The sequence below is a fragment of the Gluconobacter sp. ESL1110 genome, assembly GCF_058107395.1.
Genome location: NZ_JBYLUK010000011.1, coordinates 57,672 through 114,451 on the forward strand (window position 1 = coordinate 57,672; position 56,780 = coordinate 114,451).

The 56,780-nt window shown below is 57.8% G+C and carries 56 protein-coding genes and 1 tRNA gene (2 of these 57 cut by a window edge); 14 read left to right on the top strand and 43 right to left on the bottom strand.

Features of this window, described 5'->3' with window-relative positions; all coding sequences use genetic code 11:
* The 8 genes in view from serS to AC3B6F_RS13430 are tightly spaced (at most 45 nt apart) and all read right to left on the bottom strand, a layout consistent with a single transcriptional unit that may run on beyond the window.
* Positions 1-283 carry the 5' end (the start) of a serine--tRNA ligase gene (gene serS / locus AC3B6F_RS13395; RefSeq protein WP_489824736.1) on the bottom strand. 980 nt of this gene lie to the left of the window's left edge, so 283 of the gene's 1,263 nt are visible here — the first part of the coding sequence; the start codon lies at positions 281-283; its stop codon lies beyond the left edge, outside the window.
* Positions 284-297: 14 nt separating this feature from the next.
* Positions 298-1,077: a twin-arginine translocase subunit TatC gene (gene tatC, locus AC3B6F_RS13400; protein WP_010502703.1), complete on the bottom strand. Its 780-nt coding sequence runs from the start codon at positions 1,075-1,077 to the stop codon at positions 298-300.
* Positions 1,074-1,664, bottom strand: a complete 591-nt coding sequence (locus AC3B6F_RS13405; RefSeq protein ID WP_023945147.1) for a Sec-independent protein translocase subunit TatA/TatB — start codon at positions 1,662-1,664, stop codon at positions 1,074-1,076. The genes tatC and AC3B6F_RS13405 overlap by 4 nt, the downstream gene beginning before the upstream one ends.
* A gap of 9 nt (positions 1,665-1,673) precedes the next feature.
* Positions 1,674-2,279, bottom strand: coding sequence for an SMC-Scp complex subunit ScpB (gene scpB, locus AC3B6F_RS13410; RefSeq protein ID WP_489824737.1), 606 nt, complete (start codon positions 2,277-2,279; stop codon positions 1,674-1,676).
* Complete coding sequence (locus AC3B6F_RS13415) at positions 2,261-3,019, bottom strand: segregation and condensation protein A (protein WP_489824738.1); 759 nt, start codon at positions 3,017-3,019, stop codon at positions 2,261-2,263. The genes scpB and AC3B6F_RS13415 overlap by 19 nt, the downstream gene beginning before the upstream one ends.
* 10 nt (positions 3,020-3,029) lie before the next feature.
* Positions 3,030-4,157, bottom strand: a complete 1,128-nt coding sequence (locus AC3B6F_RS13420) for an SPOR domain-containing protein (protein WP_489824739.1) — start codon at positions 4,155-4,157, stop codon at positions 3,030-3,032.
* The gene (gene argS / locus AC3B6F_RS13425; protein WP_489824740.1) at positions 4,154-5,962 is read right to left on the bottom strand and encodes an arginine--tRNA ligase; all 1,809 of its coding nucleotides are present in this window, start codon (positions 5,960-5,962) and stop codon (positions 4,154-4,156) included. Before argS ends, AC3B6F_RS13420 begins: the two co-directional genes overlap by 4 nt.
* A gap of 45 nt (positions 5,963-6,007) precedes the next feature.
* Positions 6,008-7,171, bottom strand: coding sequence for a deoxyguanosinetriphosphate triphosphohydrolase (locus AC3B6F_RS13430; RefSeq protein WP_010502697.1), 1,164 nt, complete (start codon positions 7,169-7,171; stop codon positions 6,008-6,010).
* 185 nt (positions 7,172-7,356) lie between these two features.
* Between AC3B6F_RS13430 and AC3B6F_RS13435 the strand changes: the two genes are divergently transcribed.
* Together AC3B6F_RS13435 and AC3B6F_RS13440 are read left to right on the top strand one after the other, a co-directional pair.
* Positions 7,357-7,701 (top strand): iron-sulfur cluster assembly accessory protein, encoded by a 345-nt coding sequence (locus AC3B6F_RS13435; protein ID WP_034881165.1) that lies wholly within the window; start codon positions 7,357-7,359, stop codon positions 7,699-7,701.
* Positions 7,702-7,705: 4 nt separating this feature from the next.
* Positions 7,706-8,476, top strand: a complete 771-nt coding sequence (locus tag AC3B6F_RS13440; RefSeq protein ID WP_489824741.1) for an exodeoxyribonuclease III — start codon at positions 7,706-7,708, stop codon at positions 8,474-8,476.
* A 474-nt stretch (positions 8,477-8,950) separates the two neighbouring features.
* Here the strand turns inward: AC3B6F_RS13440 and AC3B6F_RS13445 are convergent, their stop codons facing one another.
* The gene (locus AC3B6F_RS13445; protein WP_489824742.1) at positions 8,951-9,850 is read right to left on the bottom strand and encodes a LysR family transcriptional regulator; all 900 of its coding nucleotides are present in this window, start codon (positions 9,848-9,850) and stop codon (positions 8,951-8,953) included.
* A 127-nt stretch (positions 9,851-9,977) separates the two neighbouring features.
* On the opposite strand from AC3B6F_RS13445, the gene AC3B6F_RS13450 reads away from it, so the two are divergent.
* Positions 9,978-11,072 carry an alkene reductase gene (locus AC3B6F_RS13450; protein WP_489824743.1) on the top strand — a complete coding sequence of 365 codons (1,095 nt, stop codon included), beginning with the start codon at positions 9,978-9,980 and terminating at the stop codon, positions 11,070-11,072.
* Positions 11,073-11,114: 42 nt separating this feature from the next.
* On the opposite strand, the gene AC3B6F_RS13455 is transcribed toward AC3B6F_RS13450, so the two are convergent.
* From AC3B6F_RS13455 to ftrA, 7 genes are all read right to left on the bottom strand, one after another.
* On the bottom strand, positions 11,115-11,933 hold the full coding sequence (locus tag AC3B6F_RS13455) for an alpha/beta fold hydrolase (protein WP_489824744.1): 819 nt from the start codon (positions 11,931-11,933) through the stop codon (positions 11,115-11,117).
* A 118-nt stretch (positions 11,934-12,051) separates the two neighbouring features.
* Positions 12,052-12,696, bottom strand: coding sequence for a CPBP family intramembrane glutamic endopeptidase (locus AC3B6F_RS13460; RefSeq protein ID WP_489824745.1), 645 nt, complete (start codon positions 12,694-12,696; stop codon positions 12,052-12,054).
* An 87-nt stretch (positions 12,697-12,783) separates the two neighbouring features.
* Positions 12,784-14,259 (bottom strand): sugar porter family MFS transporter, encoded by a 1,476-nt coding sequence (locus AC3B6F_RS13465; RefSeq protein WP_489824746.1) that lies wholly within the window; start codon positions 14,257-14,259, stop codon positions 12,784-12,786.
* Between the two features lie 271 nt (positions 14,260-14,530).
* Entirely contained in the window at positions 14,531-16,327 is a 1,797-nt protein-coding gene (gene aspS / locus AC3B6F_RS13470) for an aspartate--tRNA ligase (RefSeq protein WP_489824747.1), read from the bottom strand.
* Between the two features lie 80 nt (positions 16,328-16,407).
* On the bottom strand, positions 16,408-17,931 hold the full coding sequence (locus AC3B6F_RS13475; RefSeq protein WP_489824748.1) for an FAD-dependent oxidoreductase: 1,524 nt from the start codon (positions 17,929-17,931) through the stop codon (positions 16,408-16,410).
* A gap of 142 nt (positions 17,932-18,073) precedes the next feature.
* The gene (locus AC3B6F_RS13480) at positions 18,074-18,829 is read right to left on the bottom strand and encodes a DUF2076 domain-containing protein (protein ID WP_023945118.1); all 756 of its coding nucleotides are present in this window, start codon (positions 18,827-18,829) and stop codon (positions 18,074-18,076) included.
* Between the two features lie 208 nt (positions 18,830-19,037).
* Positions 19,038-19,997 carry a transcriptional regulator FtrA gene (ftrA, locus tag AC3B6F_RS13485; protein WP_489824749.1) on the bottom strand — a complete coding sequence of 320 codons (960 nt, stop codon included), beginning with the start codon at positions 19,995-19,997 and terminating at the stop codon, positions 19,038-19,040.
* A 108-nt stretch (positions 19,998-20,105) separates the two neighbouring features.
* Between ftrA and AC3B6F_RS13490 the strand changes: the two genes are divergently transcribed.
* The 4 genes from AC3B6F_RS13490 (at position 20,106) to AC3B6F_RS13505 (ending at position 25,095) form a co-directional block, all read left to right on the top strand.
* Complete coding sequence (locus AC3B6F_RS13490) at positions 20,106-20,720, top strand: glutathione S-transferase family protein (protein WP_489824750.1); 615 nt, start codon at positions 20,106-20,108, stop codon at positions 20,718-20,720.
* Positions 20,721-20,856: 136 nt separating this feature from the next.
* Positions 20,857-21,735, top strand: a complete 879-nt coding sequence (locus tag AC3B6F_RS13495; RefSeq protein WP_061931510.1) for a glycine--tRNA ligase subunit alpha — start codon at positions 20,857-20,859, stop codon at positions 21,733-21,735.
* Positions 21,728-23,782, top strand: coding sequence for a glycine--tRNA ligase subunit beta (glyS, locus tag AC3B6F_RS13500; protein WP_489824751.1), 2,055 nt, complete (start codon positions 21,728-21,730; stop codon positions 23,780-23,782). Before AC3B6F_RS13495 ends, glyS begins: the two co-directional genes overlap by 8 nt.
* A 272-nt stretch (positions 23,783-24,054) precedes the next feature.
* Positions 24,055-25,095 carry an L-idonate 5-dehydrogenase gene (locus AC3B6F_RS13505; RefSeq protein ID WP_489824752.1) on the top strand — a complete coding sequence of 347 codons (1,041 nt, stop codon included), beginning with the start codon at positions 24,055-24,057 and terminating at the stop codon, positions 25,093-25,095.
* Between the two features lie 3 nt (positions 25,096-25,098).
* Here the strand turns inward: AC3B6F_RS13505 and rodA are convergent, their stop codons facing one another.
* The 5 genes from rodA to AC3B6F_RS13530 all read right to left on the bottom strand — a co-directional run bounded on the left by rodA (position 25,099) and on the right by AC3B6F_RS13530 (position 30,842).
* Complete coding sequence (gene rodA, locus AC3B6F_RS13510) at positions 25,099-26,286, bottom strand: rod shape-determining protein RodA (RefSeq protein WP_010502676.1); 1,188 nt, start codon at positions 26,284-26,286, stop codon at positions 25,099-25,101.
* Positions 26,283-28,208 carry a penicillin-binding protein 2 gene (mrdA, locus tag AC3B6F_RS13515; protein ID WP_489824753.1) on the bottom strand — a complete coding sequence of 642 codons (1,926 nt, stop codon included), beginning with the start codon at positions 28,206-28,208 and terminating at the stop codon, positions 26,283-26,285. Before mrdA ends, rodA begins: the two co-directional genes overlap by 4 nt.
* A 65-nt stretch (positions 28,209-28,273) precedes the next feature.
* Complete coding sequence (locus AC3B6F_RS13520) at positions 28,274-28,840, bottom strand: hypothetical protein (RefSeq protein WP_010502672.1); 567 nt, start codon at positions 28,838-28,840, stop codon at positions 28,274-28,276.
* A 3-nt stretch (positions 28,841-28,843) separates the two neighbouring features.
* Positions 28,844-29,776, bottom strand: a complete 933-nt coding sequence (gene mreC, locus AC3B6F_RS13525) for a rod shape-determining protein MreC (RefSeq protein ID WP_489824754.1) — start codon at positions 29,774-29,776, stop codon at positions 28,844-28,846.
* 16 nt (positions 29,777-29,792) lie between these two features.
* Positions 29,793-30,842, bottom strand: a complete 1,050-nt coding sequence (locus AC3B6F_RS13530) for a rod shape-determining protein (RefSeq protein WP_007283695.1) — start codon at positions 30,840-30,842, stop codon at positions 29,793-29,795.
* Positions 30,843-31,139: 297 nt separating this feature from the next.
* On the opposite strand from AC3B6F_RS13530, the gene AC3B6F_RS13535 reads away from it, so the two are divergent.
* Together AC3B6F_RS13535 and AC3B6F_RS13540 are read left to right on the top strand one after the other, a co-directional pair.
* Positions 31,140-31,397, top strand: a complete 258-nt coding sequence (locus tag AC3B6F_RS13535; RefSeq protein WP_023945100.1) for a YMGG-like glycine zipper-containing protein — start codon at positions 31,140-31,142, stop codon at positions 31,395-31,397.
* 44 nt (positions 31,398-31,441) lie between these two features.
* Entirely contained in the window at positions 31,442-31,894 is a 453-nt protein-coding gene (locus tag AC3B6F_RS13540) for a YMGG-like glycine zipper-containing protein (protein WP_061931501.1), read from the top strand.
* Positions 31,895-31,914: 20 nt separating this feature from the next.
* On the opposite strand, the gene AC3B6F_RS13545 is transcribed toward AC3B6F_RS13540, so the two are convergent.
* The 3 genes from AC3B6F_RS13545 to AC3B6F_RS13555 all read right to left on the bottom strand — a co-directional run bounded on the left by AC3B6F_RS13545 (position 31,915) and on the right by AC3B6F_RS13555 (position 35,427).
* Positions 31,915-32,682 carry a sulfite exporter TauE/SafE family protein gene (locus AC3B6F_RS13545; RefSeq protein ID WP_026017496.1) on the bottom strand — a complete coding sequence of 256 codons (768 nt, stop codon included), beginning with the start codon at positions 32,680-32,682 and terminating at the stop codon, positions 31,915-31,917.
* A gap of 113 nt (positions 32,683-32,795) precedes the next feature.
* Entirely contained in the window at positions 32,796-34,364 is a 1,569-nt protein-coding gene (locus tag AC3B6F_RS13550; RefSeq protein ID WP_010502658.1) for a 2-isopropylmalate synthase, read from the bottom strand.
* 217 nt (positions 34,365-34,581) lie between these two features.
* Positions 34,582-35,427: an N-acetylmuramoyl-L-alanine amidase family protein gene (locus tag AC3B6F_RS13555; RefSeq protein WP_062503953.1), complete on the bottom strand. Its 846-nt coding sequence runs from the start codon at positions 35,425-35,427 to the stop codon at positions 34,582-34,584.
* 547 nt (positions 35,428-35,974) lie between these two features.
* On the opposite strand from AC3B6F_RS13555, the gene AC3B6F_RS13560 reads away from it, so the two are divergent.
* Complete coding sequence (locus tag AC3B6F_RS13560; RefSeq protein ID WP_489824755.1) at positions 35,975-38,716, top strand: Rne/Rng family ribonuclease; 2,742 nt, start codon at positions 35,975-35,977, stop codon at positions 38,714-38,716.
* Positions 38,717-38,793: 77 nt separating this feature from the next.
* Here AC3B6F_RS13560 and AC3B6F_RS13565 read toward each other — a convergent pair whose 3' ends face one another.
* The 4 genes from AC3B6F_RS13565 to xseA all read right to left on the bottom strand — a co-directional run bounded on the left by AC3B6F_RS13565 (position 38,794) and on the right by xseA (position 42,077).
* The gene (locus AC3B6F_RS13565; protein WP_489824756.1) at positions 38,794-39,636 is read right to left on the bottom strand and encodes an NmrA family NAD(P)-binding protein; all 843 of its coding nucleotides are present in this window, start codon (positions 39,634-39,636) and stop codon (positions 38,794-38,796) included.
* Between the two features lie 100 nt (positions 39,637-39,736).
* Positions 39,737-40,090: a zinc ribbon domain-containing protein YjdM gene (locus AC3B6F_RS13570; RefSeq protein ID WP_489824757.1), complete on the bottom strand. Its 354-nt coding sequence runs from the start codon at positions 40,088-40,090 to the stop codon at positions 39,737-39,739.
* Between the two features lie 85 nt (positions 40,091-40,175).
* On the bottom strand, positions 40,176-40,538 hold the full coding sequence (locus tag AC3B6F_RS13575; protein WP_489824758.1) for a hypothetical protein: 363 nt from the start codon (positions 40,536-40,538) through the stop codon (positions 40,176-40,178).
* 45 nt (positions 40,539-40,583) lie between these two features.
* A complete protein-coding gene (gene xseA, locus AC3B6F_RS13580; RefSeq protein WP_489824759.1) occupies positions 40,584-42,077 on the bottom strand; it encodes an exodeoxyribonuclease VII large subunit in 1,494 nt (497 codons plus the stop codon).
* 76 nt (positions 42,078-42,153) lie between these two features.
* Between xseA and purD the strand changes: the two genes are divergently transcribed.
* Positions 42,154-43,383 (top strand): phosphoribosylamine--glycine ligase, encoded by a 1,230-nt coding sequence (gene purD / locus AC3B6F_RS13585; RefSeq protein WP_489824760.1) that lies wholly within the window; start codon positions 42,154-42,156, stop codon positions 43,381-43,383.
* A 39-nt stretch (positions 43,384-43,422) separates the two neighbouring features.
* On the opposite strand, the gene AC3B6F_RS13590 is transcribed toward purD, so the two are convergent.
* The 4 genes from AC3B6F_RS13590 to polA form a co-directional block, all read right to left on the bottom strand.
* Positions 43,423-44,439, bottom strand: a complete 1,017-nt coding sequence (locus AC3B6F_RS13590) for a hypothetical protein (RefSeq protein WP_489824761.1) — start codon at positions 44,437-44,439, stop codon at positions 43,423-43,425.
* A gap of 80 nt (positions 44,440-44,519) precedes the next feature.
* On the bottom strand, positions 44,520-46,163 hold the full coding sequence (locus AC3B6F_RS13595; RefSeq protein WP_489824975.1) for an ABC transporter substrate-binding protein: 1,644 nt from the start codon (positions 46,161-46,163) through the stop codon (positions 44,520-44,522).
* A 6-nt stretch (positions 46,164-46,169) separates the two neighbouring features.
* Positions 46,170-46,778 (bottom strand): SCO family protein, encoded by a 609-nt coding sequence (locus tag AC3B6F_RS13600; protein WP_489824762.1) that lies wholly within the window; start codon positions 46,776-46,778, stop codon positions 46,170-46,172.
* Between the two features lie 14 nt (positions 46,779-46,792).
* Entirely contained in the window at positions 46,793-49,585 is a 2,793-nt protein-coding gene (polA, locus tag AC3B6F_RS13605) for a DNA polymerase I (RefSeq protein WP_489824763.1), read from the bottom strand.
* Between the two features lie 158 nt (positions 49,586-49,743).
* On the opposite strand from polA, the gene AC3B6F_RS13610 reads away from it, so the two are divergent.
* On the top strand, positions 49,744-50,658 hold the full coding sequence (locus AC3B6F_RS13610) for an alpha/beta hydrolase (RefSeq protein ID WP_489824976.1): 915 nt from the start codon (positions 49,744-49,746) through the stop codon (positions 50,656-50,658).
* Between the two features lie 62 nt (positions 50,659-50,720).
* Positions 50,721-50,797 (top strand) — tRNA-Arg (locus AC3B6F_RS13615).
* Between the two features lie 6 nt (positions 50,798-50,803).
* On the opposite strand, the gene AC3B6F_RS13620 is transcribed toward AC3B6F_RS13615, so the two are convergent.
* The 10 genes from AC3B6F_RS13620 to AC3B6F_RS13665 form a co-directional block, all read right to left on the bottom strand.
* Positions 50,804-51,895: a site-specific integrase gene (locus AC3B6F_RS13620; protein WP_489824764.1), complete on the bottom strand. Its 1,092-nt coding sequence runs from the start codon at positions 51,893-51,895 to the stop codon at positions 50,804-50,806.
* Positions 51,892-52,134 (bottom strand): transcriptional regulator, encoded by a 243-nt coding sequence (locus AC3B6F_RS13625; RefSeq protein ID WP_489824765.1) that lies wholly within the window; start codon positions 52,132-52,134, stop codon positions 51,892-51,894. The genes AC3B6F_RS13620 and AC3B6F_RS13625 overlap by 4 nt, the downstream gene beginning before the upstream one ends.
* Positions 52,131-52,586 (bottom strand): hypothetical protein, encoded by a 456-nt coding sequence (locus AC3B6F_RS13630; protein WP_489824766.1) that lies wholly within the window; start codon positions 52,584-52,586, stop codon positions 52,131-52,133. Before AC3B6F_RS13630 ends, AC3B6F_RS13625 begins: the two co-directional genes overlap by 4 nt.
* A 286-nt stretch (positions 52,587-52,872) precedes the next feature.
* On the bottom strand, positions 52,873-53,325 hold the full coding sequence (locus AC3B6F_RS13635; protein WP_489824767.1) for a hypothetical protein: 453 nt from the start codon (positions 53,323-53,325) through the stop codon (positions 52,873-52,875).
* Entirely contained in the window at positions 53,322-53,531 is a 210-nt protein-coding gene (locus AC3B6F_RS13640; RefSeq protein WP_489824768.1) for a type II toxin-antitoxin system HicA family toxin, read from the bottom strand. The genes AC3B6F_RS13635 and AC3B6F_RS13640 overlap by 4 nt, the downstream gene beginning before the upstream one ends.
* A complete protein-coding gene (locus tag AC3B6F_RS13645; RefSeq protein WP_489824769.1) occupies positions 53,528-54,067 on the bottom strand; it encodes a hypothetical protein in 540 nt (179 codons plus the stop codon). The genes AC3B6F_RS13640 and AC3B6F_RS13645 overlap by 4 nt, the downstream gene beginning before the upstream one ends.
* A complete protein-coding gene (locus AC3B6F_RS13650) occupies positions 54,064-54,777 on the bottom strand; it encodes a DNA polymerase III subunit beta family protein (RefSeq protein WP_489824770.1) in 714 nt (237 codons plus the stop codon). The genes AC3B6F_RS13645 and AC3B6F_RS13650 overlap by 4 nt, the downstream gene beginning before the upstream one ends.
* On the bottom strand, positions 54,774-55,286 hold the full coding sequence (locus tag AC3B6F_RS13655; RefSeq protein WP_489824771.1) for a helix-turn-helix domain-containing protein: 513 nt from the start codon (positions 55,284-55,286) through the stop codon (positions 54,774-54,776). The genes AC3B6F_RS13650 and AC3B6F_RS13655 overlap by 4 nt, the downstream gene beginning before the upstream one ends.
* Complete coding sequence (locus tag AC3B6F_RS13660) at positions 55,283-55,510, bottom strand: hypothetical protein (protein ID WP_489824772.1); 228 nt, start codon at positions 55,508-55,510, stop codon at positions 55,283-55,285. The genes AC3B6F_RS13655 and AC3B6F_RS13660 overlap by 4 nt, the downstream gene beginning before the upstream one ends.
* Positions 55,507-55,920 (bottom strand): hypothetical protein, encoded by a 414-nt coding sequence (locus AC3B6F_RS13665; protein ID WP_489824773.1) that lies wholly within the window; start codon positions 55,918-55,920, stop codon positions 55,507-55,509. The genes AC3B6F_RS13660 and AC3B6F_RS13665 overlap by 4 nt, the downstream gene beginning before the upstream one ends.
* A gap of 174 nt (positions 55,921-56,094) precedes the next feature.
* Between AC3B6F_RS13665 and AC3B6F_RS13670 the strand changes: the two genes are divergently transcribed.
* Positions 56,095-56,637 (top strand): hypothetical protein, encoded by a 543-nt coding sequence (locus AC3B6F_RS13670; protein WP_489824774.1) that lies wholly within the window; start codon positions 56,095-56,097, stop codon positions 56,635-56,637.
* A 46-nt stretch (positions 56,638-56,683) separates the two neighbouring features.
* Here AC3B6F_RS13670 and AC3B6F_RS13675 read toward each other — a convergent pair whose 3' ends face one another.
* Positions 56,684-56,780 carry the end of an XRE family transcriptional regulator gene (locus AC3B6F_RS13675; RefSeq protein ID WP_489824775.1) on the bottom strand. Its footprint extends 587 nt past the window's final position, so only the last 97 of its 684 coding nucleotides appear in the window; its start codon lies off the right edge, out of view; its stop codon occupies positions 56,684-56,686.

Consider the following 56,780-nt stretch of genomic DNA (forward strand, 5'->3'; position numbering starts at 1 on the left):
TCTTTTCAATAATGGCCGCCCGATCTTCCAGCCCAGCAATTCGGTCCCGCAGTTCGACCGCCTGCGCTTCCAGAGCGGATGTATCGGCACCGGTGCGCTTGCCCTGCCCGATCTCCTTGGCCAACGTCTTACGGGTGGCCTGAGCCTCCTGCAAAGCGGCCAGAGCGGCACGGCGCTCTTCATCTTCCGAGACGATTTTCTGCCCCACAGGTGACAGGCCCCGACGCTCAAGAGCAGCGTCAAATGCGGCCGGATCGGCGCGCAGGGCTTTCAGGTCATGCATGGTTCAGGGCTCCGTCAGTCTTCTTCGTCAGTCACGGGCTTCGGCTCAACCAGCCGCGCCACAAGAATGGATACCTCGTACAGCGCCACAAGCGGAATAGCGAGGCTCAGCATGGTAATCGCATCCGGCGGAGCAATCACGGCTGCAACAGCGAAGGACGCCACCACCGCATAGCGCCGGAATTTCTTAAGCTGCGCCGTTCCGATTAACCCGACCCGGACCAGCAGCGTCAGGATCACCGGCAGTTCAAAACAGATCCCGAAGGCGAGGATCATCTTCGTCACAAGGGTCAAGTATTCTGACACCTTGGCCTGAAGCTCGATATCCATCCCGCCATTGCCGGATGTCTGGAACGACAGGAAGAACTTCCAGGCGAACGGGAAAACCACGTAGTAGGCCAACGCAGCGCCAATGGTGAACATGACAGGCGTGGCCACGAGGAATGGCGCAAAAGCCTTCTTCTCGCTGCGATACAGACCAGGCGCGATAAAGATCCACGCCTGAATGGCAATCATCGGAAAAGACAGGCACGTCGCCCCGAAGACTGCCACACGAATATAGGTGAAGAACGCCTCATACAGCGCGGTGTAGATCAGATGCGGCTGCTCGCCCTTCTGCCGCATGATGTCCCCCAGCGGGGCAGCAAGGAAGCGATAGATATCGCCTGCAAAATGATAGCAGATGGCAAAAGCGATCACGAATGTCCCGATGGACCAGATCAGCCGGCGGCGCAGCTCGACGATATGATCGAGCAGAGGCATCGGGGTGTCGTTGATGGCATCCGAGTCCGTCACGCGTCTTTCTCCGTGCTTGAAATGGCGACGCGTCGGCCATGATGAATAGCCATGACAGGCGGCAGAATATCCGGGGCGCGCCAACGGGGGCGTTCATGCATCAGGCGTCGCGCCGTCGCAGGCGGCAGGATGGAGGGCGCATCAACGATATCATCGTTCAACCCTTCCTCCGCCTGATCCTGCATCATGGCGTTGTAAGGCTTACTGTCGCCCCCACCGAAAGACGGTGGTGGCATCGGCGGAGGCGCGGGAACCTGCGGCAGATCATTGAGCGTGGACGGTCGGGATGATGCGCCGGTCGTATCCAGTTCAAGACTCCGCCGGATCGAATTGTCGCCATCAATGGCGCGGGTCACACGATCCCGGATATTGAAGTTCTTCAGATCCCGAAGCTGGTCGCGCGTCTCGGACAGGTCTGCCTCACGCACCATATCGTCGATATGGGACTGAAACTCACCTGCCATCCGGCGCATGGCCTTGATGCCGTTCGAAAGCGTGCGGATGGCAACCGGCAGATCCTTCGGGCGAATGAAAATCATCGCCACGACGACAAACAGGGCTATTTCCGAGAAACTGAAGTCAAACATGCAACAATCCTAGCCCGTCCCGTCAGTCTCGCCTACGGGGGAAGGCGCTTCTGGTGCCGCTTCCGTCGGGGCCCTGTCCAGAAGGAAATCTTCCCGCTTGGGTAATGAACCCAGATCCGGCAGGCCGAAACTTTCCAGGAAAGCAGGTGTCGTGCCCCACAAAACCGGGCGGCCGGGAACTTCCTTACGCCCTTTTGGAGCAATCAGGCTGTCTTCCAGCAGCGCATCCAGAATGGGCTGGCCCAGAGACACGCCGCGAATGGCCTCGATCTCAGCCCGCGTGCAGGGCTGGTGATACGCAATGATGGCCAGCGTCTCCATCGCACCCCGGCTCAAACGGCGCGGTTTTTCGACGACTTTTGTCAGCGCGGAGGCATATTCCGGGCGTGTCCGGAACTGCCAGCCCCCGGCAGCCTCGACAAGTTCGATCGCATGAGACGCATAACGCTCGGACAGCGCAGCCAAAACATCCGAAACTGTCAGATCCAGACCCTGAGCCTTCAGAAGCTCCGTCATGACAGACGACCGCACCGGTTCCGGATTGGCAAAAATCAGGGCTTCCAGAAGCAGGCAGCCGCGCTGCATCTCGTCAGACGTCACGACACCGCCCGCCATTCAATTTCAGCAAAAGCTTCGGGCTGACGCAGTTCCACGGCCCCGCCCTTCGCCATTTCCAGCCCGGCCAGCAGCGTTCCTGCCAGTGCAGCGTTACGTCCATACGGACCGGTTTCCAGATCATCGGCCAGATGTTCGGGCAGCAGGGATGTCAGCGTCTGCCAGTCCGTAACGGCATCCGTTCCCAACATTCGGCGCAGGCGCGCCAGAGCGTCCTGCACACTCCAATACCGACGCGTCCGCGGTGCATAGACGCGCTTACGGTTCGTACGGCGCCGGGCAGACAGATAGGCCGTAATCAGGGCCGACAGATCAACGCGCAGGCCGGAACGATCAATTTCCGTATGGTCTTCGCCTTCCCCACGGCGAAACACATCAATGCCAAGACGAGGACGCCCCATAAGCCATGCAGCAGCCGCACGCATCCGCTCCAGCTCGATCAGACGTTCCTGAAGCTGCTCGACAGCCTCTTCCGCATCCTCCCCACCACTTTCCGCAGGCAACAGAAGCTTGGACTTCAGCCAGGCCAGCCAGGCTGCCATGACAAGCCAGTCCGCCGCAAGTTCCAGACGCAAGGCACGAGCTTCCGCCCGGGCCTGCTCGACCACAGACAGATACTGCTCAACAAGCTGAAGAATGGAAATCTTTGCGAGGTCCACTTTCTGGGCGCGGGCGAGGTCGAGAAGCAGATCAAGCGGCCCCTCGAACCCATCCAGCGTCAGATGCAGAACCTCGCTCAAGCCCGGTCTCTCAGAACTGGGCCGGAGTGCAGGCGATGGACTGCGCGTGCAGCTTCACGCAATACGCACGGGCCGCCTTCAGATCCTCAAAGCCACCAATGCGCAGACGCACGAACGTCTTGTCACCATGCGTGGTCTTTTCGAACAACGGTGAGTGTCCGGCAAACAAAGCAGGAGCCTGATGGCGCAGGGTCTCCCATTCCTTACGTGCGGCCGCCTCGCTATCGAGTGCGGCAAGCTGGACTTCACGCGCTCCACCCGTTTCAGCCTTCGGCGTTGCGGCTGCCTTCTGGGCTGGCGCAACATTTTCAGGCACCGGCTCCGGTGGGGGAAGCGGCTTCTGCACAGGCTTGGCCGGAGCAACTGGCGCAGCTTTGTGAACCGGGGCTTCAGGAGCCTTCGGCTTCGGCGCAGGAACCGGCTTCTCCGGAGCAGGCTTCGCTGACTCTGCGTCGTCGGCATCCTCTTCAGGTGCCGCAGTTTCCGCAGGCGCCTTGGCAGCATCGGGCGTAGCAGCCGCTCCCGGAACCGCAGCCGGAGCTTTATCAGCAGACGCATCCGGGGAAGCAGGGACAGCACCATCAGACGGTTTAGCGTCAGAAGACGGTGCATCCGGCGCTGCGGCAGGCTTGTCAGCCGGGGTCGCAGGCGTGCCGGGCTGGACGCCATACTGGCGCGCCAGCGCCTTTGCATCGGGCTGCTCGGGACCAGGAGCCAGATGCGCTTCTCCGTTCCCGGTCAGATCCGTGTCGCCGCTATCACTGCCCATGATCTGCATGCCACCCGGATCAGCCGGAACATCCTTCACAGGCCCTGGCGGGGGCCCGATGATGGGAATGCCACCATGGTGACCACCCATCAGGGACCAGCCACCAACAGCCAGCAGCAGCACCGTACCGATACCGACAGCTCCACCAACAAGCTTGCGCGTTGCGGGATCACTGCCCAGCAAGGAGGTCACGCCCCCTGCCCGCTCCGTATTCCCCGCAGCCGATGCAGGGCGACGGCGCGGCGGCGCGTCTTCGTCATAATCGCTGCTCAGGCGCTCACGCCCGCCACGCGGCGGGGGCGTGACCGGGCCTGATCCATAGTCGCCCGGGTCCCGGAAATTCCGATCGTCGTCGCTGCCAGGGGTCATCGCATTTCCTCCACCGGAACAACGCCAAGAATGGTCAGTGCGCACCGCAGTGTTCCAGCGATTGCGGAGACCAGAGCCAGCTTGGCAAGGCTCGTCGCACGGTCGTTTTCATGCAGGAATCGCAGGGTCGTATCCTCACGTCCACGATTCCACAGAGCGTGGAAGTCAGACGCCAGATCAATGCAATAGGTCGCGATACGGTGCGGCTCACGTGCAGCAGCAGCAGCTTCCACCGAACGCGGGAAAGACGCGATACGGTGCAGCACCGCCAGTTCCACATCCGAAGACAGACCGGAAAGATCGACCTTCGCCAGTGCCTCAGGCGTCACGGCATCGGCACCGAACATCGTCTCTGCAGACCGAAGGACCGAGCGGCAACGGGCATGAGCGTACTGAACATAAAAGACCGGATTGTCACGCGTCTGGGCAACAACAGCATCCAGATCGAATTCCATCTGCGCGTCCGCCTTGCGGGTCAGCATCGTGAAGCGCACGGCATCACGCCCGACTTCATCCAGCAGATCGCGCAGCGTCACGAACGTGCCAGCACGCTTGGACATCTTCACCGGCTCGCCGTTCTTCACAACACGTACGATCTGGCACATCACGACTTCAAAGCCGGTCTTGCCATCCGTCAACGCCGAAATAGCTGCGCGCATCCGGGAGACGTAACCGCCATGATCCGCGCCCAGCACGTCAATCAGAACGTCTGAATTCTCGGCCTTCTGGGCATGATAGCCGATGTCATTGGCGAAATAGGTGTTCGTGCCGTCAGACTTGCGGAGCGCACGATCCTGATCATCCCCGAAATCCGTGGAGCGGAACAGCGTCTGCGGGCGCGCTTCCCAGTCTTCCGGCATCTTGCCCTTCGGCGGCTCCAGAACACCTTCGTAGAGCAGGCCCTTGCTTTCGAGCTTGGCGATAGCGGCATCAACGCGTCCGCTGGCGAGCGTTTCAGCTTCGCTGGCAAACACTTCATGCGAAATACCGAGGGCTTCAAGATCCAGACGGATCGCCGCCATCATCTGCTCAAGCGCCTCACGACGGACGATCTCGAACCAGACAGACGGGTCAGCCGGGCTGCCATCCTCATTGGCGAGAGCGCGACCATGCTTTGCGGCAATGCTCTCAGCCACCGGGATCAGATAATCACCCTGATACTGAAGACCATTCGGCGTCAGCGGGCTAAACGTTTCGGCATCAATCTGCGTACCGATCGCCTGAAGATACCGCCAGTATGTCGCCCATGTCAGAGCCACAACCTGCGTTCCGGCATCGTTGATGTAATACTCGCGCGTAACGCCAAAACCCGCCGCCTGAAGCAGATTGGCCAGCGCATCACCCACCACGGCACCCCGGCAATGACCGACATGCATCGGCCCGGTGGGGTTGGCGGACACGTATTCTACATTGACGCCCGTGCCCTGCCCCATCGTGGAACGGCCATAAGCCTCGCCTGTTTCCAGAACTGTCTTGGCAATACCCTGAAGCACATGCGGCTTGAGCGTCATGTTCACGAAGCCCGGCCCTGCGGCCTCGGCATGATCGACGCCTGGCAGTTCGGCGAGCTTCAGCACCAGTTCGGCAGCAATATCGGCAGGCTTCCGCTTCGCAGGCTTGGCGGCTAGCAGAGCAGCATTCGTCGCCATATGCCCGTGGGACGGATCACGCGGGGGCGTCACTTCAACGCGCTGCACCACCTCTTCCGGCAGGCCGGGGACAACGGACCGCAGGGCCTCGCACACCTGGTCTCGGGTGCGGGCAAAAAGGCAGTCAGTCGTATGGGCAGTGGGTGCAGCGACCATTTTCAGTTCGATTCCTGTAACCTGTAACGTCTTGAAGAGGCTCTATCAGCCCAGCACGGAGAGATCCGTCAACCGTCGATGTTCTTCCATCGCGAAACGATCGGTCATTCCGGCGATATAATTCACCACCAGACGTCGCCGTTCCATGTCATCCGCAGCCTTGGCGCGGTCCTTGAGCGGGTCTGGCAGAAGGCCCGGTTCTTCTGAAAGGATCGTGAAGATTTCGGCCAGTGCGATCTTGGCTTTCCGCGCCATACGATTGACCCGCCAGTGACGGTACATGCGCGCATAAAGAAATTTGCGGATCGCCTTGTTCTTTTCCCGCATTTCCGGACTGAACGCCACAACCGCATGATCGGCATGACGAATATCATCCGCTGACTGCGGATTAAGAGCCTCCAGATTCCGACGTGTCTGTTCCGTCAGATCCGTTGCCAGAGCGTTGATGACCACGCGAATGGTTTCATGACGGACACGCTGCGCCTGATCAGCCGCATCACGATTTGTCGGACGCTCCATCTCACGGGAAGCCCGAAGCGCGTCCCCGACAAGTGGAAGATCCTCAATATCCTCAAACGTCAGAAGTCCGGCACGTAACCCGTCATCCAGATCATGGCCATGATAGGCAATATCATCCGACATCGCCGCGACCTGTGCCTCGGCAGACGCATAACTGCTGAGGTCGAGATGATGCTTCGCGTCATATTCTGCCAGATACGGTGTCGGGCGCTTGACCGGACCGTTATGCTTGGCCAGCCCCTCCAACGTTTCCCATGTCAGGTTCAGGCCATCAAAAGCATGATACCGCGTCTCCAGAGACGTCACGAGACGAAGGGACTGCGTATTGTGATCAAAGCCGCCCCAGTCCTGCATGGCCAGAGCAAGAGCATCTTCCCCAGCATGGCCAAACGGCGTGTGGCCCATATCGTGCGCTAGCGCGAGCGCTTCCGTCAGATCCTCGTTCAGATCAAGGCTGCGGGCAATTGAACGGGCAATCTGCGCGACTTCAAGAGAATGCGTCAGACGGGTGCGAAAGAAATCGCCTTCATGGTTGATGAAAACCTGCGTCTTGTACTGCAAGGTCCGGAAGCCGGCCGAATGCAGAACACGATCCCGATCCCGCTGCCAGGGTGAACGAACCGGGCTTTCCACTTCCGGATACAGTCTCCCGCGAGCGCCTTTTTCCTGAACCGCGTAAATGGCAGCCATCAACACCCTCTCCCGATGATCCGCAGGCGCAAAACGCACACTGTTCGCCGGATCACAGGTGTTATTCTACGACAGGCTGATGGCAACGCAACTCACCCCCTTTGCCCTTGGGGGTAGTCAGGCCATATAATCAGGACCAGAACCGTCCTGCCTTGCAGCAGTGCTTCAGAAATCAGGAACGAGCCATGTCCGACACCCCCACCTTCACCATGTCTGCCAGCGCGGCTGCGCGGATCGTGGAAATCATCTCCGCCCAGCCGGAACCTGAAGGGCTGGCTCTGCGAGTTGCCGTGCTGGCCGGTGGCTGCAACGGCTTTCAGTATCAGTTCAAGCTGGATCGTACGAAAAACGATGATGACGTCCTGATCGAACGCGATGGCGCGACAGTTTATGTAGATGAAACCAGCCTCGATCTTCTGGAAGGTGCCGAACTGGAATTCGTGGACAAGCTGATGGGTGCGCATTTCACGGTCACGAACCCCAATGCCGCCTCAGCCTGCGGCTGCGGCACAAGCTTTTCGCTGGCCTGATAGAATGTCCTTTACCTTCGCAAGCTGGAACATCAATTCCATCCGCGCCCGCGCGCATCTCGTTCAGGACTGGCTGGAACGCCATCCGGAATGCGATCTGCTTTGCCTTCAGGAAATCAAATGCGAGGACAGCCAGTTCCCGACTGTTTTCCAGGAAGCTGGCCTGCACGTCGCCACAACCGGGCAAAAAGCCTATAACGGCGTTGCGCTGATTGGCCGCCGTCCATTTGAAGTGACGACCCATCACCTTCCCGGTTTTGAAGATTCAACCGCGCGCTATATCGAAGCGGACATGGATGGTCTCACGATTGGCAATCTGTATCTGCCAAACGGTAATTCAGGCGGCGAAGACGGTTATGCCAAGAAAATGGCGTTCTTCGATGCCCTCGCTATCCGGGCGAAGTCCTTTCTCGAAAGCGAAAAATCCTTCGCCTTTATTGGCGACTACAATGTCTGCCCGACAGACGAAGATCTCGCTCCCGGCGCCCTTTCACCGACTGACGCACTGGTACGGCCTGAAACCCGGGCAGCATTCAACCGCCTGCAATGGCTCGGTCTGACGGATGCCCTGCGCGCTGTTCAGCCTACGGGTCGCCATTATACCTTCTGGGATTATCAGGCCGCTGCGTTCCAGCGGAACTCGGGTCTGCGCATCGACCATGCCCTTCTGTCCCCGCGGGTGGCCGAACGGCTTGTCTCTTTCACAATCGACCGTGACGAACGGGCTACAGAAAAAGCGTCCGATCACGTTCCTGTCCTCGTCACCCTGCGCTAAAAAAAGACCGCCCAACTGAGACGGCCTTCGAACTTTTATCGGGGATAAAACGGAGCGGGAGCCGGCCGTGGAGGTGCAGGAGGCCGGATGCGGACCATACGGCCCGGCGTCCACTGATAACCGTTCCCAATCCAGACCCAGTGTCCAGGCACCCATCGCATCCCCCGCGCATGAGAGGGAATTCTCTCCCTGGGCGGACGAGGCGGTGGCGGTGGCGTCTGTCGATACGGTCCATTATAGGGGACAAACTGAGCATGCGCTGTCCCGCTCAGCGGCGGCAATGCCATCGCACCCACAAAAAGTGTCGAAACGGCGAGCAAGCCCGATAGATGTTTCAGCATACGTCTCGCTCCTTTCACGGTAACGGTGTGAAAGGCTGCACCTTGCAGATCTCACAAGGCAGTGATTGGGCCGATCTGTGGCGGAAAAAAGATTCCGGTTTTCGCTCTGTAACGCCTCCATGGCTCAGGAGATTCAATTTTCCAAACTCAAAGACGGCTGTACCCGCTCGGCAAAAAAATCAGCCATGGCGCGAACCTTGGCGCTGACCATCCGCCCGGCTGGAAGCAAGAGCCAGAGTTCCACCGGCGGCAGAGACCAGTCAGGCAAGCAACGCTGTACCTCACCGGAAATTAGCTCAGGAGCGAACATCCAGTCTGCTGCAACAGTCATCCCCTGCCCTGAAAGGACGGCAGCACGAATTCCCTCCGCCGCACTCAGACATAGATCGGGGCGCAAAGAGACGTCCTGTGTTTCCTCCCCTTTCGTGAATGTCGTTCGAACCTGACGGGCCTGCGAATAAAGAATCATTCTATGATTTTTCAGATCTGCCGGGCAGGTCGGCATGGTCGTCCGCTCCAGATAGGCCGGACTGGCCAGAAGGGAACGATGACCCCACGCCAGACGCCGCCCAACGACGGACGTCTCTTCCGGACGACCAATCCTGAGGGCCATATCGATCCCCTCCGCAATCAGATCCACACGCCTGTCATCCATCTGCACATCCAGAGCAAGCTTCGGATACCGGGCCGTAAATTCTCCCAGTCTGGGTATCAGGTGCAGACGGCCAAAAGTCGTCGGCAATGCAATCCGCAAATGCCCTGTGAGTTCTCTGTCACTCCCTCGGGCCAGACTATCCGCCTCCATGGCGTCTTCAAGAACTCTGACAATGCGTTCGTAATAGCGCTGACCTGCGTCTGTCGGCGCAAGGCCATGCGTCGAGCGTAACAGGAGGATTGTGCCCAGATGCGCTTCCAGCTGTGCAATGATCTTGGAAACTGAGGGCTGCCCCATATTCAACAACCGGGCAGCGCCTGAAAAAGAACCAGCTTCCACAACACGAGCAAACACCGTCATAGCCTGAAAGCGGTCCATGTTTATTCCTTTTGAGAATAACAAATATTGTTAAAAACAGTCTACATCCGCCTAATGAGAATAGCCACTCTCACGGTCATGAGACGCATCCACTCCGGACAGTCTCCTCAAAGACCGGAACCGCATCATGACGAACCTTCTGTTCACACCACGTTTCGTTGGGCCAACACGCTTGAGCCATCGCATTGTCATGGCCCCCCTCACCCGAATGAGAGCCAGTGAAGGCAATCTCCCGAATGACCTGATGCGGACCTATTACAGCCAGCGTGCAACGGAAGGAGGGTTGCTGATTTCCGAAGCCTCCCCCGTCTCGCTCACGGGATATGGCTTCGAACGCGCGGCCGGAATCTATGATGACAGCCAAATCCCAGGATGGAAGCACATCACGGATGCCGTTCACGCCAAGGGCGGCAGAATGATTCTTCAGCTCTGGCATGTTGGCCGTCAATCAGCACGCATCCTTCAGCCGGGTGGCATTGCCCCCGTTGCTCCGTCGGCCATTCGTGCCGATGGAGACGCCTGGACGCTCAATGGAACGGTGCCTTACGACATGCCCCGCGCGCTTGATCGGGATGAAATTCCCGGAATCATCAAGGATTACGAACAGGCTGCCGAACGCGCCCTGAAAGCCGGATTTGATGGTGTAGAAATCCATGGAGCAAATGGATATCTGCCAGATCAGTTTCTTCAGGATGGCAGTAACACTCGCACAGATGACTACGGCGGATCGCTCGAAAATCGCACCCGCTTCCTGCTGGAAGTCACGCAGGCTGCCATGAGCGTGTGGGGACCGGATCGTGTTGGTGTGCGTGTGACCCCAAGCGGACGCTATGGGTCCATGGCGGACAGCAATCGTCCAGCAACGTTTCGCTATGTGGCCTCTGAACTGGATCGTCTGGGCGCTGGATATCTGCATGTCGTGCAACCCCGCATCGGGGGCGACGCAGAGCCTGACCCCGTGGATGCCGGGACGCTTCGACAGGTCTTTTCCCGCACCATCATTGCCGCTGGCGGATTTGACCGGCAAAGCGCCGAAGCCCTACTGGCTTCCGGGCAGGCGGATCTCATTGCTTTTGGTCGCTCGTTTCTCGCAAACCCGGATCTGGTCGAACGGCTACGTCAGAACTGGCCCCTGAACTCCTATGATCGCTCCACCTTCTATGGCGGCGATGCACAGGGATATATCGACTATCCATTTTACGCTGACGCGGCGCAGCATTGAACAAAAAAGACCCCGGCCTGTTTCTAGCCGGGGTCTTGCTGATCAGGATTGCAGAAAAGACAGAAGATCCGCGTTGAGCTGATCGCCATGGGTGACCGCAAAACCGTGCGGTGCACCCGCATAGACCTTGAGAACCGCATCTGGAACCAGCTTTGCCGTCAAGGCACCTGTGGCCTCAAAAGGGACGATCTGATCATCATCCCCATGAATAATCAGGGTCGGGACGGTGATCCGTTTCATGTCTTCCCGGTAATCCAGCCCGGAGAACGCCTTGACGCACTCGATCGTACTCCGCAAGGACGCCTTAAGGGCAATCTGCTGCGTCTGCCCAAGAACGCCATCAGAAATCTCCGCCCCATGATTAATCCCATAAAAGGGAACGGCGAAGTCTTTCAGGAACTGGGCACGATCTTTCACCAATCCTTCGATGATGCCATCGAAAACCGTCGCTTCGACCCCTTCCGGATGATCATTCTGCTTCATGAAAACAGGTGTGACGGCCCCCAGAAGTACCAACTTCGCAACGCGGTCACTTCCATGGCGCGTCAGATACCGAGTCACGTCCCCACCCCCCATCGAGAAGCCGACCAGCGTCACGTCTCTCAGGTCCAGGGTTTCGATCAGTTCTGCAATATCATCAGCAAAGCGGTCGTAGGTATTGCCGTCCCAAGGCTGGCTGGACCGTCCGAAACCGCGCCGATCAAAAGCAATCACGCGGTAACCGTTCTGCGCCAGAAACAGCATCTGTGAATCCCACATATCCGCACTGAGCGGCCAGCCATGACTGAACAGGACAGGCTTTCCTGCTCCCCAGTCCTTGAAATAAATCTCTGCTCCGTCGGATGTCGTAAAGCTGGCCATGTGTCTGCTCCGTTAAGAGGTCAGGAAAGCATCGGCTTCCCCTGAAACCTTGCTCTTACGATAAGCTCCACTCATCATGTTCAATATAGACATCATGGAATAGTAAGATTTCCATTTATCACTGATTCCACGCCGCACCTGTATAGAAAAACCGTCCTAACCCCACCGTGAAAATGAGACATCCATACAGGCTGTGTTCAAAACAGGTCAGGGTAAGAGAACGATGACGACTGTAGTCACTAGCAAACAGCACTCCCCCTATGAGCGTCATGCCCACGGCAATCCAGTTCAGAAACAGAATATGTGCAAAGCCAAATGCAACGGCACTGGCTACGATCGTCACTGGAATACTCTGGAAAAGATTGCTGTATCGACGGAAGAGAAATGCCCGATACAGAACTTCCTGAGGCCAGACGGAGAGCAGCGGATACAAACACATGATCATCAGCCAGAAGAGCGGCTTCTGTCGTGGCAGGCTCAGGAACGTATCGGGCCAGAAAAACCACGTCAGCAGCGCTATCAATGGTGCAAAAATCGCAAACCTGACAAATATTTTCCAAATCTCGACCCTGAATACATACGGCTTGGGACGATCATGACGCATCCATAGAAAAGCCAGAAGAGCGCCAGTCCAGATCAACCCAAAGAGTAATCCGGCCCGACGCTCCAGCAGAACAAGAATTGGTCCACCACCATAAAGGGCCAGAAATTCCGCGCCCAAACGAGCGCGGCGAAGAACGGACATCTCATCGGGGAGCGACATACCGGGATCTTCCAGACGTTCTGGCCACCATTATGAACATAAGCACTTTCCCCCGAAACAAGGCCTTACATTGCAGGCGTCTTTGTATCAGACAGGAAGCGAGTCACGCTCCTGCACAAACATGGCTGTACTCGCCTTCAAGCGGCTAGGCTGTCCGATTTCCCGGAGAGGGAACCCGGCCTCAAGCCGATCCTCAATCTCTTCCAACGAGCAGTCTTTTGTCTCGGGAACGAAGAAATACCCAATCAGGAAAAACACTGCATTGAAGCCCGCCAGCAGCCAGAACACACCGTAGTCATGAATGGCCCCCATCACGGACAGGAACACGTTACTGATGAGCCAGTTCGTCATCCAGTTGGCAAATGTCGAGCACGCAATGGCCAGCGTGCGCCCCTGAAGCGGCTGAATTTCGGTGCACATCGTCCAGGGGATCGGTCCCTCCCCGAAAGCGTAACCCAGAATGAACAGCACCAGCAGGCTGACAATGGCGATCTGACCAAATACCCCGCCAACGTGCAGATAGAGCAGCGTCCCGAATACAGCGAGGCTCAGAGAGGCCACGACCGTACTGACCAGCAAAAGCGGACGCCGCCCCCATCGGTCAATCAGCAGAATGGCCCCAAATGTCGAGACCATATTGGCCAGACCGAGCAAGGTTGTGCACCAGACGGCTGCCGACGTGGAAAAGCCAAGATGCTCCAGAATATGCGGAGCGTAATACATCAGGATGTTAATGCCTGCGAATTGCTGAAAAACCTGCAATCCAATTCCAAGTGCAAAGGTTTTCCGAAAGCCGAGTGAAGACTTCAGGAGGGAAAACCCGTTCCCTTCCGTTTTTCGAAGATTCTCCTCAATCCGGTTCAGTTCTTCTGTTGCCCGTTGCTTCGATCCACGAACCTGCTGAAGAACAGTATGCGCTTCTTTCCGCCGCCCACGCATGGCCAGCCAGCGCGGCGAATACGGAACCTGCATCGTCGCGAGAATGAACACCACCGTAGGGACTGCCAGAATACCCAGCATCCAGCGCCAGTGCCCCCCGTAAGACAGCAGACTGTCTGACAGGAGCGCCAGCAACATACCCGCCGTAATGACGAGCTGATACATGAAGATCATCTTGCCACGACGGCTCTTCTCAGTGATTTCGGCAATATAAAGCGGCGCGGAGAAAGACGCGAAACCGACGCCCAGCCCGAGGCAGACACGGCCCAGAATCATGACGGGAATGGACGATGTCAGGGAACAAAGCGCTGTTCCGAGCAGGAACAGTAACCCCGCATAAAACATGGCCCCTCGCCGCCCGCGATGGTGGGACAGCGGAATGGCGAGCAGAGAGCCCGCCGCGGCCCCCAGCATCAGGGACGAGACGATCCATTCCAGCGCACGATCATTCGCCTTCAGGTCCTGGCCCAGAAACTTGAGCGCCCCTGCAATCACTCCCGTATCCAGACCAAACATCAGCCCGGCGAGCCCGGCAGCCCCGGCAAAAAGAAACGCATTCCGGCGGCCCTGCTGCACACGGTCCTGGACAGTTCCGCCGCTTTGTTCTGGAAGGGTGCTACTCACCGGATAACCTTTCTTGATCGCTACAGATACCTCAAGAAACGGTCATTCCATGCAAAAGTTTTTCATTCTCAAAATCATATTCTGTACGCAGACAACCGCGTAAATCCTGTTCAAATACAGTTATAACTTTTTACCAGACCGGAAACGGTCGATAGTAAATATGCAATGATGCAAGGTATTTTTATACCTTGCCGCAAAAATCTGTTTTCCCAATAAAAAGCCGATGCCCCATCTGGAGCATCGGCTTACCCGTTCTCAAAAGCGGGAACGCTTATTTTGTGATGGCAGGCTTTGGCTTCGGCAGATCCAGCGCCAAGTGCAGTTCCTTCAGACGGGCAGGCTCGACCGGGGCCGGAGCTTCCATCATCAGGTCTTCGCCGCTCTGGTTCAGCGGGAAAAGAATGACCTCACGGATGTTTGGCTCATCAGCAAGCAGCATCACGATACGATCCACACCCGGAGCAGCACCACCATGCGGCGGAGCGCCGTAGCGGAAGGCGTTCAGCATGCCACCAAAGCGCTCTTCCACAACTTCCGGGCCATAGCCTGCGATCTCGAAGGCGCGCAGCATGACTTCCGGCAGATGGTTCCGGATTGCGCCGGAGGACAGTTCCACGCCGTTGCAGACGATGTCGTACTGGTAGGCGTTGATCGTCAGCGGGTCCTGCGTGTTCAATGCTTCCAGACCACCCTGCGGCATGGAGAACGGGTTGTGGGAGAAGTCGACCTTGCCCGTCTCTTCGTTGAGCTCGAACATCGGGAAGTCCACGACCCAGCAGAAGCGGAAGGCGTTCTTCTCGATCATGTCCAGCTCTGTCGCTACCTTTGTGCGGACAACACCAGAGAACTTGGCAACTTCGTCACCTTTGCCAGCAGCAAAGAACACGGCATCGCCAGCCTTCAGGCCACAGATCTCACGGATGCTCTCGACGCGATCAGCTTCAAGGTTCTTGGCAATCGGACCCTTGCCGCCTTCTGCCTCGAAAATGATGTAGCCCAGACCACCCGCACCGCTTTCACGCGCCCAGGTGTTCAGCTTGTCAAAGAAGCCACGCGGACGATCACCTGCACCCGGTGCCGGAATTGCACGGATCTGACCACCGGACGCCGCGATCTTGGCAAACAGACCAAAACCGGAATCCCGGAAGGCCTCCGTCACGTCCTTGATGATCAGCGGGTTCCGCAGATCCGGCTTGTCGGAGCCGTAATCGCGCATGGCATCAGCGTACGGAATGCGCGGGAATGCGCCGTCCGTGATCTTCCAGCCTTCGGGCGTGAATTCGTTGAACACGCCAGCCAGAACCGGCTCCAGAACCGTGAAGACGTCTTCCTGCGTGACGAAGGACATCTCGAAGTCGAGCTGATAGAACTCGCCGGGGCTACGGTCAGCGCGGGAGGCTTCATCGCGGAAGCACGGAGCAATCTGGAAGTAGCGGTCGAAACCCGCCACCATCGCAAGCTGCTTGAACTGCTGCGGAGCCTGCGGAAGCGCATAGAACTTGCCCGGATGCAGACGCGCCGGCACAAGGAAGTCACGCGCACCTTCCGGGGAAGATGCCGTCAGGATCGGGGTCTGGAACTCAGTGAAGCCCTGCTCGATCATGCGCTGACGCAGGCTGGTGATGACCTTGCTGCGGAGCATGATGTTCTGGTGCATCTTCTCGCGACGGAGATCGATGTAGCGATACTTCAGGCGCAGTTCTTCAGGATAGTTTTCCTGACCCGCCACCTGGAACGGCAGAACAGCCGCATTGGAACGGACTTCCAGCTCTTCAGCCAGAACTTCGATATCACCCGTCGGCAGGTTCGGGTTCCGCTGGGAACCCTGACGAACCACAACCTTGCCGGTGACGGTAATGACGCTCTCAACGCGAAGGCGCTCGGCCTTTTCCAGCAGGTCCGTGCCAGCCGGGATAACAACCTGCGTGACGCCATAATGGTCACGCAGGTCGATGAACAGCAGGCCACCATGGTCGCGCTTGCTGTGCACCCAGCCGGACAGGCGGACGGTCTGGCCGGCGTCCTGTTCACGCAGGGCGCTACAGTCATGGGTGCGGTATGGATGCATGTCGGGCCTCTTCAACGTCCTGGCGGAAAGTGGGCGCAGGAAGCCGGGACGGCCCGCTCATGTCAAGCTTCGTGCGCAGTTCAGACCTTTTCCTGCACAAAACCTTCGAAATCAACGGCGGCTCTGGCCATGTCATACGCATGACCAGCACCCGCCAGCGCAACGGGCTTTCCGCCCTTGAGATAGGTCGCAAGGAAGCTGAAGCCCTTGATATCTCCTTCAAGGCTGACGTTATCGAACCCTTCGCCCCATCCAAGCAGCTCGATCTTCTTGCCGAACTGCTGCGTCCAGAACCAGGGCGTCGGCAGATGGGTCGTCTCATGCCCCATCATGGTCAGCGCGGCGATGCGGCCCTGAATTTGTGCATGACGCCAGTGCTCGATTCGCCGCGGCTTGCCATCATGAAGGATCGCCGAGGCATCGCCTGCTGCATAAACGCCCGGAGCCGCACGCATCAGACGATCGACGACAATCGCACCATCCTCGTCCCGATCCAGTCCCTGCACATACTCCGTTGCGGGCATCACACCGACACCTGCCAGAATAAACGAGGCCGGTAGCTTCATACCGTCTTCCAGCTCAACGCCTTCGGCTTTCTTGTCTCCGTAAATTCTTGTGACCTTCACATCAGAAACAAAAGCCACCCCGTTTTCTTCATGAAGCTGCCGAAGACGCGTCCCGATTTCCCGGCCAAAGTGTTTCTCCATCGGCACATCCGTATCGGCGATCACAGTCACCCCGACCCCGCGCTGACGCAGACAGGACGCCACTTCCAGACCAATAAACCCGCCGCCGATGATGGTCACAGCCTGATCGGGGTCGATCACGCGGGCAATCTCTTCCGCATCCTTTTCCCGATGCAACGTAAAGACGCGCTTCAGACCGGCGCCGGGAATATCCAGAGACTGGGATCGGCTTCCTGTTGCAATCAGCACATGATCGGCAGTCAGGGCGCTCCCATCGGACAGTTCGGCGGTTTTCGTTGCCGGATCAAAGACCAGGATCGTCGCATGTTTCACGCTGATCCGGTTCTGGCCGTAAAAGGACTCGCTTCTCAGGGATGGCGCATGAGCTTTCTCAGGCTCACTGAGCAGCACCGTTTTGCTCAGAGCCGTGCGGTCATAGGGACGGTATTTTTCCTCAGTAACTATTGTGATCTTTCCGGCGAACCCTTCCTGCCGAAGCGTAACGGCCGCCATCACACCCGCAGCCCCGGCACCAAGAATAAGAACGGTCTCATTCTCCTGCCTAGGCGCAGGCGAGTCCCTTTTCATCGGATCCGTTCCCACAAGCACACGGCCATCCACAATTTCCACGGGGTAGTGTGGCAGCGGCTCAAGGGCGAGTGGCTCAATCAGGCTTCCGTCTACCGCATCAAAAACAGCCTTGTGCCACGGACAGACCAGTACGCTGCCTTTCTCGGTCCGGCAGAAAGCACCCTGCTCCATCGGCGCCTCCTTGTGGGGGCACTTGCCTCCAAAGGCATGAACAGCGTCCCCATCCTTCACCAGCACAACCGACGTTCCATCAATGGAAAAGGACGTGATCTGCCCGTCTTCAAGATCCTTGAAGGCCACTAGATCGCGGAAGTCATTGGTGCTCATCGGGTGCCCCTGAACAATGGAAAATCTCGTTACACAGCCAACGCAGTATGGGCATGCGAGTTGGCAAACAGCAAAAAACCCGCCGGACAGAGCCGGACGGGTTTTCTGGTATCGTCGATGTCAGGCGTAAAAGATGCCCTTTTCAGAACATGTCGTCGCCACCGCCGCCAAAGTCTCCGCCACCGAAATCTCCGCCGCCGAAGTCAGAGTCGGAGAAGCCGTTTCCCGCATCAGTGCCAGCACCACCGAACGGATCGCTGCCCGCATCGCCATAGTTGTTATTGATGATGGTCTCGCCACCACCAAAACCGCCGGCTTCACTGCCTGAATGGTGATCGCTGAACAGGCCTTCAAGCGCGTTGGCTGCCATCATGCCACCTGCCACACCGGCAGCCGTCGTCAGAGCCGAGCCGAGGAAGCCGGACCCGCCACGCTGGAACATGCCAGGCTGATAGCCCGGCGGATAGCCATACTGCTGCTGAGGCTGGAAGTTCGGAGGCGGCATTGCACCAGCCTGCGGTCCCCAACCCGGAGGCGGCGAAGACGCCTGCTGACGATTACCGCCACTGAACAACCCGCCAAACAGCCCGCCGCCGCTACCGGACGACCGGCTCTGCTGCGCCTGCTGAAGCTGCTGCTGAGCCTGCTGGAGCTGGAATTCAAGCTGGCGAATACGGTTCTGTGCCTGAGCCAGCGCCGCTTCCTGCACAACAGCCATCTGCGTCACACGATAGCGCGCTTCCGGATATTTCTGGAAATTTTCAGCAATAAAGCGATCAGCTTCCGGGTCGATCGGCGGCAGCGCAGGCGTCTGCTGCTGACTGAAACCACCACCCTGCTGCGCACCGCCAACACGGCCGATAAAGCGGGAGATGACTTCGCGTTCTTCGTTGTTCATCGTCTCTGATCCTTCCAGACGAAGAAGTTACGTTCCCTCATCATATGAGGCACCTAGGCCCAATCGACAAGGGATCGGCCTGCTGCCCATCAGACCTCCGCTAAAATTCAATGCAGGAAAATCTGACCGTTTCAAGATACGGCGCAACAGGCATATCAGGCAGTCCAACACGCTGCCTAATCTTTGGTTTCATTAACGGTTCCAATCCTTAGCCCGTCGCGTCAAACCGCCTTCGATATTCAGTCGCCGTCAGCCCAATCAAACGTCGAAACTGCTTTCGAAAACCAGCCTCTGATCGAAAGCCACTCAGTCGGGCGATTTCCATGATGGGGCTACGCGTCGTTTCCAGCAGTTCCCGGGCAAGGGCGATTCGCTCATTCAGCAACCACCTCAGCGGCGTCATACCCGTCGCGCCCTGCAGATGGCGATGCAATCCACGCGCACTCATCCCGGCCTCCGACGCCATCCGCGCAACCGGCCAATCCTCATTCAGTCTGGTGCGAACCACATCGAACAGCGTCCCCAGACGATGGCCAGGCCGTTTTGCCACCGGTCGGGGAACAAACTGTGCCTGCCCACCATCACGATGCGCCGGGATAACCAACCTGCGCGCTACCTGATTAGCGATTTTGGCCCCAAAATCCTGCCGAACGACATGCAGACAAAGATCCAGCCCCGCAGCACTTCCGGCGGACGTCAGCAGGCCCCCATCTTCCGTGTAAGGCACGTCCGGCTGCACACGAATGTTCGGATATTTCCGGGCCAGATGCGCCGTATGGTGCCAGTGGGTCGTGGCCCGACGTCCATCGAGCAGACCTGTAGCCGCCAGCACAAACACGCCTGAACAGATTGAAACGAGCCGCGCGCCCCGTGCATGAGCCCGCTGCAAGGCGAGCACCAGTTCCGTCGGCACAACCGTATCCACACCCCGCCAACCGGGAACAATGATCGTATCCGCCTGCTCCAGAAGCGACAGATCGCCATCGGGCATGACGCTCAGTCGCGATCCCGCCCGAAGCGGCCCATCTTCCAAACCCGCTACAACACACCGATACCAGTACGCACCGACTTCCGGTCGGCTCAGACCAAACACCTCTATGACGCAGCCAAATTCGAAGGCACACAGCCCGTCATAAGCAAGAATGGCAACAAGAGGACAGGCACGCACAGGCAGGAGCACTCTGGCAGGATTGGATCGGAAATGACCGTTCCTGACACTTACATCAGCCGCCCTAGAGGGAGAAGATGACCGCTCCCCTTCTCACGGAGCAGCCCCATGAAACTGATTGGAAAGCTGGACTCACCCTACGTCCGGCGCGTCGCCATCTCCCTGACACTGATGGATATTCCGTTCGAGCATCTTTCTCTTTCCGTGTTTCGGGATAAGGCCGCCTTTGCTGCCATCAACCCCCTGCTGAAAGCCCCCACCTTCGTGACGCAGGACGGGAGAGTTCTCATGGAGTCAACACTCATCCTCGATCATCTCGAACACGGATTACCCTCCGAGAAGCGCCTGATGCCCGAAGACCAGCGTGAGCGGACGCGCGCGCTCTACATACTGGGGCTGGCTCTCACAGCCGCAGACAAATCGGTTCAGCTTGTCTACGAAACAAAGCTTCGCCCGGAAGATAGCCAGTATGAACCATGGGTGGAACGCGTTACCGCACAGGCCCGCACTGCCTTCGCCGAGCTTGAGAAAAGCTACGCCTTGCGAGAGGGTAACTGGCTGTCGGGCACACTCTCGCAGGCAGACATCACAACCGCGATTGCCTGGACTTTCGCCCGGAACGAAATCCCAAACGTCATCAACGCCGAAGCCCATCCGGCCCTCATCCGCCTTGCCGCTCAGGCAGAAGAGCTGCCTGCGTTCCAGAAGTGGCAACCGGAATAGAAACCGGTTCGGCATCATCCGACAGAACCAGAAGATATTTTCCGAAGAACTGTCCTTCCGTTTATTCCGCTGACTTCCGGTAACGCACCTCAGGCTGTAAGGTAGCCGCCAATTTTGCCAACCGGAGCCTATCGAATTGTCTGCGACCCGGCCGCTCAGCTTTCAGGACCTGATCCTGCGCCTTCATCAATTCTGGTCTGAAAAGGGCTGCGCCATTCTGCAGCCCTACGACACAGAAGTCGGAGCCGGAACGCTCTCCCCTCATACGACCCTGCGCGCGCTGGGCTCAAAGCCATGGGCCGCCGCTTATGTGCAACCCTGCCGCCGTCCGTCCGACGGTCGTTATGGTGAGAACCCGAACCGCCTCCAGCACTATTACCAGTATCAGGTTCTGCTGAAGCCAACCCCGGAAGAGAGCCAGAGCCTGCTTCTGGAGAGTTATCGGGCCATCGGGATCGATCCCGAAAAGCACGATATCCGATTCGTGGAAGACGACTGGGAAAACCCGACAATCGGCGCCTGGGGGCTGGGTTGGGAAGTCTGGTGTGACGGCATGGAAGTCACGCAGTTCACATATTTCCAGCAAGTTGGCGGTATTCCAACCGTCATGCCCTCCACCGAACTGACCTACGGTCTGGAACGGTTGGCCATGTATGTTCAGGGCGTCGAGAACGTCTACGACCTGGACTTTAACGGCAAGGGCCTGACGTACGGAGACGTGTTCCTGCGGGCCGAGCGTGACTATTCCCGTCACAACTTTGAACTGGCCGACACGCAGATGCTGCTCACGCATTTCAACAATGCGGAAAAAGAGTCCATCAGGCTGGCCGAAGCTGGCGTCGCACAGCCTGCGTTCGATCAGTGCCTGAAGGCTTCCCATTATTTCAATCTTCTGGATGCCCGCGGCGTGATTTCCGTCTCTGAACGCGCATCCTACATCGGACGCGTCCGGACGCTGGCAAAAGCCTCCTGTGAAGCGTGGCTTGCTGGCGAGGAGGAGACGTCCAATGGCTGAACTGTTGCTTGAACTGTTCTGCGAGGAAATCCCGGCAGGCATGCAGCCCAAAGCTGCAAGCGAACTCGGTGTCCTTCTGACCAAGGCTCTTGATGGCCTTAACCCGTCCGATATTCAGACGTTCTACGGCACCCGCCGCATCGCGACCGTTCTGAACGTCGATGCCGAAATCCCGGCGCGTACTGTCTCCGAGCGCGGCCCTCGCGAAGGCGCACCGGAAAAGGCTCTGGAAGGCTTTACCCGCAAGCATGGCGTAACGGCTGACGAACTCACGCTGGAAAACGGCTTCTGGGTTCTGAACAAGCAGCTTGACCCCGTAAGCGCAGAAAGCCGTATCGCCGAAGCTGTGCCTGACCTTCTATGGAAATTCCCTTGGGCCAAGTCCATGCGCTGGGGTGCTTGCTCAAACTTCTCATGGGTGCGCCCGCTCCGCCGCATCACCTGTCTTCTCAATGGCAAGGTCGTTCCCTTCTCGCTTGCCCGCGATGGGGACGATGCCCACGACTTGAAGTCCTCCAACCTGTCCGAAGGTCACCGCTTTCTGGCGCCCGGCGGGTTTGAAGTCCGTTCGGCAGATCACTGGCTGGAAGAGCTGGAAACACGCTCCGTCATTGTTGACGCGGGCAAGCGCCGCGACATGATCCGCACCGGTGTTCACCGTCTGGCAGACCAGCAGGGCATTACGGTTGTGGAAGACGAAGGACTGGTCGATGAAGTCGCTGGTCTGGTCGAATATCCGGTTCCGCTTCTGGGCCGCATCGACGATGCTTTCATGGATCTGCCCGCCGAAGTCATGCAGGTCTCGATGCGCATCAATCAGCGCTACTTTGCCCTGCGCAATGCAGACGGCAAGGCCGCGCCCTTCTTCGCTTTCGTCGCCAATCTGCCGTTCAAGGACGGCGGCACGCTGACGATCGCCGGAAACGAGCGCGTTCTGCGTGCCCGTTTTGCCGATGCCCGTCACTTCTGGGATCTGGATCGCAAGACAAAGCTCGCGGACCGCGTAGCAGCCCTCGATGCCGTGACGTTCCATGCAAAGCTGGGAACACAGGGTGAGCGCGCCAAGCGGATTTCCGACCTCGCCGGAACGGTCGCTGCGGCCATAGGCCTGAGCGCAGAGCAGATCGAACAGGCAAAGCGCGCAGGTCTGCTGTCTAAAGCTGATCTGACGACCGGCATGGTCGGCGAATTCCCCGAGCTTCAAGGCGTCATGGGCGGCTATTACGCAGCGCATGATGGCGAAGACGACGCCGTTTCGAAGGCTGTGGCCGAGCATTACATGCCTCGTGGCCAATCCGACGATACAGCCAAAGCGCCTGTCTCGGTTGCCGTGGCCCTTGCGGACCGCCTGGACCTGCTGGCTGGCTTCTTTGCGATTGGGGAGACACCGACCGGCTCGGGCGACCCGTACGGCCTGCGTCGTGCTGCACTGGGTGTGATCCGCACCATTCGTGACAACGGTCTGCGTCTGGATCTGACGGACCTCTTTGCCAAGGCGGCAAATGGTCGCACCGGCGGAGAACTCGCCAAGCTGCCGGACTTCATGGCAGACCGTCTGCGCGTTCAGCTTCGCAGCGAAGGCGAACGTCATGACGTTCTGGCCGCCACACTGGCAGGCGGTCTGGATGGCGATCTTGTGCGCCTTCTGGCCCGCACTTCAGCTCTGTCTGACATGATCCAGACGGAAGACGGCAAGAACCTTCTCGCTGCTGCCAAGCGCGCCGCCAACATTCTGCGCATCGAAGACAAGAAGGACGGTCCTCACAAGGGAACACCGGATGCGTCTCTCTACGCGCAGGACGAAGAGCGCACTCTGGCAGATGGCCTGAACAGTGCCGTGCCTGCGATCGAGACGGCCCTGAAAGACGAGCGTTTCACCGATGCGATGCAGGCGATTGCAGCCCTGCGCCCGACATTGGACCGCTTCTTCGATGCTGTTACCGTCAACGCACCGGAAGCCGACATTCGCGCCAACCGTCTGAAGCTTCTGGCGACTTTCCGCACCACCACAGCCCTGATCGCCGATTTCGGTCAGATCGAGGGCTGAACCTGATGGGAGCGTGGTGGTCCGGCCCAGCCACCACGCTCCTCAACACGGACCCGGATCGCAGTGGATGGCGTTGGAGTCTCCACAGAGCGTCGCTCGCGAACCCCTCAATTCGATCTTTTCCCATAGTATAAAGATCCATCTGGTTACAGATGGCAGCCCGACAGCTTCACATGCCTTCCGCGTCGCCCAAACGTGACTGCCTTTAGCTCACAAGATCGGCCATATTTGAGGACCGTCATTCACGCTGCTCAGATGAAAGAGGCAAAGCCATGCCCGGCCTTTCCGCTCCTCAGACAACCGAAGCTCTGGTTATTCATGAAAAGGGTGATCTGCGTTTAGAAACCGTTGCCGTGCCGCCACTCAAAGCCGGTCAGGCGCTCATACGTCCCGCCTGGGGCGGTATCTGCGGGTCGGACATGCATTACTTTTTGCATGGCGGCGCGGGAGCTTCCGTCCTGCGCGAGCCGATGATTCTTGGCCACGAGGTTTCCGGAATTGTAGAGGCTGTCAGCCCCGACGAGACACGTTTCAAGATCGGAGACGCTGTCGCCATTCATCCGGCTCATCCGTGTGGGCACTGTCCTGAATGCGAGCGTGGCGCGAAACACCTCTGCCGGAACATGCGCTTTTTTGGCAGTGCTGCGTTTCTTCCCCATACGGACGGCGGTTTCCGGCGGGACATGGTTGTCGAAACATCCCAGCTTTATCCGCTGCCAGCAGGTCTGGACGTGAAACGCGCCAGCCTTGCCGAACCCTTCTCTGTCGCTCTCCATGCGATTGCGCGCGCCGGCGACGTTAAGGGCAAACGCATCATGGTTCAGGGAGCCGGCCCGATTGGCGCCCTGATTATCGCTGGCCTCAAGGTCGCTGGCGCGTCAGAGATTGTCGCAACCGACTTGCAAGACTTTGCCCTCGACGTCGCACACAAACTCGGCGCAACAAAAACCGTCAACACTGGTCGTGACACTCATGACGCAGAGTACGAAATCGTTTTTGAGGCCACGGGCGTCATCCCCGCCCTCCCGACCGCGATCGCCCGTACACAGAAAGGCGGCATCCTCGTGCAGGTCGGGATTTTCCCGCCGGGCGATGTACCAGCCCCTCTAGGACAGATTATCGCACGGGAAATCGACTATCGCGGGACATTCCGCTTTGATGAAGAGTTCGCAGAAGCGCTGAAAATCCTCACGGACAATCCGTGGATTGCGGACGGTCTCATCACCCACAGCTTTCCGCTGGCTCAGTACAAAGACGCTTTTGACGCGTCTCTGGACCGAAAAAGCTCATCCAAAGTTCTTCTGGAACTCTGAAAATCAGTCGTCTTCGTCCTCAAATCCTGGGTCACGCTCATTGCGATGAACCCAGGCGGACATCAGAAGCCCAAAACCGAACATCATCGTCAGCATGGCTGAACCGCCATAGGAAATCAGCGGGAGCGGCACGCCACCGACCGGAATGGCGCCCATCACCATCGACAGATTGACAGCACAATACAGAAAGAAATCCATCGCAATGCCCAGCCCGAGCAGTCGCCCGAACTGATTGCGGCTCCGTATGGCAATGAGCGTGGCTCCCAACGTCAGAACCATCAGCAAACCGATGACGGCAATACCGCCCGCAAAACCCCATTCCTCACCAATCATGGTGAAAATGAAATCCGTCTGCTTTTCCGGCAGGAAGTTCAGCTGCCCCTGACTGCCATGCAGATACCCCTCGCCCCACATGCCACCAGAACCCAAGGCAATCTTGGACTGGATGATGTTGTAGCCAGCCCCCAGAGGATCATGCTCAGGATGCAGGAAGGTGTCGATGCGGGCCTTCTGGTAGTCATGCAGATGGCCGTAAATGAACTTCCCCAGAAACGGGATGGGCGCCACCAGAAGAACGATCTGCCAGAGCCGCATTCCAGCCGCGAAAAACAGCGTGGCTCCAATAACGCCAATAATCGTCGCTGTTCCCAGATTTGGCTCCTTCAGAACCAGAACAACAGGCAGAAGCGTCAGGATAGCGGGAATGACGAGACGCAGCGGATTGCCCATCCGCTCGTTTCCAATCCTGTGGAACCAGGTCGCCAGCATCAGAACCAGACCGATCTTGGCGAATTCAGACGGCTGAAACTGCATTCCTGCCAGATTGATCCAGCGCTCGGCCCCCTTGCCCACATGCCCCATCCGCAGCACGAGACCAAGTAGCGCAATGGAAAGCAGATAAATCGGAACGGACACCATGCGAAGGATCCGCGGACTGACGAGCGCCACGGCAATCATCATCACAAGCCCGAAGCCGAACCGGACCATCTGCGGCCCGGCAAACGGCTTTGCCGATCCGCCTCCCGCCGAATAAAGCGCGATATAGCCAACACCGGCAAGCAGACAGACCAGCAGAACATACAGCCAGTTCACCTGAAGCAACCGGGCCATAGGGCGGAAATCCGGCTCTGCCCGCAGCAGTCGCTTGTCGGACTTCAGAAAGCCGAATGCATTCACGACACCGCCTCTCATCCCTGAACAGGCTCCTTCTGCGCTACGGTCTGCCCCGTTGGCTGAGGTTGGTTCGCAGGGTCTCGCGCCAAGGCTTCCATCATGATCTGCTTGGCCAAGGGGGCCGCTTCATCAGCACCAGCATTGCCATGCTCAACCACGACAGACACCGCATATCGTGGATTATCATAAGGCGCGAAGCAGATGAACAGCGCATGAGGGCGATATTCCCATGGCAGATTCATGGAATTGAAATGCCCGGACTCACGCAACGCACGAGAGACACGCCGCACCTGCGCTGACCCGGTTTTGCCTGCCATCTGCACATCAGGTAAATCCAGCCGCGCCTTGGGGGCCGATCCATGCGGTTCGTTCACCACCGCAAACATTCCGCCCCGAATGATATCCAGATGTTCCTTCGGAACGTCCACCATCGGAACGGCGTCCACCGACGCCAGGCTCGACATCTGATCATTCGTGGCCCGGATCAGATGAGGCTGGACATTCCTGCCAGACGCAATGCGTGACACATAAGTCGCCAACGCCAGCGGCGTCACCTGCACAAAGCCCTGTCCAATACCCGCATTGACGGTATCCCCGCCGTTCCAGTGGAAACCATGCTGCTGACGCCACTCGGGTGTCGGAATCACCCCGGAGCGAACATGTGGCAGTTCGATATCCAGTTTGACACCCAGTCCCATGGCGTTACCGACTGCCTTAACCGGATCCATTCCGCATCGGCGGGCCACTTCGTAAAAATAGACGTCGCAGGAATATTTCAGGGCATCACGCATATTGACCATACCATGACCCCAGCGGTTCCAGCAGTGGAACCGCACCCCGCCCATGTCGAAATAACCCGGACAGTTGAAGCGATCCTGCGCCGTGACCGCTCCCGCTTTCAGGGCGCCCAGTGCGACGGCAGGCTTGAACGTCGATCCCGGCGGATAAAGACCAGACACAGCCTTGTCGACCAACGGGGTGCGTGGATCATTCGCCCATTCGTTCCACTGGGCATGGCTTACGCCTGAATCGAACAGCGATGGATCAAAAGACGGCGTGCTAACCATCGCAAGGACTTCGCCATTCCGGCAATCCATCACAACAGAACTGGCCACGCGGTCTCCGAGATACTCCAGAACCTTCCCTTGAAGGCCCACATCCAGCGTCAGACGTACGTCCTCGCCTTGCTGTCCCTCAACGCGATCAATTTCGCCGATCACACGACCCAGCGCGTTGACTTCCATTTCCACAGAGCCAGGATCACCGCGCAGTAAAGCTTCCTGCGTCTGCTCGATCCCTGCACGCCCGACACGCATCCCGGGCAGGGAAAGCGTCGTATCCTTGGCAACATCTTCTTCATTCGGAGGAGCAACATAGCCGACAAGATGAGCAGTCAGTTCCTGAAACGGGTACAGCCGGGTTGACCCGACATCGACAAGAACACCCGGAAGAGATGGAGCATTCAGCTCAATCCGCGCCATGTCATCCCAGGACAAAAACTCATGCAGGGTAACTGGCACATATTTGTGAACATGCTTCAGATCACGTTCAATCCGGGCGTGGTCGTGTTCATCCAGCGGAACAATCTGCGAGAACCGATCAATCACCGCGGCAATGTCCGTCGTTTCCTCCGGCATTAGCAGCGCACGCCAACTCACCTTGTTGTCTGCAAGCGCCACTCCAAAGCGATCATGGATTGTTCCGCGTGCTGGTGCCAAAAGGCGCTTGCTGGTGCGGTTACGCTCCGCAAGCTGACGCAGATGATCGCCCTCAACCGTCTGAATATTATAAAGCCGTCGCCCCAACGCCCCAAGAACGCCCGCCTGCATGGCCATCACGACCAGCGCACGACGCGTGAAAACGCCCCGCCCGGAGCGAACGGGCGCGTCCTGGCGTCGTGAGCGCAGCAGGGACCAAAAAGGGCGTTTTCTGGAAGACATCAGGTCTGGCGTTCAAGTCCGGAAAAAAGGCAGCATTTTGCGTGAAACACGCGAAAATTGCGCAGTCAGGCCTGATCGGGATTGGCAAACGTACGGCGTCCCCAGACAAACAACGCAGTCAGGCTGGGATAGATACCGATTGTCAGCGCAGCCTGAAAGAGGCCCGGGGCCGGAGATAATAGCGCAAATGCATGGATACAGACGAGAGCCCACTGAAAAAAGGATGCCAGAGCCGCAAAAAAGCTGAAAATCAGCCAGCAGGACACAAAGCCCAGACGCGACAGTCCGTATCGCCAGTGGTGGGCAACGCCATAAATAACCAGCAGGGACAACAGAACGGCCCCCGGTGGGCCAAAACTGAAAATTTCAACACTTAGCCCACAGAGAAACACTGCCCAGGCCGGCATGGATCTTGGCCGACTGAATGCCCAGAACCAGACGGTGCACATGGCAATTCCGAACTGAAGCTCAGACTGCCCCGGGATACCGAAGGGTGCAGAAAGCAGAACGGCAACCAGCACAATGAACAACGAAGGCATGGCCGCCCGCGCGATAATGTCCAGCCGCCGACGCAATGTCTGGCGTGGCTCCACAGCAGAGTGCAGATGGGGCGTAGAGTTTTCGGCCACCATGGCTTATTGACCCCCCTTTCCCAAGGTCTCCGGCATTCCGGGCAGTTTTGGAAAAGGCAATCCACCTGGCAGGGAGGGTTCCTCAGAGGGACGACGGACCTTGACGCGGCCCGGAGCATCGGGGGCCTGCCCACCGTCCTCTCCGTAATCGAACACCCGAACAATATCCAACCGCCGCAGATCGGCATCCGGCATAACGACTGGCCGATTAGGAGCGAGATAATGCACGGTTCCAATGGGCAGCCCGGCTGGCATGGTGCTCTGACCACGTGTCTCGACCCGCTCGCCTTCAACCGGATGATGATCCTGCGGGTAATAGATCAGGCGTGGATTATCCGTGTCATCACCCGCCATGATGGCATCACCGTGAGAGCCAGAAAGGGTCACCGGAATACGGCTTGCATCATCATTGATCAGCAAAACACGCACAGTATGCGGGCCAATTTCCGTCACACGCCCAAGCAAACCTGCCGAATCGAGCGCCACATCCCCCGTATGCACCTGATGCCCGCTTCCAACGTCCAACAGCACAGCACGGGAATAAGGGCCACCATCATCCCGCGTTACACGGCCCGTCACGTATTGAGGGGCGCTTTCCGGTATCCAGTGCAGACTGTTTTTCAGGCGCGCATTTTCCGCTGCAAGTGCCACCGCCACGTCGTACCAGTGCCGCAATGCACGATTTTCATCGCGCAAACTGACATTTTCCTTGGCGAGATCCGTCGCCCCGCGCAAATCGACCAGCCATTCCTGAACCCGCGTCTGCGGATAGACAAGCGCCTGATACGCAGGAGCCAGAACATCCGTCGCCCTCAGACGCACCCCATCCACCACCGGTCGCCGGACCAGCCCGAGCAATACCAACGCCACCGCCAGCAGGATCAGAATGGGCAGGGCCGCTCTCGCAAGCACCTGCCGGGTATGGATGGAAAACACCGGTGAGTGTCCGGGGTCAGTACATGCTGCTCAGTACGCTGCGCAGACGACGCATTTCTTCCAGTGCGCGACCTGTTCCCAGCGCCACGCAGGAGAGAGCATTTTCGGCAACAGTGACCGGAAGGCCGGTGTAAAGACGCAGCACCTCATCAAGACGATACAGCAACGCTCCACCACCCGAGAGAACAATGCCCTTGTCCACAATATCCGCCGCCAGTTCAGGCGGGGTATTTTCAAGCGCCGTCGTCACCGCGTCCACAATCTGCATGACAGGCTCTGCCAGACTTTCAGCAATCTGCGCCTGACTGACCATCACTTCACGAGGAACACCGTTGATCAGATCACGTCCCTTGATTTCCGTGATCGGTCCATCCGGGTTGGACGGATCATCCGGCATCATGGCCGCACCAAGCTCGATCTTGATGCGTTCAGCCGAGCTTTCACCAACCAGAAGATTATAGGTCTTGCGGATGTAGGAAATGATGGCTTCATCCATCTTGTCCCCGCCCACACGGGCAGAACGCGCATAGACGATGCCGCCCAGCGAAATCACCGCAACTTCCGTCGTACCACCGCCAATATCGACGATCATGCTGCCCGAAGGCTCCGTGACCGGAAGGCCTGCACCGATCGCGGCAGCCATCGGCTCCTCGATCAGCATGACTTTACGGGCGCCAGCACTCTCTGCGCTTTCCTGAATCGCACGTCTTTCAACAGCCGTTGCCCCGGACGGAACACAGATGATGATTTGCGGGCTCGCAAAAGCCCGGCGATTATGCACCTTGCGAATGAAGTGCTTGATCATCTCTTCAGCAACTTCAAAATCCGCAATCACGCCATCACGCAGCGGACGGATCGCCGTGATGTTGCCAGGTGTTCGCCCGACCATCTGCTTGGCTTCGTTGCCAACCGCAAGAACCTGCTTTTTGCCACGCACTTCAGCAATGGCAACAACAGACGGCTCATCGAGCACAATGCCCCGGCCTTTGACGTAAACGAGCGTGTTGGCAGTGCCGAGGTCGATCGCCATGTCAGCAGACATGAGACCCAGCAGACGAGAAAACATCCAAAACTCCTGGCGCAGCTCTGCGAGCGGAGAGATCACAGAGTGTAATGCGGGGCGGGCTCCCCGCGGGTGGACTTAACGTCGCGGCCACCGTTCAGCAAGGGTTCCGTTCAGTATAATGTCATCAAACAGGAACAACTTTTCATCACGCGCTTGTCAGACACGGAAAAAAATTTTTTACAGCCTTAATCCCGCCACCCTTCAGTCACGTTTCCTACGTTACCATAATTGGGTCTCCAAACTCTTTCCCCTCTGCAGTCAGCAGAAGGAGACGGAGCATCGAACAGGACAAAACAGATGACCATTATCAAGACTCCTCGCCTCATTGCCGTCCTGACCCTGTGCGGCGCAGCGCTTGCTGGCTGCGGCAATCCATACGACAGCGGCGCGCGCGCTGGATCCGGTGCCCTCATCGGCGCAGGTGCGGGCGCTGCGCTCGGAGCCATTGCTGGTGGCGGTAGCGGCGCAGCTATCGGCGCACTGGCAGGCGGTGGTACAGGCGCGGCAGTCGGCGCGGCAACAACGCCAAGCCGGCGTTCACGGAACAGTTACTAAGTCTTATACAGGCTCAGTAACCATGATATCTAAGGATTTTTGACATGAGGTCCGTTATCGCCCGCCCTGCTTTCCGGGGAATGGCTCTGATTGGAGCTTTCGCGACCGTTCTGTCTCTCGGCGGCTGCCAGGGGAACTATGATCCAGGCTCCCGTGCTCTGGGCGGCGGCCTTTTAGGTGGTGGAACAGGCGCTGCAATCGGCGCTCTGGCGGGTGGTGGCCGCGGCGCGGCAATTGGCGCTCTGGCTGGAGGCGCTCTCGGTGCTGCAACAGGGGCCGTAACAACCCCAAACCGTCCGGGCTATCAGCAGGGCGGGTACCAGAACGGCTATCCCCAGCAACAGGGCAATTACCCTCAGCAGGGATACCAGCAGAACGGCCAGTATCCGACGTATCCGCAACAGCAGTATCGGTGTCCGCCCAACACGAACTGCCAGAACGGATACCCGCAGGGTTACAACAATGGTTATCCTCAGCAGAGCAACTACGGCTACTGAGGCTTAACGGTATCCGGATGTCAGATCATCCGGATACCAATGACAGCCAAAAGAATACCCAAAACCCATCTCTGTGTGTCTTCATGCAGCTTTCCTGCACACAATGTACCCAGAATGATTCCGGGAATGGATCCTACTAGAAGCGCCAGAAGAACAGCCGTATCAACGGCACCTTCAAGCCAGTGGCCGCCGCCTGCAATCAGCGTCAGCGGCACAGCATGAGCAATATCGGTTGCAACAAGCGTTCGGGTGTTTAAGCGCGGATAAAGCATCGTCAGCGCGGCCATTCCAACAGCACCCGCCCCAACCGAAGACAGCGTCACCAGCGTTCCCAGCAGAACACCCAGAAGAACCGTCAGGATTGTCTCCATCCGCTCACTCAGAGGTATACGCCCTTCTGCCCAGCGCCTCAGCCGGGGCTTCAAAAGAATAGCCGGCGCCGTCAAAAGAAGAGCAACGCCAAGAACAATCCGGATTAACCGGGACGCCGCATCAGACATGCCTTCGTGATGTAGGAACAGCAGACACACTAGACCCGCAGGAATACTGCCAGCCATCTGCCATCCCACAATCCGCCAGTTCACAACCCCCATATGGCGGTTGAGCCCGGTTCCAACGATTTTCGTAATAGCAGCGTAAAGAAGATCTGTTCCAACAGCTGACTGCGGCTTGGCACCAAAGAGCAGGATCAGCAACGGCGTCATGAGGGACCCTCCCCCCACTCCAGTCATACCAACCAGAAAGCCTACGAATAGACCAGATGCCGAGTAAAGCCACGAATGCGGCATAGCTGCCCCTTCCAAATTTAGAAGAAGACAATATCAATCGTGATATCTTTGTCCAGATCCTTAAAGAACGATAATTATTCGTTCTTTAAGGATCTCTCATTAATCGCGAACGCTCAGAGCGCTTCAGGCTCCGTGCGCTCACGCTTGGTCAGCAGCTTGTTCAGGGCATGGATATAAGCACGCACGGCGGATACAACCGTGTCGGAATCCGCACCCTGGCCGTCTACAAGCTTGCCGTTTTCCTGCAAACGAACAGTCGTGCGGGCCTGAGCGTCAGTCCCTTCCGTCACGTTTGCCACGGAAAACAGTGCCAGTTCAGCAGAGTGCGGGAACGCTTCACCAATAGCCCGGAATGCCGCGTCAACCGGCCCATTTCCACTCACGGCCGCATACTGCGTCGCACCATCGACGCTGATTTCCAGCTTGACCTGCGCCTTCTGCTTCGTCCCCGAAGCCACTTCCAGCGAGATCAGGTGAATGCGCTCATGATCGCGGCTTTCATCATCGACCAGTGCGCAGATGTCGTCATCGAACACGACCTTCTTGCTGTCAGCCAGATCCTTGAAACGCGCGAAAGCAGCGTTCAGAGCCTCCTCTTCCAGCGGCGGGTAACCAAGCTGAGCCAGCTTGTCGCGGAATGCGGCACGGCCAGAATGCTTGCCCATCACCAGTGAGCTCTTGTTCCAGCCCACACTTTCCGGCGTCATGATTTCATAAGTGGCTGCATTCTTCAGAACGCCGTCCTGATGGATGCCACTTTCATGCGCAAAAGCGTTCCGGCCAACGATGGCCTTGTTCGGCTGCACGTCAAAGCCCGTAATCGTTGCCAGCATCCGGGACATGCCCAGCAGCTTCGGCGTCTCGATGCCGGTCACCTTGCCGTACTGATCGTGACGCGTCCGCAGCGCCATGACGATTTCTTCCAGCGCAGCATTACCGGCACGCTCGCCAATACCGTTGATCGTGCACTCGATCTGACGCGCACCGCCTTCGACAGCAGCCAGTGTATTGGCAACGCCCAGACCCAGATCGTTGTGATTATGCGTGGAGAAAATCACCTGATCCGCACCCGGGACACGCTCACGCAGCATCGTGAAAATGCGGCGCATTTCTTCCGGAGTGGCAAAGCCTACGGTGTCAGGAATGTTGATGGTGTTCGCACCATTCTTGATGGCGACTTCAACGCAGCGGCACAGGAAGTCCGGATCCGTCCGAGAACCATCTTCGGCAGACCACTCTACATCGTCCGTGTACTGACGGGCCTTCTGGTTGCCAGACGCAATGATGTCCAGAACCGTTTCCGGCTCCATCCGCAGCTTGTACTTCATGTGCAGCGGAGACGTGGAAATGAAATTGTGAATACGGGAGCGTTCAGCGCCCTTCAGGGCTTCACCGCAGGACTCAATGTCGCGCTTGCCACCGCTACGGGCCAGCCCGCAGATCACAGAACCGCGTACCTGCTCGGCAATGCTACGAACGCTCTCAAAATCGTCCTTGGAAGCAACCGGGAAGCCTGCCTCAATAACATCCACTCCCAGAGCGCTCAACGCATGCGCCATGCGGAGCTTCTCTTCGAGGTTCATGGAGAAACCGGGGGACTGCTCACCGTCACGCAGCGTTGTATCGAAAATGATAACGCGGTCGTCGGAAATCGTACCGAAAGACGGATGTTGGAAAGTCATGTCTTGATCTTCTCGCTGGTCAGGAAATTTTCTGGTCTGTCATCCCCTGAACGCAACGGAACGCTGCCCGCCTAAGATATGGCGTTCAGGGGCCGATAAGTCGAAGCGAGAGGATCGAAAGAAATGTCATGGCGACGGAAAATGTCCGATTCTTTCGTTATGCGCAACCCACATGACCAAAAACTCTGCCATGCGTTCCGCCAAGGTCGGCCAAAAATCAGCCAGCCATAAGCCTGGGCTGCGCAGAAAAATACCGGTCCACAGCGGTTTTCATCGCACTCGCTACCTGCGTTCGATGCACAGCCTGACGCAAAGCCGCTTCATCCAACCGGTTAGACATGAACCCCATCTCAACCAGAACAGAGGGTATCTCTGCAGATTTCAGAACAACAAACGCGGCATGCCGGGAGGGATGCGTCAGCAGGCCAATCCGGTTCCGGAACGCCCCGACCACACTCGATGCCATATGCGCTGAGCCACGGCGGGTTTCTTCCGAAACAAGGCTGGACAGGATCTGCTGCACATCCGGGGACATCCCATGAAACGCAGGGCCACCAAAACGGTCCGCACTGTTTTCCGTCTGAGCCAGGGCCGCGGTCTGCGCATCTGACGCACCGCTGGAGAGCGTATAGACACTGGCCCCACGGACATCGCGGTCATGCAGCGCATCGGCGTGCATGGAAATAAAGAGATGCGCCTGATGCTGTTGGGCCAGTTCGACACGCCCCTCCAGAGGGATAAACCGGTCTTCGGAACGCGTCATCGCAACCCGGTATTGCCCCGACGCCAGAAGCTGCCTTTGAAGTTCCGTCGCGGCGGCCTCCGCAATATGTTTCTCATACGTACCGGAAATACCAATGGCACCCGGATCTTTTCCCCCATGGCCCGGGTCCAGCATCACAAGCGGTTTTGGAGGGGCCGCATTACGATGTACCGCAGGCGCATGAAGCGTTCCTCCGGTCGGGAGATGATGCGTAGAATGCTTCGTGCGGGCAGTTGCATCCAGCGGGATTGCCGCTGACAGACAGGCAAGACCTTCCAGTACCGTGCGTCGCGTCAGCATTCGTCTATCCTGCGTCTTTATCAATCGTTTTATGAGCCCAAACAATACAGACACAGGACAATGTCTGAAACAAGGCGGCGCACCTTTTGGAGAGCCCGCAAAAGCCCCGCTTGCCAGCAGCCATTCTTTAAGTCATCCTGCACATCAAGGACCTGAAGAGAGCGGTCTGATCGTTTGCGGGCTTTTACCCTTTCCCCCGCAGCGCTCCCGCCTCCATTGTCCGAGCCGTGACACCCCATCGTTTGACATGCGCCTGACATTTTCTGTGCCATGTCCTGATCGGGTTATTCCGGCAGGATTAGTTCAGTCCGGCACAGGATAACACCCTGACCGGAATGCGTTTTCATCCGGGACCAGACCATGGACCGGACGTCTGTCAGGGGTCGAATGTCACGCGACGTGATCACAGTCAGGAGCCTAGCCGGAACGGGACCAGATGCGTCCCGCGGACTGGTATTCCGACTGATGCGCCCCCTCCACCCCGTACAATCAGGTGTTCCCTCTGGCCCGAAGCGCCACACTGGAACATCGTGGAGTTCAGTTTTCCATGACCAAGCGTATGCTTATCGACACCACACACGCGGAAGAAACGCGTGTTGTGGTCATGGACGGTGACCGCGTTGAAGATTACGACGTCGAGACATCGTCCAAGAAACAGCTCAAGGGCAACATCTACCTCGCCAAGGTCATTCGCGTTGAGCCGAGCCTTCAGGCCGCTTTCGTAGAATACGGCGGAAACCGTCACGGCTTCCTCGCCTTCAGCGAAATTCATCCGGATTACTTCCAGATCCCGGTTGCAGACCGCGAAAAACTTCTGGCCCTTCAGGAAGAAGACGTTGCGTCCGAACAGCGCGCTGATCTTCCGGAAAGTGAAGAAGAAACCGTCTCTGAGGACACCGACGAGACCGAAAACCAGGATCGTCGCGCCCCGGAAACCGTCGGTGGTGAACACGACACCGGCGAGGAAAATGCCGCGTCCCGTCGCACGGCCCGCTTCCTGCGCAACTACAAGATCCAGGAAGTCATTCGCCGTCGTCAGGTCCTGCTCGTGCAGGTCGTGAAGGAAGAGCGTGGCAACAAGGGCGCTGCCCTGACCACCTATGTCTCCCTCGCCGGTCGCTACTGTGTCCTGATGCCGAATGCCCTGCGTGGCGGTGGCGTGTCACGCAAGATCACGTCCGACACCGATCGCCGTCGTCTGCGTGATCTGATTGCGGAACTGAACCTGCCCAAGTCGATGGCCATGATTGTCCGGACAGCCGGTGCAGGACGCCCGGGACCGGAAATCATCCGCGACTGCGAATACCTGCTCCAGTTGTGGGATGACATTCGCTCACATGCGCTGTCTTCCGTCGCGCCGACGCTGGTTTATGAGGAAGCAAGCCTCATCAAGCGCGCGATCCGCGATCTGTTCTCCAAAGACATCGAAGACATCATGGTCGACGGTGAATCTGCCTGGAAGAGCGCCCGCGAATTCATGCGCCTGCTAATGCCGCACAACGCTGGCAAAGTGAAGCTGTGGCAGAACCGCGGTCAGAGCCTCTTCGCGCGTTACAACGTCGAAGGCCATCTGGATGCGATGTTCTCGCCGACAGCACGCCTGAAATCTGGTGGCTACCTCGTCATCAACCAGACGGAAGCGCTGGTCGCCATTGACGTGAACTCCGGTAAGTCCACCTCCCAGCGCAACATTGAGGAAACCGCTCTGCGGACCAACCTCGAAGCTGCCGAAGAAGTCGCACGTCAACTCCGCCTGCGTGATCTGGCTGGTCTCGTTGTGATCGATTTCATCGACATGGAGAGCCGCCGTCACAACGCCCAGGTCGAGAAGCGCCTCAAGGACTCCCTGCGTACGGACCGCGCACGCATTCAGGTCGGGCATATTTCCCATTTCGGCCTGCTCGAAATGTCCCGCCAGCGTCTGCGTCCGTCCATCGCGGAATCCCTGCTGACGCCGTGCCCGCACTGTCAGGGCACCGGCTTCATCCGTGGTACGGAAAGTTCCGCCCTGCATGTGCTGCGCGCCATTGACGAAGAAGGCACCCGCCAGCGGGCTTCTGAAATCGAAGTCTATATCGGTTCAAGCATTGCGCTCTACATCCTGAACCACAAGCGCGACTGGCTGTCGGACATCGAGCAGCGTCACCGTATGCGTGTGATCTTCCGGACAGAAGAAGACCTGCCAGCATCCGAGATGCGCATCGAACGCCTGCGTCCGCAGACGGCCGCTGCCGCTCATGTCCCTGCCCAGGTTGCAGCGCCTCAGACGGTCCGTACGATCGAGATCATCGAAGACGAAGCTCCGACACTTCCACAGGCTATCGTTCCAGAGGCTGCTCCGGCATCTGTGCGGGCCGAAGACGTCGAGCTGGAGACCAGTGACGAGGAGGAAGGCAACAACGGCAATCGCCGCCGCCGTCGTCGTCGTCGTCGTGGTCGCCGGGATCAGTCTTCCGAGAACGAGACGATTCAGCAGAATGTTTCTGAGACCGAAGTCGAGCAGCCTTCGCAGCCTCAGGAGCAGGACAACGAAGAAACCGGGCTCATTCCGGGACGTCGCCGGACCCGCTTCAAGCGCGTTCAGAAGGAAGACGAAGCTGTTGCCGAAACCCCAGTGCCTGCATCTGCGCAGCCTGAGGCTCCCCTGCAGCAGCAGCCTCGTCAGGCACCGACGCACAACCAGCGTCGTCGCGAAGAGCGTCCGGCATTTCAGCAGCGCAGCTATGTTGGACCAACACCGGCCGACCCGTTCGGTGGCAGCTTCGACATCTTCGACGTGATCGAACAGGCAGAGATGGAACAGGCAGCCCGCCCGGTTCGCACCTCTACAGCACAGCCTACCCCGATCGTGATTGAAGAAGCTCCGATTGCCACCATCACGGAAACAGTGGTTGAGCCTGCTCCTGAAGCGCAGGAAAAGCCAAGACGTGGCCGTGGTCGCCGTAGCACGAAAGCTGTCAAGACAGACACCGTAACGCCAGTTGTGGTGGAAGAGGTTGCCGTCGAGGTTCCTGCTCCGGCAGCAACTAAAGAGGCCGAAGCCAAGCCAAAGCGCACTCGCGCCCGTCGCACGACAAAAGCTGCAGCCACCAAGGCTGAGGAAGCGACAGTCGAAACGGCACCCGTTTCCGAAGAGGACGCTCCGGCCAAGCCGAAGCGCGCGCGTCGCACGACCAAGGCTACAAAAGCCAAGGCCGAAGACACGACGGGTGAAGACAATACTCTTCAGCCAATCAACATTGACGAACTTCCCCCGGCGACACGCCGCGTCGGATGGTGGAAGCGCTAAGAAGCGTTTCCATAACGTCTAAAAAAAGCCGACCGGATACCCCTCCGGTCGGCTTTTTTGTTGCTTGTTTCCAAATCTTAAAGGAAGCGTTGCAGACAGGTGGCAAGATCTGTTGCACCGCGCCACGGGCCTGTTGGCGCTTCATAACAGTGATGAACAAAAATCCCTGTCATCGTGGCATAAGATCGAGCTGCTTCGGCAGAAAAGCCATTGGCAAGGTAAGTCGCGTACCACTGATCCTGCGGAACAGCCTCTGCCCGAACAGGTCGCCCCAGAAGATCACAGAGCACTTCCGCGACCTCGTCTGGCGTGTAAGTTTTTGGACCTTCGATATGGTAGATCTCGCCCTGACCTTCTTCGGAAAGCAGAATTTGTCCCGCGAAATGCCCAACATCTTCTGGTGCCACCATCGGGAAGGCCTGAGCAGACGGCAGCAGCGTCTTCATCACCCCTGTGGCTCTGACACTTTCCAGAAGCCCAATCCAGTTCGTCATGTAATAGGCAGCCCGCACAATACAAACCGGCATATTCAGGTTAGCAACACCTTGTTCCAGTTCGTAAAGTACGCCCAAATCTCCGCAGTGCGCGCCAGGCTGGGCACCATAAGTTGAGAGTACCACCAGCTTTTCCAAACGAACGCCCTGAAGCGCTGTCAGGAGAGAACGAACTGTTCTGCGCTCATCAACATCCGTATCACCTGAAACAGCAGCAGGCGGGTTCAGAACAAATACCCTGCGCGCTTTCTGAAACAGGGCTCGTAAAGCCATTGTATCCAGGACGTCCAAAGAGACAGCCTTGAACCCCTCGCCCGCTTCCGCACGAACATGACGACCAACAATCGTTACATCGTGACCTGCAGCCCGAACAGTCTCTGCGACAGCCCGTCCCACATGACCTGTTCCACCCAGAATAACATCCATGCCTGCACATCCCCTTTCCTGAAAATTGCCAAAACGCATTCGGCCCTCACGGAAGATCCGCAAGGGCCGAATGGGAAAATCACTCTGATCAGAAGGGCAATCAGGATTTTTTGACGAATTCCGACTTGAGATTCATGGCGCCAATCCCGGTGATCTTGCAGGCAATGTTGTGCCCGTCCGTCGCATCAACCAGACGGATGTTCTTCACCTTGGTGCCGCTTTTCACGACGAGCGAAGATCCTTTGACTTTAAGGTCCTTCACAACAGTCACACTATCCCCATCGACGAGAACATTTCCGTTCGCGTCCTTGATGACGGAGCTTCCTTCCCCCGCATTACCCTCGCCTTCGGCTTCAGGATTCCATTCATTTGCACAATCCGGACAGACCCAGAGAGTACCATCCGGATAGACATGTTCGGACCCACATTTGGGGCACTTCAGATTATCAGTCATCGCAAGCCTCACTCTTTTGTGAGGCGCATCTTAAAGCACGGTGAATAATAGGGAAATGCGACAGCTCAATCTGAGTTGAAAACTTTTACCGGCACACGCTCTTGTTGCCATCAGCCGCAATAAACGTGCCCGTCAAAGGCTCGAAACAGGCATTCTGCGGACAGGATGACGCAGTACTTGCCAGCCCCTGAGCATAGACTGCCGCACCGGCCTGATTGGCTTCATGCAGCGCCGTGCCGCACAAAGGCGTATTTGTTGGCGCAGAAGGATCATTGAGCAGCACTTTCTGCCCTGTATGTGGCGCTTCTTCAGCCAGCCCAGGCGCAAAATCCTGCGGAGGGATCTTCTGTGCCGGAGCCTGCGCAGCCGTCTGGGCTGGAGCAGCAGGCTGTTCGGCACAAGCCGCCAGAAGAGGCAGGACAACAAGGCTCAACCAGAACGGACGCATGTGAACTCCGGATTACAAACCGGGCAACGGCCCGGCACTTCATGATTAAAGCCCGAGATCGCCCTGAGACGTCAGAGCATCCAGTTTTGCCCCACGTTCGCCATCAGCGAAAGAGAGAACAACACGGTCATTAACAGGAGTAGCATTCGAACTGGTAACCGGGCGCCCTTTGCTATCCTGAACCAGCACATAACCACGGCTCAGAATGGCTTTGGGGGACACGGCTTCCAGATGGCTTCCCAACCCTTCCAGACGTGCTTTTTGAAGACGAATGGCCCCGTTAAGCGTCTCGGGAGACAACCGCTGCCGTTCCACACGAAAATGGAAACGCTGCGCCGCGTTCTGCCATGCCGTCATCAAAGCTGTTTCTACCTTCTGAAGCGCACTACCCCGGCGTTCAATCATCAGCACAGGTGACGGAAGCTGACGGGAGGGCGCAGTCAACGCCGCTCGGGCACGACTGACAATCAGTTCCGGCGAGGGCAACTGATGCAAAGGCGCATCCAACCGGCTTCTGATCCGCATCACATAGGCCGGAAGGGCCAGTTCAAGGCGCTGGCTGCGATCGTCCAGTCTCATGCGCGTCGTCGCCAGAAGAGACGGCAGATCCGGCAATCCAGCCGTAGCCTGTTCAAGCCGCCCGCGAGACACCTGCATGATCCGGCTCAACCCACCCGCCAGACGAGCCGTACGATGCGCCAGATCGGCCACCAGTTCGGAGCGTAGCGGAACGGCCATTTCCGCCGCAGCCGTTGGCGTTGGTGCACGTCGATCGGAGACTAGATCGATCAACGTGGTATCCGTTTCATGCCCGACCGCAGAAATCACCGGGATAGGACACGCCGCAACAGCTCGCAGCACGCGCTCGTCATTGAACGCCATGAGGTCTTCCAGCGACCCGCCGCCACGCGCAACAATCAGAACATCTGGTCGGCGCGGTCTTTGCGCCATCCCTTCAATCGCTGCTGCAATCTGGGCCGCCGCCCCTTCCCCCTGCACAGCCACAGGCCACAGCAGGACATCACGCGGAAAACGACGCTCAATCGTCGTCTTAATATCGTGCAGGACCGCACCCGCGCGTGACGTGACAACACCAACGAGCGTCGGCAGGAACGGGATCGGCTTTTTGCGGTCGACCTCGAACAGGCCCTCTTCCAGCAGTTTCCGGCGCAGGCGTTCAATGTTCGCCAGGAGTGCGCCCTCGCCTGCAAACTCCATGCGGTCAATGATGAGCTGATAGCTGGACCGCTCTCCGTAAGACGAGACCTTTCCCGTCGCGATAACTTCATTGCCGTTCTCGGGCGCCATCCCCAGGCGAGACACCGTTCCCCGCCAGATCACGCTGGAAATCTTTCCGCCCTCGTCTTTCAGGGACAGATAGACATGCCCGGACGGGTAACGCTTGAGCTCCGTGACTTCTCCACGCACCCGGACGCGACCGAATCCGGTCTCAAGCGTGCGCTTGATGGCTCCGGAAATCTCGGAAACTGAATATTGCGGCACATTCCCGCGCATGGACGCGGCATCACTCTCCATCATGGCGCCAGTCTATGCTACGCACGCCCTCAGACGAAGCCCTGATCTCAGGGACCCGCATATGAAAAGGGAGAGCGGAATGCGCGTTTTGCTGGTCGGTTCCGGAGGGCGCGAACATGCCCTGGCAACATGTCTGGCGCGCTCGCCCAGTCTTTCGGCGCTTTATGCCGCTCCCGGCAACCCGGGCATGGCCTCTCTTGCAACGCTCGTTCCCCTGAAGGCCGATGACGTTGCAGGACTTGTCGCTTTTGCAAAAGAGCAGAACATCGACCTGATCGTTCCCGGCCCTGAAGCACCTCTGGTGGCCGGTCTGGCGGATGCCTGCGCCGAAGCTGGCATTCCCTGCGCTGGCCCCACCAAAGCTACGGCCCTTCTGGAAGGCAGCAAGGCGTTCACCAAGGACGTTGCCGATGCCGCGGGCATTCCAACAGCAAAATGGGAACGCTTCGAAGACGAAGCTCCAGCCCTCGAATTCGTTCGCCGTCGCGGTGCGCCGATCGTCGTAAAGGCAGATGGTCTGGCAGCAGGTAAAGGCGTAGTCGTCGCCCAGAGCGTCGAAGAAGCAGAAGACGCCATTCGCAAGCTCGGTATGCCGCTCGTCATTGAAGAATGTCTGGTGGGCGAAGAAGTCTCGCTGTTCGCCTTCTGCTCAGACGACAAGGCCGTTCTGATCGGTGCTGCCCGCGACCACAAACGTCTGGGCGATGGAGACACAGGGCCAAACACCGGCGGTATGGGCGCTATCTCCCCGCCACCCGGCTTTGATCGCGCGGCTCAGGAAAAAGCTCTGGACCTCAGCGTCCGCCCGATGCTGGCAGAAATGGTGCGTCGCGGAACACCTTTCCGTGGCGTGATTTTCGCTGGCCTGATGCTGACGAATGAAGGCCCAAAGCTGATCGAGTACAATGTCCGCTTCGGTGACCCGGAAGCGCAGGCTCTGCTCATCCGCCTCAAGTCAGACCTGCTCCCGATCCTTGCGGCTCTCGCAAATGGCAATCTCGACCATGCCGCCGCCGAGTTCTCCGACGAAGCCTCCATCTCACTGGTTCTGGCTGCCAACGGCTACCCGGATGCTCCGAAAAAAGGTGGACGCATTTCGGGCATAGACCGCGCCGAAGCCGTCCCGGGCGTCTCGGTTTTCCATGCCGGAACAAAGCTGGTCGACGGCGTTCTTGTCGCGGATGGTGGACGCGTTCTGACAGTCTGCGCCAAGGCCGCTACGCCAGAAGAGGCCCGTCGTCTTGCTTATGAAGGCGCGTCAGCCATTCAGTGGGAAGACAAAATTTTCCGCACCGATATCGGCCTGTAAAAATACCCAATGGGTGTGAAGTGATCCCTGCATAAAGCTTCACTTAACACCCGCCTCAATCTGTCCGGTTTTTTGTGTGACGGCTGTATGCCCGGCGTGGTTTTCATCAAAATGGAAATGCAGCGTCGGGCGAGACGTATTGTCTGGTTCAGGAAGGAAAAACGCCTGACCAACGTCTCTGTCCAGCAAGACAGCCGCTTTCCTGAAGACATCGCCCCCAAGGGCTGCAGTCGAAATATCAGACTGGAACAATACGTTCAGAGGGCCGGGATTGTACCCGCCAATATCCAGTCCATTAAGAACAGACTGGTGCCTGACCGATAGCCCGACATACCGGGTTGTCACGATTGGCTCATGCCGGATGTCATCCGACGTGAGGTTCAGGGCGTCTTCCCAGGATGTGGGTAAAACCGTTTCTGATAAATCCGGGTCAAGAACCATATCCTGAGATGTTGCATTGGTGCGAACAGCAATCAGTGCTCCACGCCGTAGCTCCACAACATGAGCCTGAGCTCCCATGAGACGATGCGGCGCATCCTTGCAGGCCTTGTCTGTTCGAAACTTCAGAAACGCCAGCTTTCCGTTGGGAATGTCGAAGAGAACATCGGTCCCGGAGAATACCTCGTTCCCCAGCCCCAGCATTCCAATGAGGGGCCGGCCATCGACACGGTGCTCAGCCTGACCGTCCAGAAGATTGGCAGCCATTTCTCCCAGATCCATTGGTCCGATCTGCACATCATCAAGAAGTGTTCGGGAGGTTAACGTCACCGCGCCATTCTGGGCTTTCAAGGGCATCTCCGCTCCACGCGGGAACCACAGCTTTCCGGCATCATGAACCATAACGCGCCCGAACATTGGGCTGACATACATGGCCGCATCCACGCCGTTGACCTTGACCGGAATAATCGGCGCGTCACCCGGACCACCCAGCAAAGGAAGAACAACCGCAGCTTTGATGCAGTCATCAGATGATTTCTGTGTTTCCTGCGTGCGCGCTTTCCCGATACTCAAAACAACAAGACACACGCCCATGAGTCTAACGAACAAAACTCTCATGAATCGTCTCCTTGCAGGCCACACAATACAGGGGAGGCATCAGCAAAGACTATTTACACAATATTATTCTCGTTCGGGCGTTATTTTACCCAGACATGCGAAAACAGCATGTGATTCAAAAGCGTAGAGTAATAATTCCCCAGCCTTTTCGACACAAAATCAATAGTCTTCATCTGGATCATCGGCGCACCCGGCATCTGGCGCATGATCTGGTGCCCCGCCTCCTGCCAGATGGGCGCGGCTTTGGCTGGATCGGTCTGTGCCTTGGCCTGCTCGAACAGGCCCTGAACATGCTGGTCACAGAAGCCGGTAAAGTTTGGAGAAATGGCAGAATTGGGGTGGTAGTTATCACACCCAAACAGATCATCCAGAAACGTCGACGCAGACGGATAATCGGCAAACCAGTAGGCCAGAGCGATTTGAACATGGTTGGCCGTATTCTGCTCGTAAGAGTCTGCCAGACCAGCCGTAATCGGTCGTAACTGCGCTTTCAGGCCAATCTGCTGAAGCACATTCCGCAGATACGTCCCCATGCCCAGTTCGATAGCGCGATTGGGGACAACCAATGTAACCGCCTGTCCTTCCGCACCAGCCTCCCGAACCAGCCGCCGAGCCTCTTCCAGATTTTGCGGGCAGGACAATCTAAGATCCGCACCCGGAATACCATGAGGCACCATCTGGCAGAGCGGCTCAGAAATGGCGCTCCCTCCAAACAGGATCGTCATGGCATGACGGTTTACCGCCAGACTGACCGCCTGCCGGACCCTCTGATCCATGAACGGTTTTTCGTGAACATTCATCGCCAGATAATAGAGGCCAAGAAGCGGCTCGATATGCACTTGGGACGTATATTTCGCCCCTAGCTCTCCCAGTCGGTCGGAGGGCTTGGCATCCAGCATCCAGTCATATTGCCCCTGCTCAACGGCCGTAATCTGAGCTTCGTCCGACAGACCAAAACTGTACTCGATATGATCGACGAACCCATCCGTCTGCGCCTGCGGATTCCAGACGTGAAAGTAGGCGTTCCGCTCCAGAGATAGTCCGTGCTCGGGATCGTAATGCGTGATCCGGTAAGGGCCCGTCCCCGGTGCTGTCGCATTTCCAAGATCGTGAGACGAAATTCCGGCGGGCAGAATGACGGCATGAGGAAATGCCAGCTTGTAGAGAAACTCTCCATCCTGATGCGTCAGATGAAAAACGATTGTGCCATCCGGATGACCTTCAACGCCTGGCAACGTGCAATGATCTGGCGCATCCAGACACTCTTTCGCCCCAACAATCCCACCATAAAACGACGCGGCCGTCGGACTGCCAACCCGGTAGATCCGGCGGAAAGACGCAACGACGTCATCAACACGGACAGGCGACCCGTCCGAAAATTTCAGGCCAGATCGCAGATGCAGCGTCCATATCAAACCATCCGGACTGATGGTCGGCATGGCTTCGGCCAGATCAGGCACAACATCCAGCCCTGAAGGACCGCGCGCCTGACGGAACGTCAGCAGAGGGTCGTACATGTTGACGAACACCTGCATGTACTGCGTGCCGTAATTGACCTGCGGATCCAGCGTTCCTCCTGGACCATCTGCCGTCAGACGGAGCGTCCCTCCCCGATGCGGGCTACCGAGCGTCTGCCCATCCCAGTCTGGCGGTGTCCGCTCCTGGGCAACAGCGGTTCCTGCCAGACCAAGAGACAAGGCAAGAACCAGAGCCGACAGCCGCATCGTCACTCAGCGCTTTGCAAGCTGGCGCAGACGCGCAATCAGGGCATCAGCATGACCCGTCGCATCAATCGTACCCGCATACCGGGCATTCGGGTCCATGATGACAATCCGCGGAGCCGGAACGTAATGGTCGCCCTCTTTTTCATCCGGCGCATGATATTCGGCCGTCATGGCCTTGATCATGTTGGGCGTTCCTGTGAACGGCATGACATGAGGCGCAACCGGAATAACGTAATTCCTGAGAGCTTCATTCTCATCAAACGGATCCAAAGACACCGCCAGCGGCGAGACGCGTACGCCTTCTGCATGGAGCGTCTGATAAGCCTGCTCCATGCTCTTCAGCACGGGCTGGCAGCGATCTTCCGGGCAGTTCGTGTCGAAGAACCACACCAGCATCCAGGTTCCGTGGAAGTCCCCTTCCGTAACCGTACTTTCTCCAAGGGAATCAAGGCGGAAGCTGCCACCGACTTCATTTCCGTTGGACTGCACAAGAAGTCCCGGCCCGCCATGAGAGGCCAACTGGAAGCCGACCCCGGCCAGAACCGCCGCAACTGCCAGCACTCCCCAGATAATGCGATTGCTGACCCGCTTGCGGCGTTCGTGTTGGGTTTCCATGCTCGTTCAGTCTCTCAGTGTGCGTCAGCCCAGCTCGGGCCGATACCGGTTTCAACCTCAAGCGCCACATCCAGCTTTGCGGCACTTTCCATTTCCTGACGGACGAAATCCGCCAATTTCTGCGCATCCTGCTCCTGAACTTCGAAGAGCAGTTCGTCATGCACCTGAAGCAGCATCTGCGCCTTCAGGCCCGTCTCAGGCAGTTTTCTCGCCAGACGCACCATCGCGCGCTTGATGATGTCAGCAGCGCCACCCTGAAGCGGCGCATTGATGGCCTGACGTTCCGCATAGGACCGGCGAGCGCCGTTCTTGTCCTTGATGCCCGGCACATAACAGCGGCGACCAAACGGCGTCAGAACGTAACCATGTTCCTTCGCCTCTTCCTTGGTTCGGTCCATATAGGCGCGAATACCGGGATAGCGAGCAAAATACGCATCAATGTAAGAGCGTGCCTCACCCGGCGAAATCTGAAGCTGGCGCCCCAGACCAAAAGCCGAAATCCCGTAAATAATGCCGAAGTTGATGGCCTTGGCCCGACGACGGGTCAGCGGGTCCATACCTTCAATGGGAATACCGAACACTTCGGAGGCCGTGCGGGCATGAATATCCTGCCCCAGATGGAACGCCTCCAGCAAAGGCTCGATCTTCGCCACATGAGCCAGCAGTCGCAATTCGATCTGACTGTAATCCGCAGACACCAGAACATGCCCCGGAGCCGCCACGAAGGCCTTGCGGATCAGCGCGCCTTCTTCGGTCCGAATGGGAATATTCTGAAGGTTCGGCTCATTGGAAGACAAACGTCCGGTGGTCGTAATGGCCATCTGGAAGGACGTGTGAACACGTTGCGTCCCTTGGTCCATCTGCTCAACCAGCGCATCGGCGTAAGTGGATTTCAACTTGGCCAACTGACGCCAGGACAGGATCTTCTGCGGCAGGTCATGCCCCTGCTCCGCCAGTCCCTCAAGGACAGATGAATCCGTCCCCCAGGAGCCGCTCTTGGTGCGTTTCCCGCCCGGAAGCTCCATTTCATCGAACAGGATCTCACCAAGCTGCTTGGGAGACCCTACGTTGAAACTGCGCCCAACCTGCTCGTGAATATCCTTCTCGATCACTGCCATACGCGTCGCAAAATCGGCCGACATGCGCCGCAGCTCAACAGCATCGACCTTGATCCCGACGTCTTCCATATCCGTCAGAACTTCAATCAGAGGCCGCTCGATTTCTTCATAGAGGGCCAGTGACTGACGCAGACGCAGTTGCGGACGAAGCACCTGCCACAGCCGCAGCGTGACATCAGCATCTTCCGCCGCATAAGCCGTCGCCTGATCCAGCGGCACTTCAGCGAACGGAATGCGCTTACGCCCCGTTCCCGCCACAGAATCATAGGTGATCGGCGTATGGCCCAGATGGAGCTGCGACAGTTCATCCATGCCCTGCCCATGCTCTCCCGCAGACTGCGCATAGGAGATGAGCATCGTATCGTCGATCGGCGTAATTTCAGGCAGCCCGGCCTTACGGAACACCGTCAGATCATATTTCGCGTTCTGGAAGATCTTCAGAACGGATGAATCGCGCATTAACGGCTCAAGGCGCTTCAGCGTCTCTGCACGATCAAGCTGCTGATCGGTCGGCTGGTCGTCCGGCCCATCCTGCAACAGATCCCGCTTGCCTTCATGCAGGAACGGCACATAACAGGCCTTACCCGGCGCGACAGACAACGACAACCCGACCATATTAGCCTGACGCGCATTGAGACTGTCCGTTTCCGTATCCACAGCCACAAATCCGGCGGCCCGTGCGTCGGCAATCCACCGATCCAGCGTTTCGAAATCCGTTACGGTTTCGTACGGCCCATAAGACGCCTCAGAAAGCGTGACCGTAGGCGCTTCACCTTCCGCCGGAGCTACTGCCTTGGGACGAAACGTAGACTTCGGCTTCGCGGCCAGTCCCAGCCCCATCCGCTGGATCGTAGAGTGGAAACCCATCGTGTCGAGCCAGTCCCGGAGTGTCTCCTGAACCGGCTCACGGCACTCCAGTTCCCCAATCGGCTGAGGCAACGGAACGTCATCCGCCAGCAGAACCAACTTGCGAGACATCCGGGCGGCATCCGCAAATTCGATCAGGTTTTGGCGACGTTTGGAGGCTTTCATGCCTTCCGCAGCATCCAGAACCTTTTCCAGCGTGCCATATTCATTAATGAGCTGGGCCGCGCCCTTCGCGCCGATACCCGGCACACCCGGCACGTTATCGGTAGAGTCTCCCATCAGGGCCTGAACGTCGACAACCTGATCTGGCCGCACACCAAACTTGGCCTCAACCTCAGCTTCCCGAATCGGCTTCTGCTTCATCGGGTCCATCAGTTCGACGCCCGGGCAGATCAACTGCATCAGGTCCTTGTCCGACGAGATGATCGTGCACCGTCCGCCCTGCGCCACAACGGCCTTGGCATAGCTCGCGATCAGATCGTCCGCTTCCCAACCGGCCAGTTCAATCGCAGGCACATTGAAAGCCGCAGTCGCATCACGGATCAGGCCGAACTGCGGACGCAGATCTTCCGGTGGCTCGGGACGATGTGCCTTGTACTGCGGGTAAATATCATTGCGGAACGTCTGACGACCGGCATCGAAAATAACAGCCAGATGTGTGCCAACATGATCGCGCAGCAGGCGCGTCAGCATATTCGTGAAGCCATAAACCGCATTGACCGGCACGCCATCCGGGCTCGTCATGGGCGGCAGGGCATGGAAAGCACGGAAAATGAAGCCGGACCCGTCAATCAGAACCAGATGAGGCGTTTCAGACGGCACGAATATCTCCCTTCTCGCCCGGAAGGGGCGGACGTTCTAAAATCCCCGCGATGATAGGCTCATTCCCCTCCGTTTCAAACCGCCTGTGGCGTCTTTCCTGCACCTTGGCCTGCTTTGCGGCCTGCACGCTGCTTCTCGGAGCCTGCACTCACCGCCCAATGCCGGACCTGCACCCAACAGCACAAGAAAGCGCCCTCATCCTCCCGGATGTGACGCTCAGCATGTCGGATGGCGCTCACATTCCTTTAAGAATTTATCCCGCAGCACACCCATTGAAAGCCGTCATTCTGGCCCTTCATGGCTTCGGAGACAGCCGGGATGCGTGGGAGTTCTTTGCCCCGCCCCTGAGCACTGCCGGCATCGAAATCGTCGCCCCAGACCAGCGAGGCTTCGGAACGACACAGGACGCAAGCGGCTGGAGCAGCACGACGCGGATGGTTGAGGACGTACGCGAAGAGCTTGCGTGGCTTCACAGCCGTTATCCCGACCTGCCTCTTTATGTCATGGGCGAAAGCATGGGCGGAGCGGTCGCCCTGCTCCTCGCCACCAATCCGCCGCCAGAGCTATCCGGCACCATTCTGCTCGCTCCAGCCATCATGAAAATTGGCGAGCCCTGGCAGACCGTTCTGGATGGTATCGACACAGTCGCCCCCCACTGGAAACTGGATGGATCAGCCGTCCCCGGAGAACGCGTTGCAAGCGACAATATCCACGCCCTGCGCCGCATGTATTTCGACCCATTGACCCAGCACAGTTCGACAGTTCATCCACTTGCTGGCCTGACCCACCTCATGACCGCAGCGTTCAACGCCGCCCCACACATCAGAACGCCAATGCTCATGGTGTTCGGCGGTCGAGACCAGTTCGTCCTACCCCCATACACCGCACGGTTTCTGAAGCGCCTCCCCGCCGCCGTCCGACTGGATGAATTTCCGACAGCCCACCATCTGATAAGCCGCGACAAACGGATTACCGCACAAGACGTAGCCTCCTGGATCCTGACGCCAGACCAAGCTTTACCCTCGGGCGGCGACATTGCCGCAGCCCTCTGGAAAGCAACAGCTCAACCGTGATTGAACAAAATGGCGATTGGGGCTTGGCAAGCCCATCCTGAACCGTCTATTGGAAACCCGACGGACCCGTAGCTCAGCTGGATAGAGCGTTGCCCTCCGAAGGCAAAGGTCACGCGTTCGAATCGCGTCGGGTCCACCACCAATCTCAGAAATCGCTATTTTCCGCCAGTTTTTCGGCAGGTTTGACACCTTCCAAGACAGGTTTGACACTCGGTCTCAGCCTTGACATCGCCGAACGTGCCAACTCCACCTGTTCGGCAGCCCGCGTATAGCGCGCCACTTCAGCCAAACTCCGGTGCCCTGTAATGGCTGCGATCTGGTGCGTTGTGCAGCCCGCTTCTGCCAGCCTCCGAGCTGCGGCCTTGCGCAAACCGTGCGGACTGCATCCAGCCGGCAGACCTGCCTCACGGCACCAGTCGATAAACTGATTGTAGAAATTGTTCACGGACATCGGGCGACCCTTCTCAGTCGCCAGAAACGTCCCTGCGCCATTCGGCTGCCACTGGTCCAACTCGACCCTTAACTGCTCATGAATGGGAATAACCAACTCAGTGCCTGTCTTCTGCTGCCGGACATGAATGCCATGACCCGTCAGTGAGCGCGGCCCCATCTTCACAACATCACTGCGGCGCTGCCCCGTATAGAGCAGGAGAGCCAGTGCTAGGCGCTCTCTCGTGCCACTTGGCCAACGCGCCTCATATCGAGCGATCTCATCGTCCGTCCAGGAATGGATGCCATCACTCTTGATCTTCATGCGCGGAACGCCCGCCGTCGGGTTATTCTCCGCCCACCCCATATGAATGGCGTGCTCCATCAACATTGAGAGCAGCCGCAACATGCGATTGGCCGTCGTGGGCGAGTCATTATGCCGGGCCATGATCATCCGGACATGCCGGCTTTCCATCAGCAGCACCGGGTTCGCCGCATAATCCGCGCCGCGCATTCGCTCCAGCAAGCGCCGGTACACAGCCTTGGTACTCTCTTCCAGCGTCTTGAAGTGCGCCGTGTCGTACCAAGACTCGATCACATCCCTCAGGCTTCCCGTCCGGGTAACCTTCGCAGCGTCTAGCCCTCTTGGTTCAGCGCCAGAAACAGCAGCCTGGTACGCAGCGATGAAGCAGGGATCGCGCAGATCTGGCAGCGGAATGCTCTTCTGCCCCTTCTTGCGAAAGTAATACCGCACCTTTCCGTGCCGATCCTCGAAACGCTGAATGTAAGGCAACCGCAGTGTGGTCAACTCATCGCGTCCCAGGGATTGGCGGAAACAGTGACTGCCACACCTTCCCCGCCCGCTTGCCGATCAATCCAGCGATCCAGGTCAGACACCAGATAGCCCCGACGCCGCGCTGAAAGGTTTATTTGCCGAACATGCGGTAGCACATGCGTTCTAAAGGTACCTTCAGACATAGCCAGATAGGCCGCCGCATCCCCAATATCCAAAACGCGCGGTGGCATCTGAACAATTCGTCCACTCATGCTCGATACTCCGGATATTCTGGATAAATCGGCCGCAAGGACACGGCTGCTGTATGTCCAGCCTCCGTCAGGACGAAATAGGATTCCCCTGTGTTCCAGCCCCTTCCCGTGTCCTCTAACAGGCCGGCCTGAACCAGGCTGCAAATCGCCTTGTCGTCCTTCGCCGTGTAAAACCTCTTGTTTATCAAAGTGTGGTTCAGGACTGATTTTGCCTCTTCATCCAGCGCATCAGTGACTGCATCGACTGCTGGCAAGACGATGTCATTATCCGGCGACCGCTTTACGCAGATACTGGCGAATGTAATTGAATCACAATCTGTTCTCAGAAATTTCTGGTATCGAGCCTTGCTCGCCGTAGGGGCGTAAATAGTCTCACCTAGACCGTAGGCGGGATCCATTATCTGCGCATGCCAAGCCTTGCGCACTCGGGTTGCATTCGTCCGCCCGCTCATGCCGGGTCTCCTGCGCATCCAGCCCAATCGTTAAGAAGGGCCTGCGAGCGATCAATGCCGCCATTCCAGCCGCTTTCTTTGCAGTCAGGACACGGTGCATAATCGTCGTCTAGATATCCGCTTCCGCCACATTTCTGGCAGGCATTACAAGGACCGGGTGGATATGAAACGTCTCTCTGCCATCCTTCATGAGCCACATCAATGTCGATCAGCACGCCGTTGACGCATTCAACGTCCCCGCAGTTAAGCCAGCCATTTTCACAATATTTACAGTCTTTGCACACCATCACACTTCTCCCCTGCTGTCTCTTGGGGGCGTAAGTGATGAGCGGATGCGCATGAAGCGGGAATGTATTTTTCTTGTTTCGGCAAGCAGTTTCTCGACTTCATCGAAATAGTTGCGCAGTCGATCACGCTCCAGCACCATCGCGTCAATATTAACGGGATGGGTATAGAGAAGACGTTGGGTTGCGCCGAAATGTCCATCGCGGACCCACGCATCATCACTGGTGAAATCCAGCCAGTAACCGCCTGCCTTTATATGTTGGCGGACAATCTCAACTGTTGCAGCATCCTTCTGTCGTGCTTCTGCCGCGCCTCGGTCTTCGGCTTCTTGGATCATTGCCCGCGCAAGCAACCGAAAGTTATTTTCGGCCTGTAATCCTCCAAGATGATAGGTCAGAGCATCCTCCTGTGCATCACGCGATCGGAATGCGTTCTGGTCCGTGTTCTGGGTCATTTCGCCGCTCCTTTCGGCGTGCTGCGCTTGATCTGGGCGAGTGTGTTTCGGATTGATCGGACGTCGCCTGGCGTGGATGAGCTGAAGACGATCCCGCCTGTTTCGTGCGTCCACCTGAGATGCCCGCCGTTGCTGCGTCCGGCTGTCCAGCCGAGTGCAGCGGCCTGTTTGCGCAGTTGCCGCATGTCTGAATGGAGGCCGTTCACGACAGATCCTCCGTGAACGTGGCAAAGCTGGTGGGACGCCAGTTTGGGAGCGCGTCATGCAGCTGATTGCGCAGATCAAAGGCCGTCATCTTGCTCGCGCCTGGAATGTGCAGACCTTCGCTCTCCGCTGCTTCCAACAGGAAGTGGCGCGGAAACAATTCCAGGAGCTTTGCCGTATCCATCCGGCCAATAGACACATCCGCGCCTAATATCTGACCAACCCGCTCACCGATCTGATAGGAATCCTCACTGACGCAAGCGCTGGTCCGTTTCCCGGGAGCGACAACCCGTGCGCGGCGGCTGATGACCTGGAGCGCAAGGTCATCGATCTCTGCCGTTTCAAGTTTGTCCGCATGTGTGGCGACCGGAAAAAATAGATCGCGATCCATGGGTGAACCGCCGATCAGCAGCGTGATCAGGGACAGAATAATCTGATCGCGGCTGATGTCCTCCTGCATCGCAGTCGTCTGGATGGCTTGCGTCATGATGTTCGCAAGCACGGACTGCCCTGCCTTGGTGACGGGGATCTTGCTCATGTTGCGTCCTCGCTCTGCGTATCGGGTTCAGCGGCTGCCCATTCCGGAGCAAAAATGGGTTTCCATTCCTCCTCATCGTAGGCGGGCATCGCTACGCCAAAGAATTGACTTCTCTGTTCAGGATCTCGCACCTGGAGCAGGTGGGCGGTCCTCGCCGTGGTTCCAACTAGGCGCCAAGGCGCACTCGGCGCGCGTAAGCCTCGGGCAATCGCATCTGTGATAACCTTGACATTACGGGCAGTCATGAAGCCTGGATTGATCGGGGATTGTTCCACCTCATCAGGAATTATGCGTCGCCATTCGGGAAATGTGCCGTCAATCAGATCTACCAGCCCACGATCAAGCGGCTCTTCCGTGATGTTGTAGGTTTCCCAATACAGGCGGCTTTCTCGTTCGGTGCTCTGCAGGGTCACATACATAGCTCTCGACTGCATGCAGCCAGCGAACAGACCTTTTCCTGTGCGACGATCCAGAATGAATTGCTCAAAGTCTGGGCATCCCGCTTCGGTGAGAACCGCTGTTTCGTGATCATCTGGCGCAAGGTGTGGGGTGCCTACGCTCAGAAGAGCGTGCCCATTGGTCGCGGTCGTTACGATGCGATCATTGTGCTTTTCGACCAGGATGCCTTGCAGATAAGGGCGCAGGTTATCAGACGACATTGCGAAATGCGCGAACGCCAGCGCACGGCAATCGAATGTGATTTTCATCATGCGATCTTTCTATGTGCGGATGTGGGGACCAGGCCTGCATCCTCAAACCTGCGGCGACGCGTGGAGACCGTTGCGCTCGACACATTCAGCTTGCGGGAAATATCCATTGTGCCGACACCGGCCTTCATCATTTCCAGCATCTGCTGATGCAACGGACTCATCTTTGATGGGTCGCTGTTATGAGACGGCATAGGACGTCCACCACGCGGTCTTCCTGTCGGCAGAGGGTCCGAACGACGCGGACGGCCACCCTTCATGGAGTCCGGTGTGCGAAGTGGCACATCGGGCGCAAACTCAGGCACGACAACCGAACCGCTGACCATTTTCCCGGCCTCGGGAGGAAGGTCGGCGTCATTCGGATAGATCGTCGCGGCCTCAATGGCGCAATCGAAGAGGTTATTCCAAACCTCATGCACGGCCGCTTCCGGGATCTCGAAAAACTCCGCAATGGCAGGCACGGCCTTGCCACGGCGCAGGGACTGGAGAATGTCCACGATTGTCGCTGTCATAACGCCAGCTCCGGCGTGTGACCTTCGTCCAGGCGCGCTTCACCGGGTCCGAACGGACGTGCCCAGGCAACAATGATGCGGCCGCGCCTAATGGCGACGGACTGCCCTTTCTGCGCTGCCCAGGACAACGCATGCTTGCTGGCCATGAATTGCGAGTGAAAGCGGCTAACGATCACGCCCTTTGCGTCGCAGATCCCGAAGCGGGGCTTTGTTGCTTTGGTCATGAGTGCCTCCGGAGAGGTGCGCCCATGGTGATACCCCGCAGACCCTGAACCTGCTTCCAGCAATGAGCAGCAAGTCGAGCTGCGTCGATCTCAACGATCCGACCGACCGTTACTGGACGGCAATCGCGTGCAACAGGCTCCGGGAAATCAGGAACGCTCTCAGGGAGTAGGTTCAGGGTCAACAGGCGGGACAAGCTGGCGGCAAAGTCTTCGGCGCAGCGCTCCCAGATCTGGGCCATGCGCTCGTCGCCAAGTCTGGCGTTGCGGGCGGCAAGATTGCGCGTTCCGATCAGACGGTCCTGTAGGCTCCGCGCCTGGTCGTGAACGTCTGGTTCAATGTTGTCCTGCAGGAAACGGTCAAAGCCGCTCTGGGTCCGTGTGTGCTGCAGGAGTGGGTGTCTGGACGACATGGGTTCTCTCCGTCGCGTAGGGCAATGGAGAGAACATTAGGCATTGCTTAGTAAGTCAGTCAATAGGCATTGCCTACTATATCTGCTAGGCAACGCTTTCGGGAAAAATAAAGAAGCAAATAGAAGAACTTAGAAACTTTACAGCAACAAATTGACACCTATGAAAAAAAGTTTATGGAACGATTTGTGTTCAAATTATGGATTTCAGAAGTGAATCTTTTCCGTATTCCTGCGGCAATGCTGGCCGCTCTGTCTCTCGCTGGTTGTGCAAGTATTGTCAGCGGAAGCCACCAAGATATTTCAATTAACACGAGCCCTGAAGGTGCTAAATGTGCCCTCTATCGTGAAGGCGTTCAGGTCGGATACGTAAACTCCACACCTGGAGTAGTTAGTGTCAGCCGCAAAGGTAGCGATCTGTGGGTTGGTTGCGTCAAAGACAACTACGATTTCTCAAATGCCAAGAATAGTTCTGATTTCAATGGTTGGGTCATTGGAAATCTTGGTTTTGGCGGAATCATCGGTGTTGTAGTCGATATGTCAACGGGCGCGTCCCACGCCTATGACCATGACGTGAATATGACATTGGCGCCGCTTCCAGCAAATGTTGGGGCCCCCGTTGGGCTGCCTGATCATTACCCAAGCACGATTGTTCGTAAGAGCGTAAATCCAATGCAGGACGCGCAGCAGGCATCTGCTCCTGCAGAAGCACCGAAATAACCAGCTGGGCCTGATGGATGCTCTTTCTTGAGAGCATCCATGCCTTCTATAAAGAAATATGAAAATCTATTGGTGTGATCCACACGATTTCAGGATCAAATATAGGTGGAACCAGTGGATTTACCGATGAAAGGACGAAAGAA

Coding starts and splice junctions, on each gene's coding strand:
- AC3B6F_RS13405 (WP_023945147.1), bottom strand. CDS start 1,664: ATGTTTGACTTCAGTTTCTCGGAAATAGCCCTGTTTGTCGTCGTGGCG.
- scpB (WP_489824737.1), bottom strand. CDS start 2,279: ATGGCGGGCGGTGTCGTGACGTCTGACGAGATGCAGCGCGGCTGCCTG.
- AC3B6F_RS13420 (WP_489824739.1), bottom strand. CDS start 4,157: ATGACCCCTGGCAGCGACGACGATCGGAATTTCCGGGACCCGGGCGAC.
- argS (WP_489824740.1), bottom strand. CDS start 5,962: ATGGTCGCTGCACCCACTGCCCATACGACTGACTGCCTTTTTGCCCGC.
- AC3B6F_RS13430 (WP_010502697.1), bottom strand. CDS start 7,171: ATGGCTGCCATTTACGCGGTTCAGGAAAAAGGCGCTCGCGGGAGACTG.
- AC3B6F_RS13435 (WP_034881165.1), top strand. CDS start 7,357: ATGTCCGACACCCCCACCTTCACCATGTCTGCCAGCGCGGCTGCGCGG.
- AC3B6F_RS13440 (WP_489824741.1), top strand. CDS start 7,706: ATGTCCTTTACCTTCGCAAGCTGGAACATCAATTCCATCCGCGCCCGC.
- AC3B6F_RS13445 (WP_489824742.1), bottom strand. CDS start 9,850: ATGGACCGCTTTCAGGCTATGACGGTGTTTGCTCGTGTTGTGGAAGCT.
- AC3B6F_RS13450 (WP_489824743.1), top strand. CDS start 9,978: ATGACGAACCTTCTGTTCACACCACGTTTCGTTGGGCCAACACGCTTG.
- AC3B6F_RS13455 (WP_489824744.1), bottom strand. CDS start 11,933: ATGGCCAGCTTTACGACATCCGACGGAGCAGAGATTTATTTCAAGGAC.
- AC3B6F_RS13460 (WP_489824745.1), bottom strand. CDS start 12,696: ATGTCGCTCCCCGATGAGATGTCCGTTCTTCGCCGCGCTCGTTTGGGC.
- aspS (WP_489824747.1), bottom strand. CDS start 16,327: ATGCATCCATACCGCACCCATGACTGTAGCGCCCTGCGTGAACAGGAC.
- AC3B6F_RS13475 (WP_489824748.1), bottom strand. CDS start 17,931: ATGAGCACCAATGACTTCCGCGATCTAGTGGCCTTCAAGGATCTTGAA.
- AC3B6F_RS13480 (WP_023945118.1), bottom strand. CDS start 18,829: ATGAACAACGAAGAACGCGAAGTCATCTCCCGCTTTATCGGCCGTGTT.
- AC3B6F_RS13490 (WP_489824750.1), top strand. CDS start 20,106: ATGAAACTGATTGGAAAGCTGGACTCACCCTACGTCCGGCGCGTCGCC.
- glyS (WP_489824751.1), top strand. CDS start 21,728: ATGGCTGAACTGTTGCTTGAACTGTTCTGCGAGGAAATCCCGGCAGGC.
- AC3B6F_RS13505 (WP_489824752.1), top strand. CDS start 24,055: ATGCCCGGCCTTTCCGCTCCTCAGACAACCGAAGCTCTGGTTATTCAT.
- rodA (WP_010502676.1), bottom strand. CDS start 26,286: ATGAGAGGCGGTGTCGTGAATGCATTCGGCTTTCTGAAGTCCGACAAG.
- mrdA (WP_489824753.1), bottom strand. CDS start 28,208: ATGTCTTCCAGAAAACGCCCTTTTTGGTCCCTGCTGCGCTCACGACGC.
- AC3B6F_RS13520 (WP_010502672.1), bottom strand. CDS start 28,840: ATGGTGGCCGAAAACTCTACGCCCCATCTGCACTCTGCTGTGGAGCCA.
- AC3B6F_RS13530 (WP_007283695.1), bottom strand. CDS start 30,842: ATGTTTTCTCGTCTGCTGGGTCTCATGTCTGCTGACATGGCGATCGAC.
- AC3B6F_RS13535 (WP_023945100.1), top strand. CDS start 31,140: ATGACCATTATCAAGACTCCTCGCCTCATTGCCGTCCTGACCCTGTGC.
- AC3B6F_RS13540 (WP_061931501.1), top strand. CDS start 31,442: ATGAGGTCCGTTATCGCCCGCCCTGCTTTCCGGGGAATGGCTCTGATT.
- AC3B6F_RS13545 (WP_026017496.1), bottom strand. CDS start 32,682: ATGCCGCATTCGTGGCTTTACTCGGCATCTGGTCTATTCGTAGGCTTT.
- AC3B6F_RS13550 (WP_010502658.1), bottom strand. CDS start 34,364: ATGACTTTCCAACATCCGTCTTTCGGTACGATTTCCGACGACCGCGTT.
- AC3B6F_RS13555 (WP_062503953.1), bottom strand. CDS start 35,427: ATGCTGACGCGACGCACGGTACTGGAAGGTCTTGCCTGTCTGTCAGCG.
- AC3B6F_RS13560 (WP_489824755.1), top strand. CDS start 35,975: ATGACCAAGCGTATGCTTATCGACACCACACACGCGGAAGAAACGCGT.
- AC3B6F_RS13565 (WP_489824756.1), bottom strand. CDS start 39,636: ATGGATGTTATTCTGGGTGGAACAGGTCATGTGGGACGGGCTGTCGCA.
- AC3B6F_RS13570 (WP_489824757.1), bottom strand. CDS start 40,090: ATGACTGATAATCTGAAGTGCCCCAAATGTGGGTCCGAACATGTCTAT.
- AC3B6F_RS13575 (WP_489824758.1), bottom strand. CDS start 40,538: ATGCGTCCGTTCTGGTTGAGCCTTGTTGTCCTGCCTCTTCTGGCGGCT.
- xseA (WP_489824759.1), bottom strand. CDS start 42,077: ATGATGGAGAGTGATGCCGCGTCCATGCGCGGGAATGTGCCGCAATAT.
- purD (WP_489824760.1), top strand. CDS start 42,154: ATGCGCGTTTTGCTGGTCGGTTCCGGAGGGCGCGAACATGCCCTGGCA.
- AC3B6F_RS13590 (WP_489824761.1), bottom strand. CDS start 44,439: ATGAGAGTTTTGTTCGTTAGACTCATGGGCGTGTGTCTTGTTGTTTTG.
- AC3B6F_RS13595 (WP_489824975.1), bottom strand. CDS start 46,163: ATGCGGCTGTCGGCTCTGGTTCTTGCCTTGTCTCTTGGTCTGGCAGGA.
- AC3B6F_RS13600 (WP_489824762.1), bottom strand. CDS start 46,778: ATGGAAACCCAACACGAACGCCGCAAGCGGGTCAGCAATCGCATTATC.
- AC3B6F_RS13610 (WP_489824976.1), top strand. CDS start 49,744: ATGCCGGACCTGCACCCAACAGCACAAGAAAGCGCCCTCATCCTCCCG.
- AC3B6F_RS13625 (WP_489824765.1), bottom strand. CDS start 52,134: ATGAGTGGACGAATTGTTCAGATGCCACCGCGCGTTTTGGATATTGGG.
- AC3B6F_RS13630 (WP_489824766.1), bottom strand. CDS start 52,586: ATGAGCGGGCGGACGAATGCAACCCGAGTGCGCAAGGCTTGGCATGCG.
- AC3B6F_RS13635 (WP_489824767.1), bottom strand. CDS start 53,325: ATGACCCAGAACACGGACCAGAACGCATTCCGATCGCGTGATGCACAG.
- AC3B6F_RS13645 (WP_489824769.1), bottom strand. CDS start 54,067: ATGAGCAAGATCCCCGTCACCAAGGCAGGGCAGTCCGTGCTTGCGAAC.
- AC3B6F_RS13650 (WP_489824770.1), bottom strand. CDS start 54,777: ATGATGAAAATCACATTCGATTGCCGTGCGCTGGCGTTCGCGCATTTC.
- AC3B6F_RS13655 (WP_489824771.1), bottom strand. CDS start 55,286: ATGACAGCGACAATCGTGGACATTCTCCAGTCCCTGCGCCGTGGCAAG.
- AC3B6F_RS13660 (WP_489824772.1), bottom strand. CDS start 55,510: ATGACCAAAGCAACAAAGCCCCGCTTCGGGATCTGCGACGCAAAGGGC.
- AC3B6F_RS13665 (WP_489824773.1), bottom strand. CDS start 55,920: ATGTCGTCCAGACACCCACTCCTGCAGCACACACGGACCCAGAGCGGC.
- AC3B6F_RS13670 (WP_489824774.1), top strand. CDS start 56,095: ATGGAACGATTTGTGTTCAAATTATGGATTTCAGAAGTGAATCTTTTC.